This is a genomic window from Bartonella sp. W8122, assembly GCF_016102485.1.
GTDB lineage: Bacteria > Pseudomonadota > Alphaproteobacteria > Rhizobiales > Rhizobiaceae > Bartonella > Bartonella apihabitans.
This window is the reverse complement of the sequence record NZ_JACFOO010000001.1, coordinates 1,672,473-1,730,143: the sequence shown is the minus strand read 5'-3', so window position 1 is coordinate 1,730,143 and position 57,671 is coordinate 1,672,473. Positions and strand designations below refer to the sequence as shown.

General features: G+C 44.2%; 52 protein-coding genes and 4 tRNA genes (2 of these 56 cut by a window edge). 24 read left to right on the top strand and 32 right to left on the bottom strand.

Going from position 1 to position 57,671, the window contains the following annotated elements:
* The 5 genes from purL to purC all read right to left on the bottom strand — a co-directional run.
* Positions 1 to 548, bottom strand: partial view of a phosphoribosylformylglycinamidine synthase subunit PurL gene (gene purL, locus H3S83_RS07535; protein WP_198239324.1) — the 5' portion only. 1,660 nt of this gene lie to the left of the window's left edge; the window shows 548 of its 2,208 coding nt (coding positions 1-548); it begins with the start codon at positions 546 to 548; its stop codon lies off the left edge, out of view.
* A gap of 52 nt (positions 549 to 600) precedes the next feature.
* Entirely contained in the window at positions 601 to 1,002 is a 402-nt protein-coding gene (locus H3S83_RS07530) for a hypothetical protein (RefSeq protein ID WP_198239323.1), read from the bottom strand.
* Positions 999 to 1,667 (bottom strand): phosphoribosylformylglycinamidine synthase subunit PurQ, encoded by a 669-nt coding sequence (gene purQ / locus H3S83_RS07525; protein ID WP_198239322.1) that lies wholly within the window; start codon positions 1,665 to 1,667, stop codon positions 999 to 1,001. Before purQ ends, H3S83_RS07530 begins: the two co-directional genes overlap by 4 nt.
* An 18-nt stretch (positions 1,668 to 1,685) precedes the next feature.
* Positions 1,686 to 1,925: a phosphoribosylformylglycinamidine synthase subunit PurS gene (purS, locus tag H3S83_RS07520; protein ID WP_077971633.1), complete on the bottom strand. Its 240-nt coding sequence runs from the start codon at positions 1,923 to 1,925 to the stop codon at positions 1,686 to 1,688.
* Positions 1,926 to 1,986: 61 nt separating this feature from the next.
* Complete coding sequence (purC, locus tag H3S83_RS07515) at positions 1,987 to 2,751, bottom strand: phosphoribosylaminoimidazolesuccinocarboxamide synthase (protein ID WP_077971630.1); 765 nt, start codon at positions 2,749 to 2,751, stop codon at positions 1,987 to 1,989.
* A 206-nt stretch (positions 2,752 to 2,957) separates the two neighbouring features.
* Here purC and H3S83_RS07510 point away from each other — a divergent pair, with 206 nt between their 5' ends.
* Positions 2,958 to 3,278: a DUF1476 domain-containing protein gene (locus H3S83_RS07510; RefSeq protein ID WP_077971628.1), complete on the top strand. Its 321-nt coding sequence runs from the start codon at positions 2,958 to 2,960 to the stop codon at positions 3,276 to 3,278.
* A gap of 66 nt (positions 3,279 to 3,344) precedes the next feature.
* Here H3S83_RS07510 and H3S83_RS07505 read toward each other — a convergent pair whose 3' ends face one another.
* The 3 genes from H3S83_RS07505 to rpe all read right to left on the bottom strand — a co-directional run bounded on the left by H3S83_RS07505 (position 3,345) and on the right by rpe (position 6,024).
* A complete protein-coding gene (locus H3S83_RS07505; RefSeq protein WP_077971626.1) occupies positions 3,345 to 3,893 on the bottom strand; it encodes an alpha/beta hydrolase in 549 nt (182 codons plus the stop codon).
* A gap of 142 nt (positions 3,894 to 4,035) precedes the next feature.
* The gene (gene purB, locus H3S83_RS07500; protein ID WP_077971625.1) at positions 4,036 to 5,337 is read right to left on the bottom strand and encodes an adenylosuccinate lyase; all 1,302 of its coding nucleotides are present in this window, start codon (positions 5,335 to 5,337) and stop codon (positions 4,036 to 4,038) included.
* Positions 5,338 to 5,355: 18 nt separating this feature from the next.
* Positions 5,356 to 6,024: a ribulose-phosphate 3-epimerase gene (gene rpe, locus H3S83_RS07495; RefSeq protein WP_198239321.1), complete on the bottom strand. Its 669-nt coding sequence runs from the start codon at positions 6,022 to 6,024 to the stop codon at positions 5,356 to 5,358.
* Positions 6,025 to 6,226: 202 nt separating this feature from the next.
* On the opposite strand from rpe, the gene H3S83_RS07490 reads away from it, so the two are divergent.
* Complete coding sequence (locus H3S83_RS07490; protein WP_198239320.1) at positions 6,227 to 6,763, top strand: flavin reductase; 537 nt, start codon at positions 6,227 to 6,229, stop codon at positions 6,761 to 6,763.
* Positions 6,764 to 6,784: 21 nt separating this feature from the next.
* On the opposite strand, the gene H3S83_RS07485 is transcribed toward H3S83_RS07490, so the two are convergent.
* The 4 genes from H3S83_RS07485 to H3S83_RS07470 form a co-directional block, all read right to left on the bottom strand.
* Complete coding sequence (locus H3S83_RS07485) at positions 6,785 to 7,318, bottom strand: hypothetical protein (protein ID WP_077971622.1); 534 nt, start codon at positions 7,316 to 7,318, stop codon at positions 6,785 to 6,787.
* A gap of 110 nt (positions 7,319 to 7,428) precedes the next feature.
* Positions 7,429 to 8,454, bottom strand: a complete 1,026-nt coding sequence (locus H3S83_RS07480) for a YcjF family protein (protein ID WP_198239319.1) — start codon at positions 8,452 to 8,454, stop codon at positions 7,429 to 7,431.
* The gene (locus tag H3S83_RS07475) at positions 8,451 to 9,887 is read right to left on the bottom strand and encodes a YcjX family protein (protein WP_198232654.1); all 1,437 of its coding nucleotides are present in this window, start codon (positions 9,885 to 9,887) and stop codon (positions 8,451 to 8,453) included. The genes H3S83_RS07480 and H3S83_RS07475 overlap by 4 nt, the downstream gene beginning before the upstream one ends.
* A 108-nt stretch (positions 9,888 to 9,995) precedes the next feature.
* Positions 9,996 to 10,499, bottom strand: a complete 504-nt coding sequence (locus H3S83_RS07470) for a histidine phosphatase family protein (RefSeq protein ID WP_198239318.1) — start codon at positions 10,497 to 10,499, stop codon at positions 9,996 to 9,998.
* 191 nt (positions 10,500 to 10,690) lie between these two features.
* Between H3S83_RS07470 and dksA the strand changes: the two genes are divergently transcribed.
* Positions 10,691 to 11,107 carry an RNA polymerase-binding protein DksA gene (gene dksA / locus H3S83_RS07465; protein WP_077971618.1) on the top strand — a complete coding sequence of 139 codons (417 nt, stop codon included), beginning with the start codon at positions 10,691 to 10,693 and terminating at the stop codon, positions 11,105 to 11,107.
* A gap of 678 nt (positions 11,108 to 11,785) precedes the next feature.
* Here dksA and H3S83_RS07460 read toward each other — a convergent pair.
* The gene (locus H3S83_RS07460) at positions 11,786 to 12,826 is read right to left on the bottom strand and encodes a flagellar biosynthetic protein FliO (protein ID WP_198239317.1); all 1,041 of its coding nucleotides are present in this window, start codon (positions 12,824 to 12,826) and stop codon (positions 11,786 to 11,788) included.
* 255 nt (positions 12,827 to 13,081) lie between these two features.
* Between H3S83_RS07460 and H3S83_RS07455 the strand changes: the two genes are divergently transcribed.
* On the top strand, positions 13,082 to 15,637 hold the full coding sequence (locus H3S83_RS07455; RefSeq protein ID WP_198239316.1) for a PAS domain-containing sensor histidine kinase: 2,556 nt from the start codon (positions 13,082 to 13,084) through the stop codon (positions 15,635 to 15,637).
* A gap of 107 nt (positions 15,638 to 15,744) precedes the next feature.
* Positions 15,745 to 16,848: a branched-chain amino acid ABC transporter substrate-binding protein gene (locus H3S83_RS07450; RefSeq protein WP_370541366.1), complete on the top strand. Its 1,104-nt coding sequence runs from the start codon at positions 15,745 to 15,747 to the stop codon at positions 16,846 to 16,848.
* Positions 16,849 to 16,926: 78 nt separating this feature from the next.
* Here H3S83_RS07450 and H3S83_RS07445 read toward each other — a convergent pair whose 3' ends face one another.
* The 3 genes from H3S83_RS07445 to purM form a co-directional block, all read right to left on the bottom strand.
* Positions 16,927 to 18,132: a hypothetical protein gene (locus H3S83_RS07445; RefSeq protein WP_198239315.1), complete on the bottom strand. Its 1,206-nt coding sequence runs from the start codon at positions 18,130 to 18,132 to the stop codon at positions 16,927 to 16,929.
* Between the two features lie 337 nt (positions 18,133 to 18,469).
* A complete protein-coding gene (gene purN, locus H3S83_RS07440) occupies positions 18,470 to 19,081 on the bottom strand; it encodes a phosphoribosylglycinamide formyltransferase (RefSeq protein WP_198239314.1) in 612 nt (203 codons plus the stop codon).
* A complete protein-coding gene (gene purM / locus H3S83_RS07435; protein WP_198239313.1) occupies positions 19,078 to 20,151 on the bottom strand; it encodes a phosphoribosylformylglycinamidine cyclo-ligase in 1,074 nt (357 codons plus the stop codon). The genes purN and purM overlap by 4 nt, the downstream gene beginning before the upstream one ends.
* A gap of 165 nt (positions 20,152 to 20,316) precedes the next feature.
* Here purM and H3S83_RS07430 point away from each other — a divergent pair, with 165 nt between their 5' ends.
* Both H3S83_RS07430 and hdaA read left to right on the top strand, forming a co-directional pair.
* Positions 20,317 to 21,543, top strand: a complete 1,227-nt coding sequence (locus H3S83_RS07430) for an AI-2E family transporter (RefSeq protein WP_077971612.1) — start codon at positions 20,317 to 20,319, stop codon at positions 21,541 to 21,543.
* A complete protein-coding gene (gene hdaA, locus H3S83_RS07425; protein ID WP_198239312.1) occupies positions 21,540 to 22,235 on the top strand; it encodes a DnaA regulatory inactivator HdaA in 696 nt (231 codons plus the stop codon). Before H3S83_RS07430 ends, hdaA begins: the two co-directional genes overlap by 4 nt.
* Before the next feature lie 17 nt (positions 22,236 to 22,252).
* Here hdaA and H3S83_RS07420 read toward each other — a convergent pair whose 3' ends face one another.
* On the bottom strand, positions 22,253 to 22,906 hold the full coding sequence (locus H3S83_RS07420) for a hypothetical protein (RefSeq protein WP_198239311.1): 654 nt from the start codon (positions 22,904 to 22,906) through the stop codon (positions 22,253 to 22,255).
* A 158-nt stretch (positions 22,907 to 23,064) separates the two neighbouring features.
* On the opposite strand from H3S83_RS07420, the gene H3S83_RS07415 reads away from it, so the two are divergent.
* The 4 genes from H3S83_RS07415 to H3S83_RS07400 all read left to right on the top strand — a co-directional run bounded on the left by H3S83_RS07415 (position 23,065) and on the right by H3S83_RS07400 (position 24,646).
* A tRNA-Pro gene (locus tag H3S83_RS07415) sits at positions 23,065 to 23,141 on the top strand.
* 87 nt (positions 23,142 to 23,228) lie between these two features.
* Positions 23,229 to 23,534: an ETC complex I subunit gene (locus H3S83_RS07410; protein ID WP_077971608.1), complete on the top strand. Its 306-nt coding sequence runs from the start codon at positions 23,229 to 23,231 to the stop codon at positions 23,532 to 23,534.
* 27 nt (positions 23,535 to 23,561) lie between these two features.
* Positions 23,562 to 23,638, top strand: a tRNA-Arg gene (locus H3S83_RS07405).
* A 699-nt stretch (positions 23,639 to 24,337) separates the two neighbouring features.
* Positions 24,338 to 24,646, top strand: a complete 309-nt coding sequence (locus H3S83_RS07400) for an antibiotic biosynthesis monooxygenase (protein ID WP_198239310.1) — start codon at positions 24,338 to 24,340, stop codon at positions 24,644 to 24,646.
* 104 nt (positions 24,647 to 24,750) lie between these two features.
* On the opposite strand, the gene H3S83_RS07395 is transcribed toward H3S83_RS07400, so the two are convergent.
* From H3S83_RS07395 to H3S83_RS07375, 6 genes are all read right to left on the bottom strand, one after another.
* The gene (locus tag H3S83_RS07395; RefSeq protein ID WP_198239309.1) at positions 24,751 to 26,274 is read right to left on the bottom strand and encodes an aldehyde dehydrogenase (NADP(+)); all 1,524 of its coding nucleotides are present in this window, start codon (positions 26,272 to 26,274) and stop codon (positions 24,751 to 24,753) included.
* Between the two features lie 12 nt (positions 26,275 to 26,286).
* Positions 26,287 to 26,418, bottom strand: coding sequence for a hypothetical protein (locus H3S83_RS11580; RefSeq protein WP_255520570.1), 132 nt, complete (start codon positions 26,416 to 26,418; stop codon positions 26,287 to 26,289).
* Positions 26,419 to 26,517: 99 nt separating this feature from the next.
* Positions 26,518 to 27,450, bottom strand: coding sequence for a dihydrodipicolinate synthase family protein (locus tag H3S83_RS07390; RefSeq protein ID WP_198239308.1), 933 nt, complete (start codon positions 27,448 to 27,450; stop codon positions 26,518 to 26,520).
* Positions 27,451 to 27,465: 15 nt separating this feature from the next.
* Positions 27,466 to 28,239, bottom strand: coding sequence for an IclR family transcriptional regulator (locus tag H3S83_RS07385; RefSeq protein WP_198239307.1), 774 nt, complete (start codon positions 28,237 to 28,239; stop codon positions 27,466 to 27,468).
* A 118-nt stretch (positions 28,240 to 28,357) separates the two neighbouring features.
* A complete protein-coding gene (locus H3S83_RS07380; RefSeq protein WP_198224532.1) occupies positions 28,358 to 28,711 on the bottom strand; it encodes a hypothetical protein in 354 nt (117 codons plus the stop codon).
* A gap of 358 nt (positions 28,712 to 29,069) precedes the next feature.
* The gene (locus tag H3S83_RS07375; RefSeq protein WP_198224533.1) at positions 29,070 to 29,996 is read right to left on the bottom strand and encodes a LysR family transcriptional regulator; all 927 of its coding nucleotides are present in this window, start codon (positions 29,994 to 29,996) and stop codon (positions 29,070 to 29,072) included.
* Between the two features lie 124 nt (positions 29,997 to 30,120).
* Between H3S83_RS07375 and H3S83_RS07370 the strand changes: the two genes are divergently transcribed.
* Entirely contained in the window at positions 30,121 to 31,449 is a 1,329-nt protein-coding gene (locus H3S83_RS07370) for an MFS transporter (protein ID WP_198239306.1), read from the top strand.
* A 35-nt stretch (positions 31,450 to 31,484) separates the two neighbouring features.
* Positions 31,485 to 33,224, top strand: coding sequence for an L-arabinonate dehydratase (araD, locus tag H3S83_RS07365; protein ID WP_198239305.1), 1,740 nt, complete (start codon positions 31,485 to 31,487; stop codon positions 33,222 to 33,224).
* Positions 33,225 to 34,302: 1,078 nt separating this feature from the next.
* On the opposite strand, the gene H3S83_RS07360 is transcribed toward araD, so the two are convergent.
* Both H3S83_RS07360 and H3S83_RS07355 read right to left on the bottom strand, forming a co-directional pair.
* A tRNA-Glu gene (locus H3S83_RS07360) sits at positions 34,303 to 34,377 on the bottom strand.
* A 64-nt stretch (positions 34,378 to 34,441) separates the two neighbouring features.
* Positions 34,442 to 35,800, bottom strand: coding sequence for a D-Ala-D-Ala carboxypeptidase family metallohydrolase (locus H3S83_RS07355; RefSeq protein WP_246741724.1), 1,359 nt, complete (start codon positions 35,798 to 35,800; stop codon positions 34,442 to 34,444).
* Positions 35,801 to 36,130: 330 nt separating this feature from the next.
* Here H3S83_RS07355 and H3S83_RS07350 point away from each other — a divergent pair, with 330 nt between their 5' ends.
* The 4 genes from H3S83_RS07350 to glpX all read left to right on the top strand — a co-directional run bounded on the left by H3S83_RS07350 (position 36,131) and on the right by glpX (position 40,178).
* On the top strand, positions 36,131 to 36,436 hold the full coding sequence (locus H3S83_RS07350) for a hypothetical protein (protein WP_246741723.1): 306 nt from the start codon (positions 36,131 to 36,133) through the stop codon (positions 36,434 to 36,436).
* A gap of 66 nt (positions 36,437 to 36,502) precedes the next feature.
* On the top strand, positions 36,503 to 37,696 hold the full coding sequence (locus tag H3S83_RS07345; RefSeq protein WP_078039561.1) for an LL-diaminopimelate aminotransferase: 1,194 nt from the start codon (positions 36,503 to 36,505) through the stop codon (positions 37,694 to 37,696).
* 3 nt (positions 37,697 to 37,699) lie between these two features.
* Positions 37,700 to 39,016 (top strand): homoserine dehydrogenase, encoded by a 1,317-nt coding sequence (locus H3S83_RS07340; RefSeq protein WP_077971599.1) that lies wholly within the window; start codon positions 37,700 to 37,702, stop codon positions 39,014 to 39,016.
* Between the two features lie 172 nt (positions 39,017 to 39,188).
* Positions 39,189 to 40,178 carry a class II fructose-bisphosphatase gene (gene glpX, locus H3S83_RS07335; RefSeq protein WP_077971598.1) on the top strand — a complete coding sequence of 330 codons (990 nt, stop codon included), beginning with the start codon at positions 39,189 to 39,191 and terminating at the stop codon, positions 40,176 to 40,178.
* 711 nt (positions 40,179 to 40,889) lie between these two features.
* Here the strand turns inward: glpX and H3S83_RS07330 are convergent.
* From H3S83_RS07330 to H3S83_RS07315, 4 genes are all read right to left on the bottom strand, one after another.
* A complete protein-coding gene (locus H3S83_RS07330) occupies positions 40,890 to 41,999 on the bottom strand; it encodes a branched-chain amino acid aminotransferase (protein WP_198232009.1) in 1,110 nt (369 codons plus the stop codon).
* 824 nt (positions 42,000 to 42,823) lie between these two features.
* Positions 42,824 to 45,991: an SPOR domain-containing protein gene (locus H3S83_RS07325; RefSeq protein ID WP_198239304.1), complete on the bottom strand. Its 3,168-nt coding sequence runs from the start codon at positions 45,989 to 45,991 to the stop codon at positions 42,824 to 42,826.
* Between the two features lie 177 nt (positions 45,992 to 46,168).
* Positions 46,169 to 47,926, bottom strand: coding sequence for an arginine--tRNA ligase (gene argS / locus H3S83_RS07320; RefSeq protein ID WP_198232177.1), 1,758 nt, complete (start codon positions 47,924 to 47,926; stop codon positions 46,169 to 46,171).
* A 30-nt stretch (positions 47,927 to 47,956) separates the two neighbouring features.
* Positions 47,957 to 49,159 (bottom strand): deoxyguanosinetriphosphate triphosphohydrolase, encoded by a 1,203-nt coding sequence (locus tag H3S83_RS07315; protein ID WP_198239303.1) that lies wholly within the window; start codon positions 49,157 to 49,159, stop codon positions 47,957 to 47,959.
* 96 nt (positions 49,160 to 49,255) lie between these two features.
* Here H3S83_RS07315 and H3S83_RS07310 point away from each other — a divergent pair, with 96 nt between their 5' ends.
* Complete coding sequence (locus H3S83_RS07310; protein ID WP_210326698.1) at positions 49,256 to 49,582, top strand: iron-sulfur cluster assembly accessory protein; 327 nt, start codon at positions 49,256 to 49,258, stop codon at positions 49,580 to 49,582.
* 91 nt (positions 49,583 to 49,673) lie between these two features.
* Positions 49,674 to 50,732 carry a hypothetical protein gene (locus H3S83_RS07305; protein WP_198224545.1) on the top strand — a complete coding sequence of 353 codons (1,059 nt, stop codon included), beginning with the start codon at positions 49,674 to 49,676 and terminating at the stop codon, positions 50,730 to 50,732.
* 270 nt (positions 50,733 to 51,002) lie between these two features.
* Here H3S83_RS07305 and thrS read toward each other — a convergent pair whose 3' ends face one another.
* The 3 genes from thrS to H3S83_RS07290 form a co-directional block, all read right to left on the bottom strand.
* Positions 51,003 to 52,982 (bottom strand): threonine--tRNA ligase, encoded by a 1,980-nt coding sequence (thrS, locus tag H3S83_RS07300; RefSeq protein WP_198239302.1) that lies wholly within the window; start codon positions 52,980 to 52,982, stop codon positions 51,003 to 51,005.
* A 121-nt stretch (positions 52,983 to 53,103) separates the two neighbouring features.
* Positions 53,104 to 53,430, bottom strand: coding sequence for a membrane protein insertion efficiency factor YidD (gene yidD, locus H3S83_RS07295; RefSeq protein ID WP_246741722.1), 327 nt, complete (start codon positions 53,428 to 53,430; stop codon positions 53,104 to 53,106).
* Positions 53,414 to 53,878: an iron-sulfur cluster assembly scaffold protein gene (locus H3S83_RS07290; RefSeq protein ID WP_198239301.1), complete on the bottom strand. Its 465-nt coding sequence runs from the start codon at positions 53,876 to 53,878 to the stop codon at positions 53,414 to 53,416. Before H3S83_RS07290 ends, yidD begins: the two co-directional genes overlap by 17 nt.
* A gap of 124 nt (positions 53,879 to 54,002) precedes the next feature.
* Here H3S83_RS07290 and folE point away from each other — a divergent pair, with 124 nt between their 5' ends.
* The 5 genes from folE to rbbA all read left to right on the top strand — a co-directional run.
* Positions 54,003 to 54,623 (top strand): GTP cyclohydrolase I FolE, encoded by a 621-nt coding sequence (folE, locus tag H3S83_RS07285; protein ID WP_198224552.1) that lies wholly within the window; start codon positions 54,003 to 54,005, stop codon positions 54,621 to 54,623.
* Between the two features lie 12 nt (positions 54,624 to 54,635).
* Positions 54,636 to 55,070: a phosphoribosyl-AMP cyclohydrolase gene (gene hisI, locus H3S83_RS07280; protein WP_198239300.1), complete on the top strand. Its 435-nt coding sequence runs from the start codon at positions 54,636 to 54,638 to the stop codon at positions 55,068 to 55,070.
* Positions 55,071 to 55,230: 160 nt separating this feature from the next.
* A tRNA-Leu gene (locus H3S83_RS07275) sits at positions 55,231 to 55,315 on the top strand.
* 574 nt (positions 55,316 to 55,889) lie between these two features.
* Positions 55,890 to 56,963 carry an HlyD family secretion protein gene (locus H3S83_RS07270; protein WP_198224554.1) on the top strand — a complete coding sequence of 358 codons (1,074 nt, stop codon included), beginning with the start codon at positions 55,890 to 55,892 and terminating at the stop codon, positions 56,961 to 56,963.
* Positions 56,960 to 57,671 carry the 5' end (the start) of a ribosome-associated ATPase/putative transporter RbbA gene (rbbA, locus tag H3S83_RS07265; RefSeq protein ID WP_198239299.1) on the top strand. It continues 2,135 nt past the right edge of the window, so 712 of the gene's 2,847 nt are visible here — the first part of the coding sequence; the start codon lies at positions 56,960 to 56,962; the stop codon falls past the right edge of the window. Before H3S83_RS07270 ends, rbbA begins: the two co-directional genes overlap by 4 nt.

Below are 57,671 nucleotides of genomic sequence, written 5' to 3'. Positions count from 1 at the left end.
TTGACGAGGATATTTCCGTTATAGCTCTTGTCAAAATTCACTTCGCCGCCAACGGTTGGTACACCGAATGCATTTCCATATCCGCCGACACCGGAAACCACGCCGGAGACGAGATGTCTCGTGCGTGGATGATCCGGTGAACCAAAACGAAGCGCATTCATGGCCGCAACCGGTCTTGCTCCCATTGTGAACACATCACGCAAAATTCCGCCAACACCGGTGGCCGCGCCCTGATATGGCTCGATATAGGAAGGGTGGTTGTGGCTTTCCATTTTGAAGACAACGCATTCGCCATCACCGATGTCTACAACGCCGGCATTTTCACCAGGCCCCTGAATCACGCAATCGCCTTTTGTAGGAAGCGTTCTGAGCCATTTCTTCGATGATTTATATGAGCAATGTTCGTTCCACATTGCCGAAAAGATTCCGAGTTCTGTGAACGATGGTTCACGACCGACAAGCTCGAGAATACGCGCATATTCGTCGGGCTTTAACCCGTGTGCAGCAATGAGTTCGGGTGTAATGGCAATGTCGTTCTTCACGCTCATTGATTGGCTCCATCAAACAAGTTTATTTTCAGCATCGCTAAAAAATTTTCAATCAGCACTGGTTATCGCCTTTGACCCAGCGGTCGATGTCCTCGGCTATAGCATTGCCATGAGTGGTTGCCATAAGCGGACCATAAACGGAAACCCTTGCAGGATTACCCTCAGCTTCAACAACTAGAATCGGCTTGCCACCGGGTGTGTTTTTGGGAACGATCAGCATGCGCGGGCGACCTGAATATGACTGCAATTCCGGTTCAAAACCATAGCGCCTGAATTCGGATTTATTCGATTTGAACCAGCAACGATTGGCCGTTAGCGCCACGCGTTCCATGGTCTTTAATGCCGGTTCGCCGCTAGCAAGTTCGATATTTCCCGGACCAACTTTTTCAGTGCAGGCTACGAGCGCTAACATAACGGATAAAAGCGAACAACTCGCTAGATATTTGATTTTCATGCTGCAAGTCCTAATGCGCTAATAAACAGTCTTTTTCCGTCCATTCCGCCATGGGCGGGTTCGATCAAATCTTCCGGATGTGGCATCAAACCCAGGACGTTGCCCTTTTCATTGATGATACCGGCAATATCATTGATTGATCCATTCGGATTTGTCCCTTCGGCATAGCGAAATACAACCTGTCCGTTCCCCTCCAGTCGCTCGATAGTATCTTTATCGGCATAATAGTTACCGTCATGGTGGGCGACAGGACAACGTATGATTTCGCCTTTATGATAGGCGTTTGAAAATGCTGTTTTCTCGTTTACAATTTGGAGTTTGACTTCGCGGCAAGCAAATCGCAAAGAGGCATTACGCATCAACGCACCGGGAAGCAATCCGGCTTCAACCAGAATTTGGAAACCATTGCAGACACCGATAATCTTTGTCCCTTTTTCCGCATGTTCGAACACCGCTTTCATAACCGGCATGCGCGCGGCAATTGCTCCACAACGAAGATAATCTCCGTAAGAAAAGCCACCGGGGATAACGATAAGATCGACATCGGGAATTGTCGTCTCTGTCTGCCAGATCTTTAAAGGCTCTACGCCGGTAATCAAACGGAGAGCGTCAATCATATCGCGGTCGCGATTTAGTCCGGGTAACTGGATAACAGCCGTTTTCATTACAATATCCGTTTCCGATTAGAGAAGTTCTATCCGATAATTCTCGATGACTGTATTGGCGAGCAGTTGTTCACACATTGCTGTCAGCTGTTTTTTTGCCTCGTCTTCGGTGAGATCGTTAAGCACAATATCAAAAATTTTGCCCTGCCTGACGGACTCGATGCCTTTGAAATCAAGGCTATCCAAAGCGCCGACAATGGCTTTACCTTGTGGATCAAGAACGCCTGTCTTTAAGGTGACGGTTACGCGCGCTTTCATCATTTATTCCTGCATTTCTTTTGCCAAAAAGGTAAGGCGGCCCAGAAAGCCGCCCGATGAACTATTTTACAAGAACAGGACCATTTGGTCGGGGTTGTTCATTCTCATTCATGATTCCCAACCGTTTTGCAACTTCCTGATAGGCTTCGATCAGCCCGCCCATATCGCGACGGAAGCGGTCTTTGTCCATTTTTTCCTTGGTATTGATGTCCCAAAGGCGTGAAGAATCAGGTGAAATTTCGTCTGCCAACACAATATGCATAACGTCACCTTCCCACAACCGGCCAAACTCCATTTTGAAGTCCACAAGCTCAATACCGACACCGACGAATAAGCCGGTCAAAAAGTCGTTTATCCTTATGGAAAGTTGCATAATGTCCTCAAGTTCGGCAGGAGTAGCCCAGCCGAAGGCAGTAATATGTTCTTCGGACACCATCGGATCGTCAAGCTTGTCTTTTTTATAGTAAAATTCGATGATTGATTGGGGGAGGGGGGTGCCTTCTTCGATGTCGAGCCGTTTCGACAAAGAGCCGGCGGCAACATTTCTAACAACAACTTCGAGTGGCACCATATCAACAGCTTTGATGAGCTGTTCGCGCATGTTGAGGCGTTTGATAAAGTGTGTCGGAATACCGATACGTGCAAGCTGAGTGAAAATATATTCCGATATGCGGTTGTTCAAAACTCCTTTACCGTCAATAATTTCATGCTTTTTCGCATTGAACGCGGTAGCATCATCCTTAAAAAACTGGATGTAAGTGCCCGGCTCGGGCCCTTCATATAAAATTTTTGCTTTGCCTTCATAGACGCGATTACGACGGTTCATGGCTTTTTCCTTAAATTAACCGGATAAATTAGCTTGATGTTTCCCTAACTCAATTCCGCGTATTTCACAATCATCTCTTGTCGATAGACACCAAAATTTCCCGCTTTGATACAAGTTAATTTACAGTATACTATTGCTAACGGGATTTAAATGTTGCAAGAACATCCCGACAAGCCGGATCATGGCAAAAATTAGGAGAGATTCTCATGGACGGGATGAAAGAACGTGCGGATGCTTTCGAGCATAAATATATGATCGACGAGGAGCTTCGTTTCAAAGCGAATGCACAGCGCAACCGCATGATCGGCCTTTGGGCTGCTGACCGTCTTGGTAAAACCGGCGAAGCTGCCGATGAATACGCCAAAGAAGTCGTCAGAACCTCATTCCAGCGTGGGAACGAGGAAGCGGTTATCGAGAAAATTGTCCATGATTTTCAAGCTACCAATGTTGCAATTAGCGAAACCGACCTACGCAAGAAAATGGCGCAACTTCTAGAAGAATCTTTGGAGCGTGTTCGAAACGCTTGAGTGGAATTGTCAATCTCATCCATCTATTCAGCTGCCGGGCTTTTGACCCGGCAAATTTTTTTCATCTCAAAGCTTTCCCAGAAACTGGGAAAAGACCATAAGGCCTTCCGGCCACGGACCGTAACCCGAAGCAGAATTTATGTGACCGGCTTCACCGGCATCAATAAATAAAGAGCCCCAGTCTTTCGCAATATCTTCGGCAACGGCGAAATCGCAATATTCGTCATTGCGACTGGCTATAACGATTGATGGAAACGGCAAGCGGTCACGCGGGTAGGGTCCAAATGTCATAAGGTGCTTTGGACGAATATCGGGATTTGCCACGTCAGGTGGAGCAACGAGAAAAGCACCCCGCACTTTTTTACCAAGAAAAGGAACCGAAAGGATAGATGTGGGGACGCCGAGTGAATGGGCGACAATGACAACAGGTTTTTGAGCTGCTTCAACTTCCTTGATTAATTCCCGAGTCCAGTCTTCACGAACGGGTTTCGACCATTCGGCCTGCTCGACACGATGGGCGGTTGAAAGCTTTTGCTCCCACCGTGTTTGCCAATGATCAGGACCGGAGCCCTGATAACCGGGAACAATTAGGATATCAACCTCATTTACCCTCATCCAACGACCTCTTGATAAAATCGCGACTGATCAACCGTAACCATTAAATAGGCAATTGGACGATCAGACAGATCAGATCATACAACTTTGCCGATTTCTGATTGGCGACAGCCATGTATTATGTGAATTAATACCATAAAATCTATCCGAAAACCCGGTGGAAAATCGTATCAACATGTTTTGTATGGTATCCGAGATCGAATTTTTCGCGAATTTCTTCCTCGCTCAAAACGCGACGGACATCAGGATCAGCGAGAAGTTCCTGAAGAAAATCTTTCCCGTGTTCCCAGACCTGCATGGCATTACGCTGAACAATCCGGTACGCATCCTCGCGACTAACGCCTTTTTGTGTCAGAGCCAGAAGTACGCGTTGCGAATTCACCAAACCATGAAACTTGTTAAGGTTTTTCATCATATTTTCAGGATAGACGAGCAGCTTATCAATAACCGAAGTAAGCCGTGCCAATGCGAAATCAAGAGTTATAGTGGCATCCGGACCGATAAATCTCTCCACGGAGGAATGGGAAATGTCGCGTTCATGCCAAAGAGCAACATCTTCCATGGCAGGAAAAGCGAAAGAACGTATCATGCGGGAAAGCCCGGTGAGATTTTCTGAAAGAACCGGATTGCGTTTATGGGGCATTGCAGATGACCCTTTTTGGCCGGGGGAGAAATATTCCTCGGCTTCAAGAACTTCTGTTCTTTGCAAGTGCCGAATTTCAATTGCCAGACGTTCTATAGATGAAGCAATAACACCGAGTGTTGCAAAAAACATAGCATGTCTGTCACGCGGGATAATTTGCGTCGAGATCGGTTCGGGACGCATACCCAATTGATCGGCGACATAGGCTTCAACACGCGGGTCGATATTAGCAAATGTCCCGACAGCACCGGAAATGGCACAGGTAGAAATTTCTTCTTTTGCAGCGACAAGCCGCGCGCGGCAGCGTGAAAATTCAGCATAGGCAAATGCCAATTTAAGCCCGAAAGTTGTCGGTTCTGCATGAATGCCGTGGCTGCGACCGATCATGACCGTGTCTTTATATTCAAAGGCACGTTTTTTAAGAGCTTTAAGCAACTCGTCCATGTCTTTGATCAAAATATCGGAGGCGCGCATCAGTTGAACATTGAGCGTGGTGTCGAGCACATCGGAAGAAGTCATGCCCTGATGGACAAAACGCGAATCAGGTCCAATAAATTCGGCAAGATGCGTCAAAAAAGCGATAACATCATGTTTTGTTACAGCTTCAATCTCCTCAATACGGGAGACATCGAATTTTGCGTTGCTACCTTTTTCCCAGATATTTTTTGCAGCTTCTTCCGGAATAACACCGAGTTTGGCTAATGCCGTGCAAGCGTGTGCCTCAATCTCGAACCAGATGCGGTATTTTGTTTCTGGCGACCAGATGGAGACCATTTCAGGACGGGAATAACGCGGTATCATGATCGAGTTCCTTCTGTTTCAGCGTCTTGCTGCTTTGCGCAAGGCGTCAATGCGTGTTTTGTAAATTTCTTTATTACCATTTTTAAATATTGCAGATCCTGCAACAAAAGCGTTTGCGCCAGCCGAAGCTGCGCTCCCGATTGTTTCGGCTGTAACTCCGCCATCAACTTCGAGGGTAATTGGCCGATTTCCAATCATCGCATGTATTTTTTTGATTTTCTCGACCATCGCCGGAATAAAACTCTGGCCGCCAAATCCCGGATTGACTGTCATAACAAGAATGAGATCAATTTGATCAAGAAGATATTCAATGATGTGTTCCGGTGTACCCGGATTAAGCGAAATGCCGGCTTTCTTGCCCAATGCTCTTATGGCCTGCAAAGAACGGTGCGGATGAGGAGTCGATTCGGCGTGGACTGTTATAATGTCTGCTCCGGCTTTGGCGAAACTTTCCAGATAGGAATCAACGGGAGAGATCATCAGATGGACATCGAAGACGGCGCTCGTTACCGGTCTTATAGCTTTTACAACATCCGGACCGAAGGTGATATTGGGCACAAAATGACCATCCATCACGTCAACATGAATCCAGTCAGCACCAGCGGCGACGACATCTGTAATTTCCTGACCAAGACGGGAAAAGTCTGAAGCCAGAATTGAAGGGGCAATTATTTGTTGCAAAGACATTTCAATCTCCTCGGCTGCTGCTTCCTATCACGTAGTTTTCCCGTATAAAACCCGTTTTTCGGCCGATCCACATCTGAACGCATTCATTATCAAAGTTATTTTAACCGAGATTGCTAGCATTTTAGGAAAAATTTGCGTACTAATGCACTGTAAATTTTACTGAAAATGGAAAAAACAAACCGGCAGATTTGAAAATTGAATTATGACTGAACATTCGACACATTTAATTTCGTCAGACAAGCCGATTGTAACGGTTTCCTCGGTTGACTATCGTAATGCGATGAGCCATTTTGCCGGAGCAGTTCATATTGTCACAACCGATGGCTCCAAAAATAAACGGGGTGTTACAATTTCGGCCTGTTGTTCTCTTTCCGATAACCCTCCGACTGTTCTTGTTTGTCTGATGAGACAACATGAAGAAAACAGAATTTTTATTGAAAATGAAAAGTTCTGTGTGAACACTTTGACAGGGCATCACAAAAACCTGTCGGATATTTTTGCGGGTCGCGGCGGACTTTCTCAGGAACAACGGTTTTTGCAAGCAGAATGGGGCACATTGAGAACAGGAGCACCGGTTCTCTCCGATGCGCTTGTTGCACTCGATTGCCAGCTGGTTGGTTGGCACATTCATGCCACCCATTATGTTTTGATTGGCGAAGTGGTGGCGGTTAAAACCCATCCCGGAATTGATGCCCTGATGTATCTTGACCGCAATTACCGGACATTGCCACTCATCTAGGTTTACACTGCTGCTCTAGGTTTATTTTTTAGCAAAATCGCGCGGCACATCACCGGTCCGCTTGAGTTTCATTCCGACGACAGGAATAAGGTCATCCTGAATTTTTACTGAAACGGTGATATTCATCGAGTTTTTATCTTCAAGACGCGCCATCATAGCGCCATTGAGTTGCTTGCGGTTCAATCCGAAAACCATCCGGTCGGCGCCGACTTTACCGGAGACGACATCAAGTCCATCACCTTTTGCACCGTCATTGAATTCGCCGGAAAAGCCAGAGGGACCTCTCTGAACAGTTGCCTTCATCGGCTGTGAAAAAACGCCGACGCGACAATTGCCATCAAGTGTCATGCCAACTTGAGACACTTCGGTTGTGCCGGCAAAAGTACAAGTGAATTTTGTTCCTTTATATTTTCCGGCAACGACTTCTCCGGGACCCGCCCAGCTCCCTTCTATCGAGCGAAAGAAGTCAACATCGCTGTCAGCTGCGAAGCTTGTTGTCACCATTGATGATGATGCTATAGTCAACCCAATAAAAGCCGAAAAGATTTTTTTCATAATGGCGTTACTCTGCCTTTTACACAAATTACGCAAAACCGTACGAAACGATGTGACCTGTTAAGACAAATCCGCATCGCCAGCTATTATCAGAAAAAATGGTTAATTCTTTATTCGTTATTTTCCCGTTCGGGTGTTTTTTTTAGTTTTTCTTTGTCTTTATTCCGGTTGAAACCAATCAGGTCTCCGGTAAAATCACTTATGCCGGGTCTTTTTTCTCCGTCAAACGGGAAAGGACGGAGTGCATCCATTGTTGCTATGCCGATGCGCGTTGTCATCAAACCATTGACTACGCCTTCACCCAAACGTGCAGACAAGCGGGTTGCAAGTCCCTGTCCAATAAATTGTTCGACAAGACCATCGCCGACGGCAAGAGTACCGGTGACGGCAAGATGGGAAATGACACGCTTTACGAGGGAAATCAGACCGAAACGTTCAGGACGTGCTCCATAAAGCGTTGCCAGACGACGAATGAGCCCGACAACCTCATAAAGAACATAGCCAAGATCAATAATAGCACGGGGGCTCACGGCTGTCACAACCGAAACACGTTTTGCAGAATTGAGAATCATTTTTCGCGCTTCAAGATCGAGTGGGCGTAGAATTTCATATTCGGCGAGATGGATCAGTGCTTTACCATCTATAATATCTCCGTTGTGCGATAACATAGCCTGTCTCCCCTCGGATATATAAGGGCTTCGGGCAGTGTAGCGCATCAATTCTTCTACCGATTTCCTCGCAAGATTGATGTTATCCGTTAGCGCAGCTTCTTCCGCATTTTTCCTTATTTTATCAACTGACGCCAGACGCAATAATGCGCGCACTTCACCGATGATGAAGCAAAGGAGAGCGATACCACCTACAATAGTAATAATCAGGGCAATAAAGCCTAAAAATTGGTATTCGGCAAAGAGCGAGCGTATGAGGCCATCTGCCGATAAACCGAGTGCCAAAATCAATAATAGCAAGACGGATGATAAAAATATTCTACCGCTTGTAAAAGTGCGTTTGGTTTCGGATGTGTTATTATTCTCAAGCTCGTTCAGTTCGCTTAATGCCTCGTCCAGAAAAGGATCGCTCTGGTCCTCTTCGATTGACTTCAGGTCGTTTATTGCCTGTGGTTTGCGACTGGTCATATCAAATAATCTCCGAATAGAAATTCCAATGCACGGTCGAGACGGATTTGCGGAAAGGGCTGATTCATTTTTAATTGCGGCGGTAAAAAACGGACAAATTGTAACTTTTCAGGCAAATTTTCTTTTAACAGTTGAGATAATGATTGAGGCAAATCACCGGGGAAAATAGCTGTTTCGGTTTTTCCATCAAATACCATATCGCCAATTGTTTCACCTTTCATCGGTGTTCCTATGACAACGGCCAAGCTTTCGCCGTTTTTTTCGCTCGTTCCTTCTTTTGTAGAACGTAGTGAAGCCACTGCCAATGTATCGGTTAAAACGCCTTTCAACTCAGCTTTATCCATGGCAGTCCGGACAATTTCCGAGGTGATATTTTCGAGACGAGCATGGTTGATATGATGGAGATAGTCGGCTTTCGTGGAAGCTACCAAAATACGATCGATCTTGTGCTGAACGAGTGCACTGAGAAGATGGTTTTTGCCAGCCTTAAAGCAGTCGAGAATTTCGCATAACGCATTTTGCATTTCGAGAATTGAAGCGGTTCCCCCATTTATGGCGTCGAGAGAATCAACCAGAATGACCTGACGATCAAGACGAGCAATATATTCTCGAAAAAATGGTTTAATAACCAGATTTTTATAGGCCTCATATCGCTGTTCCATAATCTTTGCGATAGAGTTATCGGGAAATTCGGCAATTCCCAAATCGGGTAGGGGTGAAAAGCTAAGGACAGGTGCGCCTTCAAAACTGCCAGGTATGAGAAACCGTCCCGGAGGAAGCGCGGATATCATGGTACCGGAATTTTTTGCCGAGCGTAAATAGCTTTTGAAACTTTCAGCCAGAACTTCAATATCACGCTCGTTTGCCTCATTTAGGAAGTTAACACTCCGGATCGCACCAAGCCAGGCTTTCGCATGTGCTTTGTGTTCCGGTGAATTGGCTCTTGCAATTGATTGGGCACTGAATTCACGGTAATTTTTTTGAAGTAATGGCAAATCAAGGAGCCATTCGCCGGGATAATCAATAATATCAATCGAAAGCTTTTTCTGTTTGGAACCTGAAAACTTTTGCGAACGCGTTAGAAATTCGAGTTTCAGGCGAAGTTGGGAAAGTGAACGCGTGGATTGCGGCCAAAGTTTTTCATTAACCAAACGATCGATATGTTTTTCGAATTCAAATCGAGCTATTTTACTATCCGGTTGTTCGGCAAGTCGTGCGTTCAGCAGCCTTCCTTCGCGTGCGACTTCGAATATCGGCAAACGACCGGAATAAAGCAGATTTTGAATTAACGATGTGATGAAGACCGTCTTTCCGGCTCCCGAAAGTCCCGTCACCCCCAGTCGCAACGTGGGATTGAAGGTACTTTTCGTCCGGTCTCTCAAAGCATCGAATGCAATGACTGCTTCGTCTTTTAATGATGTTAAAGAAGGCAAATAAACTCAATCCTCAATTAATTTCTATAAAACCAGCTTGTCAATCAAGCATATGGTGCACACGAATAACGTGCGCAAGACGAGCAATGTGCGTTAGACGAGACCGGTTCATGGTTTGAGAAGCGCGATAAAGTTGCCCCTCCCAATCGATATCCGGTTTTTGGCTATAGGAAAATCGAATAAAGCAAGATTTGCCGGTTGTAAAAAACGGGGAAGAGAAGCAACTGGAAGGCAATTATTGTTCAACTGTGTGACGACCTGACTTATGGCCGGATTATGACCGATTACGAGCAAAGGCACACCGTCTTGCGAAATTGTTGTGATGAGCGAAATATAATCATCAAAATTTCCATAATATAATTTGTCGATAAATTTCAGGCTTATACTTGATTTCAGGCAAAGCGCATCAAGAGTTTGTCGTGTTCTCTGTGCCGGAGAACATATTATTGTTAACGGACCAGAGACATAATCGGGAAGTATTGTTCCTATTATTTTTGCGCCAAAACGGCCTTTTTCAGACAATGGACGATCAATATCTTTTTCTAATTTTTTGCCGATTTCCGCCTCTCCATGGCGCATAAGCCCTAAAGTTATTCGTTGGTGATCAGTCATCTCTCAATCACAAAATGAACTAAGCTGAAATCTAAATTGAAGAATGTCTATTCTATTGCGTTCTATACTGTTTGTGAGGTTGATATATTAGTAATGTGTTGAAAAATGGATCAAAAATATATTTTTTGTCTTGTGTTGGAATTTTTTGCACAATATATAGAGCCGCACATACAACATGTGGAGGCTTGACTATGAGCGAAACATTGGACGCCGAGTATCATCCCAGCGAAGATGAGCCTTTCATGAGCGAAAGGCAAAAAGTTTATTTTCGTGCTAAACTTATAGCTTGGAAAAACGATATTTTACGCGAAGCACGCGAAACGCTCGAAAACTTGCAAGAAGAAAATGCTAATCAACCTGATTTGGCAGATCGCGCTTCATCCGAAACGGATCGAGCAATCGAGCTGCGCGCCCGAGATCGGCAACGCAAGTTGATCGCTAAAATTGATGCAGCATTGGAACGGCTGAACGATGGTACCTACGGTTATTGCGAGGAGACCGGGGAACCGATCAGCATAAAACGCCTCGATGCCCGTCCAATTGCAACCCTTTCTATTGAAGCTCAGGAACGTCACGAAAAGCGTGAAAAGGTTTATAAGGACGAATAAACCGGATTTTAGCTTACTGAAAATGAAAATAGTCTGTGTCGAGTGTATATTTGACACAGACTTTTTTATTTCTGGCTTTTGTATTTTCTGGCGCTTCTATTTTTGGCGCTTGACAAAGGCTTTGCTCTTGTGATGGGGGCAGAAAATTTACCCCTTGAGCAACTCATAAAACGGTTTAAAAACTGCTTTTTTTAAACTGATTGGACAAGTACGAATAAGTTATAATCAGGCGAATGAGAAATACGCGATTTTTTGTTGTGAAGGATAGCTGTTTTCTGTCGTTGGGCGCATATGTGGTAAAATTTTAGTTATTTTTCAATCAAAAAAAGAGTAAATTATTAAAATCGGAAATCGGGAAACTCCCTCCTATAAAAGCTATGCAAGACAATTGCATCTTTAGCAAAATGTGAACTTTTGTTTCTTGGAACTTTTCTTTCAGTCGAAATATGTGTCCAAAGTGGATCCGCTTTAATCGAGACAAGTAGATTTTGTCGCCAATCCAAGCGTTTTGCCAGACCGGAACAACAATCGAATATGAAAACTCTTGAACTTTGCGCATAATTAAGAACTTTGCGCATAATTACGATCTGTGTTCTGTTACAGATCCCCTTCCAGACATATCCAAAAATGATCAAACTGAACGATTGATAACCAAATAACTGCAGTTTTTGACTGTTTTCAGCTCTTTTCGTTTTTGATTGCGTTTTTCAACTCGTTTTCGAACATATGATCGAAATCGTCATCAAGATTAACAGCCGGATCAATTGTTTTTGGCGGTACTCGTAAAGATGGTTCACGACGTCCTTCGATTTCCGCGCTAATTGTTTCATCTTTCACCGAGGGGGTGAAACGAGGTGTCGGTTCTTCTTTCAGAGTGGATTGTCGAGGGGACGGACGAGCTGCCGGAGCAACTGGAAAATCTGTCAAGGTTGGTTCCCTTGGAACAGCATTACGCGATGATCTGTTGGCAAATTCGTTGTTATCGGCAAGCACACCTACGTTCAGCTCGGCAGGATTGTTTAACGTTTTCTGCGGTATCGCTTTATTAAAGTCGTTGTGTGAAGGAGCCGAATTGACATCACGACGGTTCTCAAATGCTACAGAAGGTTCTCTTGGAGATTGGCCAACAGGATTGATGTTAGTATTTTCGATAGACGGATCTACATTTGGTTCAGGCACATGCCGACGGGGTAAAAAAGCCGCCTCTCTTGATGAAAATGTGGGTTTGAAATCCTCCTGCAAGGAAGACAAATCGGCTTCCAGCCGTTCGTCACTTGCCCGTATGGCAGGCGAAGCAGCAGCTTGTTGCGTATCGGATAAAGATGTACGCAACTCCGGTTCACGATAATTCGGAATCGATGAAGAGTCTTTTGCAACCTCATTCATCGGCTCAACATGAATTTCACCTTTGGTTGAATTTTCATCCAATTTTATGTTGGTTTCGATAACAAGATCCGTTGGTCCACCAATCATCAGCAGATGTTCGACATTGTCACGGCGCACAAGAACAAGGCGGCGAGTACGATCGACTGCAGCCGCGTCACGAACAGATAGCCGGGGTGTACGTGACTTTCCACCTACGACAAAGGTACCGTTATTGAATTTACGCAGTAACTTGATGGTAATCGCAATTGCAGCAATAACGATAATAAGCACAACAAGGCTGCTAATAATATTCGCTGCAGATTGTCCAATCTGATTTTCTAACCCAAAATGCATGCCTTATTTCTCTCCTGCTGGAAAAGCGTGATCATATCCGTCTGTCTATCTATATGCCAGAGCACCTCTTGATGGAAAGTAGCAATATAGGGGAATGGACAGATCTTTGCAGTTATATATACAGTGGTTTTTTATTTTAACAAAATTAACGCTGTCAATTTTCTGTTTTCCACCATTAACACTTCATGCCAAGCACAATTTGAGGCAAAATGTGATCGAGAATCAACTGTGATGGTAAGAGGCAGACCTAGTATCATGAAAAAGCCGGAAACACTGACGCATATTTGGGCTTTTTCGAATAAACATATACAATTATTGCGGTATGTCGTTGCTATAATTGTGAGCTTTAGTGTTCTGGTAGCAATTGCCGATTGCTTTATAAGAGAAGAACAGTTGAATGTTCTTTCCTTGTTGTTGTTTTTATTTTTTGCAATAACGGGATTTGCTTTTCTTATATTGTTTTTGACCGGTGCTTTTTCCAACGCAAAAGCTTTGGAAAACGATAGTAAACCATTGCTCATCGACACGCTTGACGACGCAATCATACTTTCGGATGCTTCCGGAAATATTATTTCTACCAATGCTTCATGCGCAAAACTTACAGGTTTTGATAAAGCAAAAACAGTGTTTTCTCTTTTTTCGTCGCTTGAGGATATCGAACCGGCGTTTTATCGACTGACCACGAAAGCACTTGCGGGTCAAACAGCGCGCGAAGAATTGCGCGGAAATTCGCTATATCAGGCAGATGCGAACGAAACACAAACCTGGTACAGTCTTTCGGTCAAACCGGTAAAGCTGAATGGGCGCGCCTTTTTGATATGGCGTCTTGAAGATACAGGCTTTGCTCGCAATATGTACGAGCCACTTTTCCGGAATCTTCAGGAAGCTATTAATCATCTTGATCGGGCACCGGCCGGTTTTCTTTCAACCGATGTCAATGGCAGATTTCTTTATATCAATGCGCCATTGGCAAATTTGCTTCATATTGATCTCCAAAATTTCAAAATGTCGGGGATTTCATTTGATAAAGTCTTCGAGACATTCGGGCAAACGTCAAACTGGAAAGAAATCAGGAACAATATAGATCGTGCAGATGGAAGCTATGAGTTTTTTGTCGATTGGCATGGCGAGACCCAAGATTATTTGAAGCTTATCGTTTGCGCAACCAAAGAGACTGCCGAACAAAAGGAAGATATTATTTATCGATTTGTTCTGTTACCCTTGTCGAGACAAGCCGATATTGCACCTACTCTGGACAGCCTGTCAGATAATTTCCATTATTATTTTGACAACGCGCCGATAGCACTCGCAATGGTTGACCAACGAGGCGAATTAGCGAATATGAATCGGCCGTTTCAACTCCTTTTCGATATAAAAACAGGCAAAGACGAAAAAATAGTTCTTGGTGATTTATTCACGCTCGAAGGGAAGCGTAGCTTAGCCGACTTTTTCAAAAAAATATCGGGAAACCCGCAAGCAAAATATTCGACGGAAGTTAGTCTTGCGGGCGATGAAAACAGACATTTCCGTTTATTTTTTCTGGGAATTTCGCGAGAAACGCATGAGCAGAGTGGAGAAGTGGCAATATTGTCCGTTGTAGAGACGACAGCTCAGAAAACTCTGGAAGACAAAATGGCGCAAGGACAAAAGCTGCAGGCAATCGGGCAGCTCGCCGGTGGCATTGCTCACGACTTCAATAATGTTTTGACAGCAATTATCATGTCATGTGATCTTCTTCTCGCTAGTCATCGCAGTTCTGATCCGGCTCATGCCGATCTTATCAATATCAAAAATAATGCCAATCGTGCCGCTTCGCTCGTTCAACAATTATTGGCTTTTTCTCGTCGCCAAACATTGCGACCGGAAGTGGTGGATCTGACTGAATTGCTTTCCGACGTGCGAAATCTTTTGACGCCGCTTTTAGGAAGCAACATCCATTTGAAGTTCAATCACGGCCGCGATTTGTGGAGTGTCAAAGTCGATCAGGCATCTTTTCAGCGCGTTTTGATGAATCTCGTCATCAATGCACGCGATGCGATGCCCAAGGGCGGGAATATTACGATTACGACTACCAATTTGGCAAAACAAAAGGCTGCAGATCTCGGCTTTGAAGGGTTGATAGCTGATGATTATGTGGAGCTTGATGTGGAGGACAATGGCACAGGTATACCAAAAGCGGTTCAGGAAAAAATGTTCGAGCCGTTTTTTACCACCAAAGAGGTAGGCAAGGGGACGGGGCTTGGTCTGTCGATGGTCTACGGGATTGTCAAACAGACCGGTGGTTTTATTTACTGTGAGAGCGAAGAGGGGAAAGGTACGAAATTCCGTATCTTCCTGCCAAGATTCATTGCCGATCCTGTCAAAAATGAACAAAAAGCAGTTGAGCCGGTAAAATCATTAAGTGAAAAAAATGCCGATCTGTCGGGGAATGCAACCGTCCTTCTTGTTGAAGATGAAGCTGCAGTGAGAATGGGTGGTGTGCGCGCTCTCCAATCACGCGGCTATAAAGTGCTGGAGGCCGAAAACGGTATCGAGGCACTTGATATCATAGCAGAACATAATGGTGCCGTCGATCTGGTGGTATCCGATGTTGTTATGCCGGAGATGGATGGACCTACATTGCTTGGCGAAATGCGAAAAAAATATCCGGATATAAAATTTGTCTTTGTTTCAGGATATGCGAAAGATGCTTTTGCGAAAAATTTGCCGCCTGACGCGGTTTTCGGATTTTTGTCAAAACCTTTCACGTTGAAGCAGTTAGCAATGAAAGTGAAAGAAATGCTTTCCGACGAAAGCACTACCAATTCATGATTTTTTACTTTTTCATCAAAACAATTCGTTAAAATGATTGAAATCCTCGCTATCTAATGCAAGATAAGCACCGTAAAATACGCTAAAGAGGGTGAACCATGCGCAAAATACTGATTTCCACAGTTTCAGCCTTGGCTTTGACTGGTAGTTTTTTCACGTCGTCAGCTTATGCCGATATTGTTATCGGTTTCATCGGGCCGATTACGGGACCTGTTGCAGCTTACGGCATACAGGCTAATAACGGTGTGAAAGTGGCCATTGAGGAATTGAATAAAAATGGCGGTATCAATGGCGAAAAAGTCGTTTTGAAAGTGTTTGACGACGGAGCAGAACCCAAGCAGGGGGTTTCGGCGGCTAATCAGTTGATTGGTGAAGGCATCCAATATGTCATCGGACCGGTTACCTCGAATATCGCGTTGCCTGTTTCCAATATTTTGGAAGAAAATGATGTTTTGATGATAACACCTTCGTCGACAACGCCTGAACTTTCAAGTCGTGGACTATGGAACGTCCTGCGTACTATAGGACGGGATGACCAGCAGGGCGATTACGCAGCAGACTATTACATCAAACATTTGAAAGATAAACGCATTGCTATCATTCATGACCGTGCAACTTACGGCAAAGGTCTAGCTGATGCATTCAAAACGGCGCTCAATAAAGGTGGCGTAACAGAAGTCTTTTACGGTAATATTACACCGGGAGAGAAGGATTATTCTGTTATGGTCAGTCGGCTGAAACAGGAAAAAGTCGACTATGTCTACTTTGGCGGGTATCATCCAGAGGCCGGGTTACTTTTGAAGCAAATGCGTGAACAAGGTCTTGAAGCTCCGCTTATTGGTGGCGATGGATACAATACATCGGAATTGTGGTCGATTGCGGGAAATGCAGCCGAGGGATCACTGTTCACCAATTCTGTGGATGTCAAGACAAACCCGGAAGCACAAGAGACGATCAAGGCATTGAAAGCACAGAATATTCCTCCAGAGACTTTTGCAATCAACGGTTATGCGGCTATACAGGTCTTGACTTTTGGCATCGAAAAAGCCGGTTCCGCTTCAGATCCCGAAGCAGTGGCAACTGCAATCAAATCGGGAGAGCCCATTAAAACGACTTTGGGCGAGATTACATATGGCGATCGCGGCGATATAACATCGAAAGTCTTTTCGATGTATAAATGGCATAATGGCGAGATTGTTTCTGCAGAGTAACCGATTTCATAACAAAAGGCGGTTTTATACCGCCTTTTGTTTTTTATGAATTGTTTTCAACTCGGGTAAAATTATTTTTTAATTGCGAGCAAGTGTTGTCGACTGATAAATACGGTTCAGCATTTGCGCACCATCTTTTTGCATGTTCGCTTCCATTTTACTTTCCGTCGCGTCAAGTAAGGCGGCAACCGTATTGTTGCGAATGGCTACGGGATTTCTTTCGTAACCTGGACGCAAAAAGAAATTGGCAGTGGGGACTTTGGCACGATATTGGGGTGGCATTGTCACCATGTCGTAGCCGTTGCCATCACCGGTGAGGTTGAGCATCTCGAGTTCAGCTCCCGATAGGGGGCGCGAGACACCTTTGCGTCGCAAAAATGTCAAGGAAGTTCTCAGCTTGTGGATTTGTAAAAGTGGCCCCACATCTTTATCCATGGTCATCGCATGCATTCCAAGTCCGGCATCGGTTTTCGCAAGCTCGCTTTGAGCTCCCCAATTATGCGGAACTGTTTTTGCTTTTGCGGTCATGCGTTCAACAACATTTGCTTTTTCGAGAAGTTTTGTTCTTTCTGTTCCTGACGCCTGCTGCGCTTTTTGTCGTAGTTCTTTTGCAATGTCGTTACCATATTCCCACATCAGGCTCACACTTGCTGTCGCAACAAGCTGATTATATCCTATAGCGGTAGAGATCGGTCGGGCATTTGCTTTGCCCTTTATCATGCCAGATTGCAGGTCGTGTGTGCCATCGCCGCCTGTTTCAAAAGCGTAGATAGACACAAGTTGTTCACGTGTAAGACCAATTTCTTGGGCGGCATTGACGTAACTGCGCATAAATTCGCTTTCGTTAGATGGTCTTTCCGGTCGAAAACCATAAACGCGTTTTGAAGCTGCAACAAAATCATCGACACCTGGAATTGAACGTGAAGGTCCCGTTGTTTTGCCGGTGGAAGGCTTGGCTGGTCCAGAATAGAGAGGTGGCTGTGACAAAACATAATCGGTGAGTTCAATTGTTTGTCCACGTGCCCGCTTTTCATTGCGCAGTTTTCTTTTCGCGCTGATTTGATCCCAATAGGCAGTAGCTTGTTTGTTATACGCATTATAGGCGTTCCGCCAAGCCTCGTAATCTTTGCTGTTGATAGTACCGAGGGGGCTTGCAGGTCGGATGCTCGATGTTGTCTCGTTTGAAGTTTTTGATGGCGATTGGAAATATTGCAGTGAATCCGACATACAACCGCTGATAACGACACTACAACTTATCAAAAAAATGGTTTTTGTACGCAACACGACAGCTCGATCCTGTAAGAGGTTTCAAAGCTATTATGTGGTGAATTGGTTGATAAGTCGTGAAGAGGAAAATGGTGTCGCACCAAGGTTTGTTCGGAGACGGTGTCACATTTGAAGCAACGTTTTTTGAATAGAACAATAATTTTGTTTTAATCAAATTGCCAATGCGGTTCATCAACCTATTCAATCAGAATAGAGATAATTTTAGTTATGGACTCAAGTTTATTTGTGTGAATCGAAACAAAATTTTTAATTAAACTATTTCGGGACAAACGGTTGCAGCTATATCGTTCAAAAAAAGCCTTCGAATGCTTGAGGATTTTAATATTCCGATTGATCAGAATGAAATAATTTGTTGATTGGCATTGGTGTTTTTATAATTGCTTTCAATAAATGCCCGTAAAGTTGCCGGATAAAGCTTGTGTTCAACTTTAAGAACTCGTGCAGCTAAAGTTTCCGCCGTATCGTTGTCCAAAACGGGTACGGCAGCCTGACCTAATATAGAACCTTCATCCATGCCTTCTGTTACAAGATGTACGGTGCAACCGCTTATTTTTACGCCGGCATCCAATGCTCGCTGATGCGTGTTCAGACCTCTGAAAAGCGGGAGAAGAGCAGGGTGGATATTTAAAATCCGACCTTCATAGGGTGTAATAATACGTCGCGAGATTAATCTCATAAAACCGGCGAGGCAAATAATATCGGGTTTGAACCTATCAATCCGGTCAAGAAGAGCAGTTTCGAATGAATCTTTGTCAGTAAAACTTTTGCGGCGTACGATATCGGCAGGAATTCGAAGAGCTCTTGCACGCTCGATACCCTTTGCGTCGTCGTTGTCACTTAAAACGGCGACAACCTCGGCCGGAAAATTATCTTTTCTTGTTGCTTCGACAAGAGATACCATATTGGTACCACTTCCGGAAATGAGGATAACAATTCTTTTTTTCATAGCGCGAGGTGACCTTTGTAAACAACGCCTTTGTCTTTTCTCACCGTAATACGTCCGAGACGAACCGGTTTTTCACCTTCTGCCTGAAATGCAGAAAAAACATCGTCAGCTTTTTTGTTGTCGACGACAACAATCATCCCGATACCACAATTATAAGTCCGCAGCATTTCCAGTTCTGTAATGTTTCCCTGTTTTGCAAGCCAGGAGAACACCGGCGGAACTTTTATTGCGTCGAGATTGATTTCAACAGCCAATGTTTTTGGCAATACGCGCGGGATATTTTCCGGAAAGCCACCACCGGTAATGTGTGCCAAGGCTTTAATGCCAAGATCTTTGCGCAATACCGAAAGAAGAGACCGGACATAAATACGTGTCGGTACCAATAAAGCGTCGGCAAGTGAAACGGTCTTATCGAATGGAGCAGGGGCGTTAAAATCAAGACCACTTTCCTCAACAATGCGGCGGACGAGAGAAAAACCGTTAGAATGGAGACCCGAAGACGATAGCCCTAAGACCACGTCTCCTTCATTTATATCTTTCGAGGGAAGAAGCTTTCCACGCTCTGCCGCGCCGACAGCAAAACCGGCCAAATCATAGTCACCTTTAATATACATGCCAGGCATTTCGGCAGTTTCGCCCCCTATAAGGGCAGCTCCAGCCTGCCTACAGCCCTCGGCAATGCCGGAAACGACTGCGGCCCCCTGATTGGGGTCAAGTTTGCCGGTTGCATAATAATCAAGGAAAAAAAGCGGTTCGGCTCCCTGAACGACGAGATCATTGACACACATGGCCACAAGATCAATCCCGACAGTGTCATGAATGCCGGTGTCGATAGCAATTTTTAATTTGGTTCCTACACCGTCATTTGCGGCTACAAGAACAGGGTCTTTAAAACCGGCGGCTTTCAGATCGAACAATCCGCCGAACCCACCCAATTCTGTATCGGAACCGGCGCGTTGTGTCGTTCGCACGATCGGTTTGATTTTTTCCACCATAAGGTTACCGGCGTCGATATCAACTCCGGCGTCCGCATAAGTCAGATTGTTTTTTAGGGGGTGTGTGTCGCCCATCGGATTTATCCTCGATCATGATCATGAACACATGAGACCAATGCCACGTTCAAAGTCCACTCGCAAGTTTTATCAAGCTTTTAAAAAAAGATATAAACGATTGTTTCTTGACGTTGTTACAGGAAGCTGCATATCCTTTCAAAACAACAAACTCAGTGGACGTCTATGAGCGATAGAGATTTTGATACCTCTTCCGAGGGGCCGTTGGTAGAAAAAGGCAAAAAAGGCTTGCGATTCAAACGGAATAAAAAAACTGTTTATATCCCGGCCTACGCCAATATTGCTTTCCGCGGGAATGTTAAGAAGCAAGCTATTTTTTGGCTTCTTACGCTTCTTTTCTTTGTCATTTTCATGTTTGTTTTCAGTTCGATTCTCTTGCCGTTTGTTGCAGGAATTGTGCTTGCCTATTTTCTCAACCCGATTGTTGAAATGCTTGAAAGAATCGGAATTTCAAGAATGTGGGGAACGGTTCTGATAACAATCGCTATTGTGCTTGTGCTTGTTATCGCATTAACAATCCTTATTCCGGTTATTACGTCACAGTTACAACAATTCATCAGGGACGGGCTGCCGGTTTATGTAAATCGTATTCAGGCTTTTTTTGCCAATCATAGTTTTGAATGGATCAAGCGTTATATTGGCAGTGATGCCAACGAGATTCAGTCGAATATACAAGCATTACTCGGCCAAAGTTCCGATCTCATCAAATCTGTGCTGAATTCGGTCCTCGATTCAGGAAAATCTCTTGTCAATCTTGTAAGCCTTTTTGTTGTTGCTCCGGTTGTTGCTTTTTACATGTTGCTTGATTGGGAACGTATGGTAACGACGATTGATTCGTGGATACCTCGTAATCATCTGGAAACGGTGCGTGGAATTTTTCATGAGATGGATCGCGCTGTCGCAGGGTTTATTCGTGGTCAAACGTCTGTTTGTCTTGCGCTTGGCGTTTATTATGCCGCCGGTCTCACAATTTCGGGGTTGAATTTCGGATTATTAATCGGTTTATTTGTAGGATTGATCAGCTTTATTCCCTATGTGGGCTCGATGACCGGATTTGTTCTTTCTGTGGGTGTTGCGTGGGTTCAATTCTATCCAGAACATTGGGAACGGATTATCGTTGTTATGGGGGTATTTTTTGTAGGCCAATTTCTTGAGGGGTATATTTTGCAACCAAAATTGGTCGGGCAGTCGGTTGGTCTCCATCCTGTGTGGCTCATGTTTGCTCTTTTTGCTTTTGGTTCGCTATTCGGCTTTACCGGCATGTTGATTGCAGTTCCTGCAGCAGCGGCAGTCGGGGTTCTTGTACGGTTTGCACTTCATACCTATCTTGAGTCCCCGCTCTATTCGCCAAGCGGGTCATCAACAAGCGGGGATGTCGGAGAACACGAATGAATAAAAGGTTGGAGCAATTACCGCTCTCACTTTCACATCCAACAGATTTCTACAAAGATGATCTTGTCGTAACAGAAAGCAACAAGGCCGCCTATGAGCTTATCGAGCACTGGCCGGACTGGCCAATGCCTATTGCTGTGCTTGTAGGCCCCGGTGGTTCGGGCAAAACCCATTTTTCGACCGTATGGCTAAATATAGCTGATGGAATTCGGATTCCTGCTGGCAAGTTGGACGAAGCAATAACTACAATAAGAAGCAGAAGACCGGTTCTCATAGAAGATATCAATAATGCGGCATTTGACGAAGTCGCATTTTTCCATCTTATAAATTCGGTCAAGCAAACCCGCTTGGCTGACGAGCGCGTTACGCTGTTAATAACAGCCGATACTGTTCCGTCAGGCTGGGATGTGAAGCTCGAGGATTTAAAAAGCAGACTTAAGTCGGTAACGTTAGCGGTTTTGGAACAGCCGGATGATCAATTATTGAATTCCGTTGCGTATAAACTTTTTGCAGATCGGCAAATAAGTGTCGATCCGGCGGTGATAGACTATCTGATCAGCCGTTGCGAACGATCGCTCTTTGCTTTAGGAAAAGCAATCGAGGCAATTGATCGTTTGGCGCTTCAAAGGAAGAGCAAAGTTACCAAGGCCATTGTAGCTGAAATTATTAACAGCGAATCCAAGGCGTCTTGATTTTTCTAAGGCGAGTATCAGTGTTTAACCGAGCTTGTGATAGCGTTATCAATCAAGCCTGATATTGTTGGACTTTTTTCACTCAAGCTTTTGTCATTTGCCCAACCGATAATGTCGGTTGATGGCACAACAACGCGATGCCATGATCCTTGACGATCATAAGAACGCATTTCTTGACCAATTTTGACGGTCGCAATTATTTTCGAATGCGAATCGGCGTTCATAAAAATAGGCGTGGGAGCTGTTGCAAAGATAGCATTGGCGGCGTTGTTAGCAGCAAATCTCGCTTTGGGAGGCAGGTTTTTATCAGCTTTATAAGGAACCAGAGGCGTTGCCTCTTTTGGCGTGACCACGGCAGTTGTCGGGTTTGCCAATTGGGAAGCTGATGGAACAGGAACATTCACTGGATGCGGATCGACTGGTTTGGGTGCGACTGCAACTGTCGTACCAGCTTTATTGAATGGTGTTACGTGAATTGATGGTGATACAAGAGATTTCGGTGCTTGAGCATCGATGTGCTCACCTGTTCCGACTTCATAATTTGTATGATACCAGCCGGCTCCCCCCATGAGAACGAGTCCACCCAGAATCAGATAACTTATAAAAGGCGACCTGGTTTTTTGTGCCGCGCGCCTGTGAGGCTTTCTCACTTTCGTTTGGTTCACTGCCATGATTGATCCTTTCAGTGGGATCAATTCTGTCATGGAATTATTTTGAAAAAGTTATTGAATATAAAAATATTGTCATAAACGACGAAAAAAATGCGATTTGCGCTTGCACTTCCACATAGAAAAATTTAGGGAGAGTGCGTTAAACGTTAATAATACGTCGGAGCGTAGCGCAGTCTGGTAGCGCACCTGATTTGGGATCAGGGGGTCGTAGGTTCGAATCCTATCGCTCCGACCATGGCTTGATTTGACAAAAAGATGATGCGACATAATAGTCATAAAAGGTTATAAATTCTTTGATCGCATGATCCGAAGGGAAAAAATCATGGTAGCGCGAATTTTCAGTCCGGCTAAAACAGCCATGCAATCCGGAAAGGCAAATACCGGTTTTTGGGTTCTTCAATATGAACCGAATGAAGCCAAGATGATTGACTCGTTAATGGGCTATACTTCTTCGGCTGATATGAAGAGTCAGGTCAAATTAACGTTTGAAACGCAGGAAGAAGCCATCGCTTTTGCTACAAAGAACGGCATTGCCTATCGTGTAGAAGAACCACATGCAATAACGCGCAAAAAAGTTTCTTACTCAGATAATTTCAGGAATGACCGTCAGGTTCCTTGGACTCATTGAGGCTGGTTGTTTTCTCCGATATTTTCTGGTCCCGTAGCTCAGCTGGATAGAGCAACGGCCTTCTAAGCCGTGGGTCACAGGTTCGAATCCTGTCGGGATCGCCATTTACCTATGAAACATCGGTATTATGACCGGTTTTGTGCAAATAATTGTATTCCCTCGGTGGAAACTGTTACGTTCATTTTTAGCAAAAATATCCGATTTCAGGGCGGCATATTTAGATAAATTCGGGCATTATGATCTTCGGCTATGTATAAAATTGCCAGACATTTTTCCGGAATTCGGCAGAAAATTACTATTTTGGGAAGAAAAATTCTTCATAGAATATTGGCTGCGGATTTATGATAAAATCGTATCGATAGCTTGCAAACCAAATTCCGGCTATAACCGATCGTCAAACAACAGTTCAAGTGTTGGATGAAGTGTTACGACTAATATTCTGAATTTTATTAAAAATTTTATATGAGAAATGATAAAATTAAATTTTATCTAAAAACGATTAAAATTTTAAATTGGTAAATGGAAAAAATGGCAACCTGATAAATCAGCCGGTGGTTGTCAGCGATTATTTTTTCAATACGTCTCTTTCCGTTTCATTATTGTGATGACAAGAATAATGAAAATTCATTTGCAGACCAATAGCTTTACATCACGAGGTTCCGGACAATTTTACCTATAGAAGGATATATGAGACCTGATTGCTTTTAGGGTTTAAAAATATGATAAAAAGGGTAAAGAATATTGCCAATATCTTTTATGCTGAATAAAGAAGCGGGCATATTTTGTTAAAAGGAGCAGTCAAGATGTACATTGCGATGAATCGTTTCACCGTTTTTAAGACAAAAGAGGAAGACTTCAGAAGAAGGTGGAAAGATCGTCAGTCCCGGTTGGCCGAGTTGCCCGGGTTTGTGGAATTCCAATTATTACGTTGTGATACGGATACATCTGGCGATTCTATATTATATGCATCTCATACCGTTTGGAAATCGAAAGAAGATTTTGTCCGTTGGACGAAATCCGAACAGTTCAGAGATGCACATAAAAATGCGGGCGAGTCTAGCGGATTTTATGCTCACGGGCCAAAGTTTGAAGGTTTTGAATCTGTAATCTGAAATATGTTTGTCAAAGTCGCATGAAAAAGAGCCTTTTGTAAATTTTTACAAAAGGCTCTTTTGTGTTTCTCGAAAGTTACAAGATCAGCTAGGAAAAGTGGCCGTTACTTCAAAAGAGAAGGCAGAATATTTTCGGAAAAATCCTGGTAGCAAACAGGACGCAGGAAACGATAAATTGCGGCTGTGCCGACGGATGTTGACCTTCCATCCGAAGTTGACGGGAACGGGCCGCCATGAACCATAGCTGGCGATACTTCGACACCGGTTCCAAATCCATTGATCAAAAGTCGTCCGGCCATAATTTCGAGCAGCGGCATCAACTCATTGGCGAGAGCATTATCGGAGTTGGTCAGATGAATGGCGATTGTCAATTGACCTTCAAGAGCTTCCAGAACCTTAATAAGATCATGTTTGTCATTACATTTGACAATGAGACTGGACGAACCGAAAACTTCCTCTTCCAAACGATGGTCTTTGATGAAGTCCGATGCAGACACTTCGAAAAGTGCGGCTTGGCACTCAAATTCACTGCCCGGTTTCCCGCGGGCAATTGTCGTTACTTTAGAATTGTTTTCCAGTCGTTCTACACCGTCGCGATAAGCTTTCGCTATGTTTGGTGTAAGCATTGTTTGCGGAACGGCTGCCTTTGTAGCCTCTCTGGCACTATTTAAAAATGCATCATATCCTTTGCCGTTAATAGCCAAAACCAAACCAGGATTTGTACAAAACTGGCCTGCTCCCATGCACAGCGAATTGATAAAAGAAGTACCGATTTCGCTTCCACGTTCTTCCAGCGCTCCTGGCAACAACAATACCGGATTGATGCTGCTCATTTCAGCGTAAACAGGAATTGGTTGTTTGCGTTTTGCAGCGATATCCATAAAAACAAGGCCGCCTTTACGTGAACCGGTGAAACCGACAGCACGGATATGAGGGTCTGCAACGAGTTTTTGCGCAATTTCCGGTTCTGTTGTTTGTAGTAATGCAAAAGTACCTGCTGGCATATGACAGGCCGCAACGGCTTGTTGCACGCAACGTCCGATAACTTCTGAAGTGCCCGGATGGGCAGGGTGGGCTTTGACAATAACCGGACAGCCGGCGGCTAGAGCAGCAGCAGTATCGCCGCCAGCGACAGAAAATGCGTAAGGAAAATTTGAGGCTCCAAAAACAGCAACCGGTCCAATTCCGATATTACGGAATATCAAACCTGGTTTTGGTTGGGGTTTTCGGTTCAAATCCGCCGGATCATCACGACGGTCAATAAAATGAGCTGAGCGTACTTCCCGTGCGAACATTTTCAATTGATTGACAGTACGCATACGTTCCCCTTCGAGACGGGCTTTTGGCAGGCCGGTTTCTGCCATTGTGCGCGCAATCAATTCGTCGCCGGTTGCTGCAATAAGCTCGGCAATTTTTTCCAAAAAAGCAGCACGTTTCTCAAGATTTGTTTCGCGATAGATGGGAAATGCTTTCCATGCGGCTTCTGTGGCTTGTGCGAGGTCTTCAACGGTTGCACCACCGAATGTTCCGGGCAAATGTTTTCCGGTTGCGGCTTCGATAGCCTGAAAATGGCCATCTTTGCCCATATGCGACGATCCATTGATGAGTAATTCACCGGTAATATTCATTGTGGCGACTCCTTATCTGTGTTTTGCCAGTTCCCAACCACGCCAAACGAGGTACTCGGGAATAATGATTGAAGGGTTATGGTGCCTTTCACCATCAGGATTTTTGTAACGGCAATCCGGATTGACACAGTCGCCAAAAATCACTTCTCCCTCCGGTAATATATTATAGATATTTTAAATTCGAAATATATGAGTTACCTTTCGCTTTTACAAACTAATGTGATGCGAGAAAACGATATGGGATTAACGCGCCCAACGGAGTGCTAAAATATCAAGCTGTTTTGCTATTTCCAATATTTCGGAACGAATTTCTGCAGAGACTGGAGGTAAGGGTGCCCGCAATCCATCATGATGGATTATTCCACCTTCTTTCATCAGTATTTTTGCAGTTGCGAAACTTCCTTGGCGGTTCTCGAGATTTATAAGCGGTAACCAACGCATATAAGCGTTTTTTGCTTCTTCAAGATTTCCTTCCATAAAGGGATCGAATACCTGTCTTATGCCATCAACATAGCCGCCACCCGTCATAGCCCCCTTTGCACCGGCTCTAAGATCGGAAAGAAGAGTAATTCCTTCTTCGCCATCAAAGGGGCCTTCAATGTACTTCCCTCCTTCTGCAATTAGCTGACGCAATTTATTGGCTGCTTGTGGCGTTTCAATTTTGAAATAGGATATATTTTCAAGTTCTTTTGCCATTCGCACCAGAAGCGGAACCGGAAGGAAAGTTCCGCTCATCGGCGCATCCTGTATCATAATCGGAATGGATATAGCATCCGAGACAGTTTTATAAAATTCGAAAATCTGTTCTGCAGAGACACGCAATGTTGCCCCGTGATAGGGGGGCATGATCATGACCATCGACGCACCGAATTGCTCTGCCTGTTGGCTGCGCTCTGCACATATTTTTGTACTGAAATGCGTGGTCGTAACAATGACCGGTACCCGTCCGGCAACATATTCAAGTATATCTTTAGTCAGTATTTCTCTTTCATTATCGGACAGAAGAAATTGCTCGGAAAAATTGGCTAGAATACAAAGTCCATGGCAACCGCAATCGATCATAAAATCGAGGCATCGATGTTGTCCGTCAAGATCGAGATTACCGGATTTATCAAAAATAGACGGAACTACAGGGAAAACTCCCTTATAACGTGCATTATCACGAGGTACTTTCATGCTTAAATCCTTATTTTAAGTGTGATCCTGACGAGCTACGGCCCATCCTAGCCGGCAGGAGAACTCCATACCGGCTTTCCGGATTGCGTTTTGTAATTGATGTAAATGACTTTCTACGGCTCGACTGAGGGGAAGAGAAATACTGATAGCTGCGATGACTTTACCTTCGGAATTGCGCACCGGGGTCGCCATGCAATAGACATCAATGTTTGATTCACCTGTTTCGAAAGCGATATCTTCGTTACGGACCGTATTCAATTGTTGGCGTAATATAGATAAATCGTTAATCGAACGTTTGGTAAGTTGTTCCAGAACTATATCCCGAAACAAAGTTTCAAAAATATTTTCCGGCAGATAGGCAAGAAGAATTTTTCCGAGTGCTGTACAATGAGCCGGTAAACGTGCTCCGATGGAGGAAATGAGACGTACGCGTTGAGAAGATTCCGCTTTTGCAACATAAAAGACAAAACGTCCATCAAGGCGTCCGACTTGCACCGTTTCATCTACTTCCTGTTCAAGTTTACGTGCTATTTCACCGGCTATTACATCAAAATCAATCCGGCTTTGATAAGCCCCACCCAACATCATATTAGTCGGACCGAGTGAGAACTCACCTGCGTTGCTTTGAATAACCATGCGGTGTTGGCTCAATGTATTCAACAATTCGTACATAGCACTTCGCGGAATGCCAAGTTCTTCAATCAACTTTGTAACCCGAACAGGTTTTGGTTGACTGGCCAGGAATTCCAGAATGCGCAATCCCCGATCAAGTGCCGGCACAGTTCTCATTATAAATTACTTTCAGATTGTGATTTTTATCAAAAAATCCGAAATATCGGAATAGTGTCAATATACCGGAATTTAACCTCAGCATTTTCTATTTGTCAATCAGGTATGACATGTCTGATCAACGAATAGTGCGTTGCAAACGTGTGTCGGCCTCCGATTTCAATTGACCCAAAGAAGTTTTTATTGACGGGGGGCGAAGGCGATCTTTGCGAAAGACAATGTCGAATGGAGATAGGCGGGGGCCAATCAGGAGCGGCAAAATATGGTAGAATTTTCGTCCCGCATATCGTTCGATGGCATTGATTGGTAAAATAGCAATTATGCCGGTATGTTTTGTGAAAGACGCTAAAATCATCATTGAAGTTGTTGCAATAATAGGAGTGGGAAAACTCAGTCTTTCATTGTGGAAAACTTCATTGATTGCATGACTATTATACCATGCATTGGATTTGGATGGGGCCGTATCTCCCATGTCTGGTCCATCAGATATTGTCTATGACAATTTCGATTTGCCATTAAAGTATGGTGTTTGTTACATATTATACGCAATGTTTCTTAGCCTGACGGCTCGAAAGTCAGTTCGGCAATTTATTCATTGTTTTGAACAGGCTTTAAAAAAACGTTTCATACAAGTACGTTATTAATTATATTCTATTCAAAATGGTAATAACAATAATTAACAAATTTATTTTTCTGTTTTAAATTATTTATATTAAAATATTATATGTATTTTTTTAATTAATTCTGAAATAAAATCGTCTTTTCTAATTTTTACAAATTTTAACTGCCTAAAATAAAAAGTTATTATAAGAGTAAAAAAGCGATATTGCTCAACATAAGTCACTCATTTTTTGATAAAGTTTTTCTGCCAAGGGAGATAAAATACGTTCTTTGTGGCGTATTAATTCAAACGGTGGAACGAGAAAATCTCGGTCCAGCCCCTTCAATTGAAGCCTTTGGAAGCCATTTTTTTCACCTACTACCGTTAATACCGCCCCGCTAACAACTGCGATAGCATCACTTTGTTTGATAGCCGCAAGATTAATCAACAAAGACGATGTGCTCAAAATTTTCGTTGGTAAGGGAAGGTTAGAATTACGAAACTCGGATTCGACGCGATTACGAAGTAGACTTCCCTCCGGTTCCATTATCCATGGATAATTGATCGCATCGGACAAGCATCTCTCGGTCCCTAGAAGGGGATGCTTATCTCTAACAAGAAATATTGCCTGTTCTGCACGGATATGGCGGGCGTTCAACTTGCCATTTTGTAAATCGTGTGGTGCCCGTGCAAAAATGAAATCAAATTGGCCGTCAAGCAGTGCTTTAATTAATGGTCCGCTTGTACCTATCTCTAAAACAATCCTCAATTTTTCATGTTCGTTTTGAAAATCACGAATTGCACGTATTGCTAAATCTATTGCCGGTGCGGTGACAGCTCCTACCTTGATTGTCGTACCATATCCTGCCAACAATTCCTCGACTTCGCTTTCAGCTTTTCCGAGCTCTAGCAATGCTTGTCGAGCCCTTCGTATCATAATTTCTCCAAGTTCCGTGGCAACCATTCCCTTGGGAATTCGCTCAAAGAGCGGTGCACCAACGATCAACTCGATCTCCCGGAGAAGCCGCGATACAGCAGGTTGGGACATGGCAATTTTTTCGGATGTCCGGGTCAGGTTGTTTGTTTGGCCTATTGAGTCGAGTAATCTCAGATGTGACATTTTAAGGCGTCGCATCAAATTAATTGTTCGATTCATTACAAACTCCTCCGCATTTTTTAGCATACCAATTTCGGTATACGACCTCCGCTTAACGGTATTAGACCATTTTTTAGACTTGTTCTAGTTAAGAACGCATTATTTGGAGGCAGGGGAGGAAAACATGCCTGAGGAGAAAATTGAACGCTCGCAAATTGCGTTTGATCATCTATATTTAAAAGTAATTTGGCATATTTTGCCGTTAATCGTTTTATGCTACGTCGTTTCGTATATAGATCGTGTTAACGTCAGTTTTGCAAAACTGGAAATGTCGGCAGATTTGAATATTTCCGCTGCTGCTTATGGTTTCGGAGCGGGAATTTTTTTTCTGGGGTATTTCCTGTTCGAGCTTCCTAGCAATTTGATAATGCATCGGGTTGGTGCACGTGTCTGGATTGCGCGGATTATGATAAGTTGGGGAGTGATTTCTGCCGCAATGGCATTCATTGCCCCAATAGCCGGGTTTTTTGGCATATCCACGAGTGTTTCTTTTTACATTTTACGGTTTCTACTCGGTGTAGCAGAGGCAGGATTTTTTCCTGGTCTCATCCTTTATTTTAATTATTGGTTCACTTCGGAGACGCACGGCCGTATCATGGCATTATTGCTCATCGCCCAGCCTGTATCATTCATTTTAGGCTCTCCGCTTTCTGGTGGGTTGATGCAATTGTTTGCACAGTCGCCACATATGCATAGTTGGCAATGGATGTTTCTGATAGAAGGCCTACCAGCTGTCCTTCTTGGCTTTCTGATTATATTATATTTAAACAACGGTATTGATGACGCAAAATGGTTAAGCAGTGAAGAAAAATCCGAGCTCAAGCGGCGTCTGGAAAATGATAATGCCTCAAAGCAGGATTATCCTTTTGGCGAATTATTCAAACAGCCAATTCTTTGGGCTTTGACCCTCATTTATTTTCTACTTGTTGTCGGGATTTATGGAATTAATTTTTGGCTACCGAGTTTGATAAAAGCTACGGGCGTTACCTCGCTTTTCTCAATTGGTTTGGTTACGGCAATTCCTTATCTGATCGGAGTTGTCGGTATGATATTGGCAACCAGAAAGGCAGAGCATTCCAACCGTCGCAAAGAATTTGCTACTTTTGCTGCCTTTGTCGGTGGCTTAGGCTTGATCATTAGTGCAGTTTTTCAGGACAATCTTGTTCTCACAACTTTAGGTATTGCATTGGCCGTTGGAGGCAGCATGACCGTCAATGCACTTTTTTGGAGCTTCCCGGGAGCGATCATGAAAGGCGCTGCTATTGCCGCCGGCATTGCAGCGATCAATTCGGTTGGCAATTTGGGTGGTTTTGCCGGCCCTTATATTCTGGGCTTTCTATCGGATACATTAGGAACGGCGCAGTATGGTCTCATTATACTTGGGCTTTGTATGGCGACCTCGGGCTTATTGATTGCATGGAAATGCGCCAATCTACGTCAAGCGGAACAATAATTCGATTATTTGCTGATTTTAGAAGGGACTGAAAGATGAAAAATAAAGCTGTTTGGCCGCGTAAGTTACGGTCGTCTGAATGGTTTGGTGGAACGGGTAAAAATGCAATTATGCATCGTTCCTGGATGAAAAATCAGGGGATACCAGCGGATAATTTTGATGGTCGTCCGATTATTGGAATTTGCAATACCTGGTCTGAATTGACGCCGTGTAATGCCCATTTAAGAGATTTGGCAGAACGGGTGAAACGTGGCGTCTATGAAGCGGGAGGTTTTCCCGTCGAGTTTCCGGTTTTTTCAACGGGTGAAAGCTCTCTGCGGCCGACGGCAATGATGTTTAGAAACCTCGCAGCAATGGATGTCGAAGAGGCAATACGTGGTAATCCTGTTGACGGCGTCGTTCTTCTTGGTGGATGTGATAAAACGACTCCGAGCCTCTTAATGGGGGCAGCATCGGTTGATATTCCCGTCATTCTTGTTTCCGGTGGGCCAATGTTGAACGGAAAATGGCGAGGCAAGGATGTCGGATCGGGCACAGCAATCTGGAAATTTTCCGAAATGGTTAAATCCGGTGAAATGTCATTGGATGAATTTATGGATGCCGAGCAGGGCATGGCTCGGTCTGCGGGAAGTTGTATGACCATGGGGACAGCATCGACAATGGCTTCAATGGCAGAAGCTTTAGGTATGACACTTCCCGGAAATGCTGCAATACCGGCAGTCGATGCGCGTCGTCGAATTATCTCGCAATTATCGGGACGCCGTATAGTCGAGATGGTCAAAGAAGATATAAAACCGTCCGATATTCTGACCAAGGATGCTTTTGAAAATGCTATCAGGGTTAACGGTGCTGTAGGCGGTTCTACAAATGCAGTTATTCATCTTTTAGCTTTGGCAGGACGTGTCGGAATTCCACTGACATTGGATGATTGGGATCGTTTGGGGCGTGATGTTCCCACCATTGTCAATTTGCAACCTTCCGGTAAATATTTGATGGAAGAATTTTATTATGCAGGCGGGTTACCTGTCGTTATAAAAGCCGTCGGAGACATGGGGTTACTTCATAAAGATGCCATGACTGTCAACGGAGACACAATCTGGAATAACGTCAAAGATGTACAGAATTATAATGAAGACGTTATCCTTTCTCCGGATAAGCCGCTTACCGAACACGGCGGTATTGCAGTATTACGCGGCAATTTGGCACCGAAAGGAGCCGTTTTGAAACCTTCTGCGGCCTCTCCTCATCTGATGCAGCATACAGGCAGAGCTGTCGTATTTGAAAATATCGAAGATTATCATTCGCGTATTAATGATGAAAATCTCGATATTGATGAAGACTGCATTATGGTTTTAAAAAATTGCGGTCCAAAGGGATATCCGGGCATGGCCGAAGTTGGTAATATGGGGCTCCCGCCAAAAATATTACGGAAAGGCATAACCGATATGGTACGTATATCGGATGCACGAATGTCCGGAACTGCTTATGGTACGGTGGTTCTTCATGTTGCACCGGAAGCGGCAGAAGGTGGTCCTCTGGCTTTGGTAGAAAACGGCGATATGATTTCATTGGATGTTCCTGCGCGCAGTCTGACACTGAATGTTAGTGATGAAGAATTGAAACGCCGCAAAGCCCGTTGGAAGTCACCAATCGAAAAAGGTAATGGCGGATATGCCGGATTATATATAGAAACCGTTATGCAAGCGGATACCGGTGCTGATCTTGATTTTCTTGTAGGAAAACGCGGTAGTATCGTTAAACGGGAAAGTCATTAAATATTGACCGTTCAATAACCAATACCCCCTCATTCAAATAGCTAGAAGGGGGTATTGTTCTTAATAAAAGAGAGTTTTCTTTAAAATCGTATAAATGGAAGATCTATATTATTATTAGTTAGCCCTGTGGTGGATAATTATTGTTAATTGAACAGAACAAGTGTTAGTATAATATTATTTTATTTTAAAATTTGTTTTTATAGGAAAATTTAACTCTGCGATTCTTAAAAAATGTATGATTATGGACAGCTCTATAAATTGCATTTCAGTTATTTTGAGCAACAGAAATATTTCTAAGGCTTTGGGTTAGCGTTTTTAAATAAACAACCGGCTTAATTCTATTATTTTCATCCTCTTAAGAGTTAACGTGCTCATGAGAGGCGAGAGAGCGCTATGTCTATGACAATTTTGCCCCGCTCCGGACATAGCGTTTGTTGTTTTGAGCACATTCTTTGATTGTGATGTTGAGATCGCCGCTTTGTTCCAATAGTTCGAAAGCACTGCATGATAATTCGCAAAAATTCGCTAATTAGTTAGAGATATTTAATTGCAAGCTCCAGCAAAAAAGAGGCTTGCTGTTTCAAAATTTCAAGGCGAGGTAAAACTGAAAATACGGCAAATGATAAGTTCAACGCTGTTAAAGATATAGGAGCTGAACGCGAGTGATCCGGATAAGGCTCTATTACAATTTGTTCTCAATTAGTTCGAGTCGTTTCCCGTTAGACCGCTTTTCAAAAAATTCATTCTAGAGGATGGCTGCGCTGTTGCATGCGACTGGAGATATCAGGCCCTCAGGGGGGTATAACACGGGTATAGCAGTGGAAAACAGCAACCAATGTTGGCATTGCTAAATCAAAGGCATGCAGTTCACTCTGTCAAAACAGTTCTTTTCAATATCCATGAGTAAAATGTTTATGCGCGACAAAACCTTTAGATAATTTCTGTTCTATTGCGCACTTTATCCGATAGATATCTAGTGGATACAAAAACAAACGCATGAATTGGCGAACGCAAGTGGATAGAGGCAGTCAACGTGAATAGGGCAAGCAAATAGATAGGCAAAATAAAAAGAGAAAGGTGGTACGCCCAAGGGGATTTGAACCCCTGTTTCCGCCGTGAAAGGGCGGCGTCCTAACCACTAGACGATGGGCGCGTATCAGTGAGACGGCTTATAGAGAGGATATTTTTTAATCGCAAGCCCCCTTAAGCATTTTTTTTTAATTTTTTGCTGAACATGTCCAATTCCAATCGCGTTTTGGCCCCACATCGACATGGATTGATTGGTGACAATAGGTGCCTACACCGCCTCGGTTGGGCAAAGCGCGTACAAATTTGGCAACTTCCCATTTGTTTGTGTCGGGAACCTGAATATCCGCTGCTGCACAGGACATATGCATGGAGCGTTTTGCGCCATTTACTTTTTGGTTATATGACGGACTACGATAGCCGGATGTTATAATAACCGGCTTGTTGAAGCGTCGTTCTATAGTTTTGAGGATAGCTACGAGTTGAGGTCTCAGGCATGAAACTTCAACATCTTTACGGGCTACTTTCAATCCATTTGGCAATGAACGGCCATAGATACTGACCGACGCGAGCGTGTAAAGCGAAGGCGAATCAATTTCGTTTGCATCAATGTCGGTATCATCATAGAGACTCGTACGATGTTTAATAACAATGCCACCATTGGGCCGAACCCCGGGTAAGTCATCATTATATTCATGCGGATCTTTCTTCGGCAGCGGTACAAGTGCTGTTTTGGTTTCGCTATCAACCGGCTTATTACTCTTTTGGTTATCCGAACGACCGAATAGACGCATTAAACTTCCTTGTTTTTGGCTTTTAGCGTCGCGTTCAGGTGGTTGTTGTCTGTTGGAAGCGTCTTGTGAATCCTCCTCTGTAGAAGAATCACGAGAAACTGTTGTTTGGCCGGAGGGAGAAGTGGCACCATTATTATGTTGGGCTTCCGGTGCTGCTGTTGGTGTGTTTTGAGCGGGAGAAGATGCATTGGGCTGTGACGACTGTTCACTCGTCTTAGAGTCGGTTGTCGGCGGGGTATCGTTAGACGCAGCCGGTTTGGTCTTTTTCCCAAGAAATGAAAAAAGTGCGGTCTTTTTAGGCTTCTGCTCGTCGCCCGAAGCTGTTTCAGTTGCCGGGCTCACAATTGGAACCCCCGTATTTCCCGTGGACAAGGGATGATTGTCCGCCGTTTTATTGTCTGCCAGAGGTGTTTGTTGCGAAGATTCTCCCTCCTTATCAATGTGCGACGGCGGTTGTGTCGGAAGCGGTACCTGTGCCGGTTGAGCACGACTTTGATCTGCGGCTATTTGATTGTTGTCAATTTCTTGAGCAGATTGAGGATTCACACCATTTGTAGCGGCAGGGTTACCCGAACCATTGTCTGTTTGCGAGTTTTGAGTGCCGACTGCCTTTTCTATTCCACCCATTCCCGCGTTATTGGCTGTACAGGCTGACAATGACAAAGCCGCCACCATGACCAGACCGGAACATAACGAGCTGCCGTGAAAAAGATATGAGTGCTTTTTCTTCGGAAAAATGTCGGTATTTGCTAACAATCAGCAACCTTTCATTGCGGCCGAAGGCCTAACGCTTTTTCACTATCCTAAATAAACACTTCCAGTCGAAGCATCCGATCTCGCAAAAAAATGCGTCGAATTTATATTGAAAATAAAAAATTTTTATCACGTTGCGAGTCAAAATTGTAATCTATGACACTTTAACCACACAATTGCAGGAAAACAACAAAACTGCTCGAATATCTCCTATCCTCTCTTGACCTTGGCGTTGTGATAATCTCATGATAAAGAAAACATTTATGCAAGTGATGGGAAAATAGAATTAAGATGCACAGGCCTTTTAAAAGAAAGCACAGTATTGTTCTTACTATGATAGCAGTTGCCGTAATGGGCTGTGCTCGTGGCGCAGAATTTACCGCTCCGGAACAAGCAGGTGCCTCCCATCAAGAATCATATCCGCGATTTTCGGATAAACCCCGCGCTGCAACCGAACAATTTTCTGAAGTCGAAAAACAATCTTTGACCGATCGGTTGGATTCGGAAGCGGCACGTCTGAAAAAAGTGCCGGGGCCATCCGCGAATAGTGCATCCAATTTGGCAAAAGCCAAGGACGATGCGCGTCGTGAGGCGGAAGAAACAGTCCGCCAGATCGAACAGAGTGGTAAACAGGATTAATCGTTCTCGGACCATTTATGTTTGATTATTAAACTTTTAACATCAACTTTTTGACCGGATTAAAAAATGTCGGAAGAATTCCATAAAATTCGTCGTTTGCCGCCTTACGTATTCGAACAGGTTAACCGCCTGAAGGCAGCCGCGCGAGCGAAGGGGGCCGATATTATTGACCTCGGAATGGGGAATCCGGATTTGCCGACGCCGCAAAATATCGTCGATAAACTTTGCGAGGTTGTACAGGATCCCAGAACACACCGTTATTCCGCATCACGCGGCATTCCCGGATTGAGACGGGCACAAGCAAAATATTATGAACGCCGTTTCGGCGTAAAATTGGATCCTGATACGCAAGTCATCGCCACACTGGGTTCAAAAGAAGGGTTTGCAAATATGGCACAGGCAATTACTGCCCCCGGCGACGTTGTCTTGTGTCCGAACCCGACATATCCCATCCATTCGTTCGGTTTTATTATGTCTGGTGGGGTTATCCGCTCTATGCCTGCTTATCCGGGTGAAGAATTGCTCCGTGCGCTTGATCGCGCGGTCAAGCATTCGATCCCAAAGCCGATTGCTGTCATTCTGAATTACCCATCCAATCCCACTGCCTATATTGCGGATCTCGATTTTTATAAGGAAGTCGTTGATTTTGCCAAAAAGAATGAAATCATTCTGCTTTCTGACCTCGCTTATGCCGAGATCTATTTTGGAGACAAAGAGCCACCTTCAGTTTTACAAGTACCAGGTGCGATTGATGTTGCTGTCGAATTTACGTCAATGTCGAAAACTTTTTCAATGCCGGGTTGGCGCATGGGCTTTGCAGTGGGTAATGAACGATTGATTGCCGCTTTGACGCGCGTTAAATCCTATCTCGATTACGGGGCATTTACGCCAATTCAGGTTGCTGCGGCTTATGCATTGAACGGTGACGGATCGGATATTGCTTATGTGCGGTCGGTCTATAAAAAACGTCGTGATGTGATGGTCGAAAGTTTTCACCGTGCCGGATGGGACGTTCCTTCGCCTGAGGCGACTATGTTTGCATGGGCTCCGATACCGGAGCAATACAAGCATCTGGGTTCACTTGAATTTTCAAAATTGCTCATCGAAAAAGCCGATGTTGCGGTTTCTCCCGGAATTGGATTTGGTGAGCAGGGAGATGATTATGTCCGCATTGCACTTGTCGAGAACGAGCACCGTTTAAGACAGGCTGCGCGCAATATAAAGCGCTTCTTTTCTGACGAAAAAAACAAGGCAGCCTAACCTATGGTAAATGCGTTGAGGATCGGCATAGTCGGGCTTGGAACGGTCGGAAGTTCTGTTGTTCGTATATTGAAAGAGAAACAGGACTTGCTGACAAAACAATGTGGCAGGCCCATTGAAGTCGTGGCTGTGAGTGCACGTGACAGAACAAGAGAGCGTGGCATTGATCTTCAACACATTGAATGGGTCGATGACCCGTTGGTTCTGGCTGCAAGCGACAATATTGACGTTTTTGTCGAACTCATTGGTGGCGAGGAGGGGATTGCACGTTTTTGTGTCGAAGAAGCATTGAAACACGGTCACCATGTTGTAACAGCCAACAAGGCCTTGCTCGCTCGCCACGGGGTGGCGTTAGCAAAAATTGCCGAGAAAAAAGGCGTTCTTTTAAACTTCGAGGCAGCGGTTGCAGGGGGTATTCCCGTTATCAAGGCAATGCGCGAGTCGCTCTCGGGAAACAATGTTTCCAGAGTTTACGGTATTTTGAATGGTACATGTAATTACATTTTGACCCGGATGCTCGCAGAAGGAATTTCTTTTGAAGAATGTTTGAAAGAAGCTCAAAAACTGGGCTATGCCGAAGCTGATCCTACTTTCGATATCGAAGGCTTTGATACGGCGCACAAACTTGCTCTGCTGACAAGTTTGGCATTTGGTTGCGTCATTTCCGTCGACGACATCTATGTTGAAGGAATAAGCAATATATCACTTGCCGATATTCATGCGGCGGATGAGCTCGGTTACCGGATCAAGCTTCTTGGCGTAGCTGTAAAAACCGACACCGGTATTGAACAACGTGTGCACCCTACAATGGTGCCCACTTCTTCCGTTATTGCGCAAGTGCAAGGTGTCACAAATGCGGTTTCTATACAAACCGATCTTCTTGGTGAATTGCTGCTGTCGGGGCCCGGAGCCGGAGGGAACGCAACAGCATCGGCTGTCATCGGAGATATTGCCGATATTGCGAAATCTCATCCGGGTTTTCAACACGGACCTGTTTTCGGCACACCGGCTCAAGCTCTTGCACCTTATAAACGTGCACGGATGCGTGCCCATGCTGGGGGATATTTCATCCGTTTGACAGTCAATGACAAGATCGGTGTTTTTGCGACTGTCGCAAAACGTATGGCTGAAAATTCCATTTCACTGGAATCTATTGTCCAACGGCCACTTGCAGAAAATATACAACCGAATACGAAGAATATTGTTCTTGTGACACACGAAACAACCGAGTCGTCAGTGCGTAAAGCTTTGTCGTCCATTATGGAAGACGGGCACCTTATTGATAAGCCGCAAATGATACGCATAGAACGTCCGAACTAAAATCGGGCGTTTTGACATTGGTTTGTGTAATGATCACTAATGTTATCAATTATAAGTCTTGAATTGATCATAATTCCTCTTGCGATAAACGTTAGTCTTTGCCAAAAGGCTATTATATAATGTTGCGCAACAACTTTAGCTTTTTTAACAATTACCCGATGGGATCAATCATATGTCGAACTCGGCTGACCGTACATTACATGGACTCAATCGTATTTTAACACTTGAGCTCGCTCGCGTTACCGAACGCGCGGCAGTAGCCGCCGCACGCATTCGTGGATGTGGAGATGAAAAGGCAGCCGATCAGGCAGCCGTTGATGCGATGCGCAAAGAATTGAACCGTCTACCGATAGATGGTACGGTTGTTATCGGTGAAGGAGAACGCGATGAAGCTCCTATGCTCTATATCGGTGAAAAGGTAGGTACTAAGGAAGGTCCGTCTGTCGATATAGCGCTCGATCCTCTGGAAGGAACAACCATATGCGCGAAGAACTTGCCTAATTCGTTAGCTGTTATTGCTATGGCGGAAAAAGGCAATTTGCTCTATGCACCGGATGTTTACATGGAGAAGATCGCTATAGGCCCAGGATATCCCAAAGGCCTTGTTGACATAGATGCAAGCCCTGTTGACAATATCAATGCACTAGCCAAGGCAAAAGGCGTCAAGCCGAATATGATTACAGCTTGTATCATGGATAGGCCTCGGCACGCCAAACTTATTGAAGCAGTACGCACAACCGGTGCATCAATCCGCTTGATTGGTGACGGCGATGTCGCAGGCATTATTCATACAACCGATCCCGATGAAACCGGTATTGATATTTATATGGGGATAGGTGGCGCACCGGAAGGTGTGCTGGCTGCAGCGGCTTTGCGATGCATTGGTGGGCAGATGCAAGGTCGTTTACAATTGAACACGCAAGAAAAAATCGACCGTGCTGCCAAAATGGGCGTAAAAGATCCGAACAAAGTTTACACCATGGAAGAAATGGCAAAGGGTGATGTACTGTTTGCAGCGACCGGCGTTACGGACGGAAACCTGCTTTCCGGCGTAAAATTTGCCAAAAATTATATTCAAACAGATACAATCGTAATGCGTTCACATACGGGCACAATTCGTAATATCATTGCCCGCCATCAGGACATGAAAAAGTTCGACTGATCCGGATGAATTGAACCGGCATTGCCGGTGAATGATGCACTTACATTATTCCGAAGGCGTATTTCGATTGTGAAATACGCCTTTTTTGCATATCGGTTCCATCAAGAAACGGGAACACGTTTTGCCACTATTTTACGAGGTAACAGCGGCGGTTTTTTAAATATCGACGATGTTCTCTGAATATACCGGACGCTTTGTTTGATTATTTGACAGATAACAAACTGCATTTTGGCAAAACAACAACTTGCGTAATCGCTTTATATTTTTCAGTAATTAGTGAGGCAAACGAATAAGGAGAAGCGTTCACACCTCATAAATTACCGGAAAGTTATTTTTCAAAATAAATAGTTTGGCGTTGTGTATATTAATATAGGTCTCAAAAGTAGATTTATTCTATAATGCTATTTTCGACAAATTCATGATAACGTTTTTAACAAATTAAATATAATTACTAACGTAATTTCCAAGTAAATAATTTTCTATATAAATATATTAATAAATGTTTGTCCGATAATAACTAATTAGTAAAAATATATTTATTTATGAAAATAATTGCCTAATTTTAAAGTTGATAAAAGGCTTTCCATCGTGGCAAGGATATTAAAGCGAATTCGTTTCAGCAATATCACATGAATGAAGACAGTTAAACGCAAAAAAGTGCAGCCTATTCAGGCTGCACTTTCAATATGCTACAAACAATGCGCAAGAAAATCAGTCGACTTTTACAGTCTTAACCCAACCATAGGGATCTTTTGCTTCACCTTTTTGAATATGAATGAGTTGCTCACGTAATTTCTGGGTTATTTCGCCCCCATTCCCGTTACCAATGACAGTTTCACCATCTTCATATTTGAATACACCGATTGGTGTTATCACAGCGGCGGTACCACATGCGAACACTTCTTTGAGGTGACCACTTTTTGCGTCTTTTTTGAGTTCGTCGAAGGAATAGCTGCGTTCTTCGACTTTCATGCCATTATCCTTGGCGAGCTGCAAAATCGACATCCTCGTAACGCCGTGCAGAATTGTTCCATCAAGTTTAGGCGTGATGAGGCGATTATCATCCATAACAAAACAGACATTCATACCACCCAGTTCTTCAATCCATTTGCGTTCAACAACATCAAGGAACAGAACCTGATCGCAACCATTTTTTTCGGCGTTGATTTGGGCAAGAAGACTGGAGGCATAATTGCCGCCGCATTTTGCTTCACCTGTGCCGCCGGGGCCAGCACGACTGAACTCGGTATCGAGCCAAACACTGACCGGTTTCGTCGAACCGCTTTTGAAATAAGACCCGACTGGTGACGCAATAACACTAAAAATATATTCATTGGCCGGATGAACACCTAAAAAGGCTTCATTGGCGAACATAAAAGGACGAAGATACAAACTGGAGTCAGGTGTTTCCGGAATCCAATTACGATCAATTTTTACAAGTTCACTGATTGCTGCAAGGAATACATCTTTGCCGATTGGTGGCATGGCCAGTCGTATTGCCGAATTATGAAAACGTTCTGCATTTGCTTCTGGACGAAAAAGGAGGATGCGACCATCATGAGCGCGATAGGCTTTTAGTCCCTCAAAAATTTCCTGCCCATAGTGAAGAATTGCACTTGCCGGGTCAATCTGAAAAGGTTTGCGTGCAGTTATAACTGCGTCGTGCCAACCTTTGTCAGTCGACCATTGCACCACTGCCATGTGGTCGCTGAACACGCGACCAAATCCAGGATTCTTCAATAGTTCCGCACGCTTTTCAGCGCTAACGGGATTGGGATTTTTTTTTATTTTAAATGGAAGAACAGTACTGGAACCTGTCATGACAATAACCTTTTGAAATCTATCTTTCCTTATTGCACACCTTTAACAATTAACAATTTTGGTCGTGCAATAAGGTTTGAACATTAAAATTTGTTTGGCATCTGTGTCAACGATTTTAGATCTTTTCGAGGCTGGAAGAACAACATTGTGAAATTTTTTTCGCATTTGAAGACCGAAGATTTTCAAGTTGTTATCTGCAAACAAAGAAAATTGTTTAGTCCTAATATATAACCGACGAATTATTGGCTTTAACGGATTTTTCAAAAATAACGAAAATGGTAAAATTACAGAAACGATAGCTTATTAATTAATTCGTGATTTCTTGATATTGAACTTGAATTATCAATTTACGAGTCGTGATTGAGACAACCACATCCTGATGTTTTATGATCGGATTTTTCAATTCCATTGACATGCTGAGTAGTCGTTATTGTCGACGATGTCGAAAATAACTTTTCCGGAGAAATAGTGGTAATAGTAAATAACCGGTTAAAAGACTTCTTTAGAGAAATAATAAAAAATATAGAAAATAATAAAATATTTTATATTTTGAATTATGAAGAAATCTTCAATAAGAATGGAATTCTTAAACAAACGATTTTTCAAAATTTCAGGTTTCTTAGTTGTTTATTTCCGCTTTTTTAACTTTGCGACTACAAAAAATTGGACAAAGATTAAATTCCGTTCAGGGCAGGATGCGTTTTGAATTATCAATGATAGTCGCTTTATTAGGAAAAAGGAAAATTTGCCTGACAAGAAGTAGAAATTTCCCAAACAAATGACCCATTAGTTCATCAACATTGGAAAATGGCTATTTCCTAAAGCTATTTTCCAACGAAGCAATTTCCTTTTTGGCTTTTGATGCGCTCGCAAATACTGATTGCGTTCTCGCGCGGTCCTACCTGTACTCTTACCCGATAATAGGTACCTTTACCCGGTATCGAAGCTGGCTCTATGCTCAATGGAAGCGAGCCGATTAAAGCGCCGAATGAATTTTTCGCGTTATTCAATGATGCGACAGCCGATTCCTTTGTTGGTTGGGAAGCTATCTGGACATAATATCCGCCTGATCCGACGCTCGCCATTGGTGTGACGTTCGCACTTTTCGCTGGTGCAACCGGCTTGGACGCAGCTGAAGATTCCTCTGACAAATCGGCTGTTTGTACTGGTTGTGCCTGCTTTTTCGTTTGCGGTGTCTTTACCGAATTAAAAATATCACTTTCGTTTTCTGAATTATTCACATTGGCAGACGCATTATTTTTTTCATTAGATTTTGCGTCATCATTGATGATTTTCGCAAGTTCCGAATCCGTTGTTGACATTTCGGTATTGGATTGCGAGTTGGTTTTTGATGAAGTCGGATTAACCGCATTCGGAGACTTCGTCGCGCCAATTGCTGCCTCGGCGTGTGAATTTTCAGTATCCGAATTATCAGCATTCTTTTCAGCATTGTCCGCCGAATTACTTGGAGAAATTGTTCCGTCCGGATTTACGACGACAGATTGCACTTCTCGAGTGGGAACAGTTTGATCCGAAGCGGCTGTGATTGCATCCTCGACATTGGAAGGGTCAGAAAAAGAGTCAACACTATCAGGCACATTATTCAAGGCCGTTATATCTTCCGGAGTTTCCGAATGGTCAACGAGTTTGTCCTGATTTTCTTTCGAAGCATCGTCTGCTCCGTTTGCATGGTTATAAACGTCCTGATTATTCGATGTATCGTGATTGTTGGAAGTCTGTTCTGCCTGTATCTTATATGGAGCCTCGTCGGCATGGATAACGGTTGACTGACCATCACTATTATAAGGGAGAAAATACTTCGATGCAGCATAACCGCCACCGACAGCAATAAACAAAACAACGCCGCCAATGGTCAATTTTCTTACAAAAGAGCTTGACCGTTTTTGATTTTGCAGACTCTCTAAAGGTAGATTTTCATCCGGCTGAGTAGGGGCTTCTGTCGGGTAATTCGTGTATGAACCGGCATTATCATAATTTGCTTGTTCTAAATCAGCTTCTTCAAAAGATTGCTGCTTTTTTAAATTATAACCTGATTGTGCATAGGCATCGGCAAAAAAATCGTCCTGCTCGGACGCTTTATTTGCGCTTTCCTGCTTATTTCCAACGCTGAATACATCAGCAAATTCGTTTTCAAGAGCATCGCCTTGTTGTGCTGTCTCTTCTTCAGCATAGGGAATGTCGGGGACATCAACCGGCTCGGTTGTTTCGACGACATTTTCAGCAAAATTGTATGTATCTACATCTGGCGGAAGGTCGCCATTTTTGTCATTTCCATATTGTAAATTTTCATCGTTTCCAGAGACCGATGTAGATTGATATGAATAGTTGTCTTGCCCATGCTCCTCTAAAACCGGTTGAGAAATTTGCGCCTGTTGATTTTGTACATATTGCGGCTGAAAATCATTATTTTGATTTTTGGACGGTTCCGGCTCCTGCTGGTTTAAAGATTGCGCATATTGATCTTGTTCAGGTGCAAAATTTCCATCTTGTTGCTGCTCGTCGGTGGACATTTGAGGTGCGGGAGGATTGACAATAACATTTTCGCCCGTTGACAAATCTTCAAGATCAAATGCAGCAATGTTATGTTGTTCACCTACGGATGCCGAAGGTGACTTGTTGCGGTCTGATAATTGCGTATCCGAATTCTGATTATATGAATTCGCATAATCTGTGTCGCGGCCATAAACATTATCTTCCAACGGATCATGATTATCAAAAAAACTTTCGTCCGCTGCTGTTACATCGGCGGCTGGCGGCGTATAAGGCAAGGGCGATTGGGTATTTCCGACATTTTGCGGAGCAGTATTGTTCGCTCCCATTGTCTCTTCCGAGTGCAAAGGCGGCTGCATTTGCTGCGGATTATAGTTTTGCGTAGCGTTGCTTCCAAACGGTTCCGGATCGTTTGCAGCTGGATTGTTTACTTCCGCATTGTTAACTGCCGCATATTGATTGGAATATCCGTATTGATCGTTATCTGATTGAACCGGATTAGTCTCTTGTTGAGATGGATAAGCCGAAAAACTATTGCCTGTATCAGCCGGATTAGCGTTATTGTCAAAGCTTTCAAGGGGCGCATTCACAAGGAGATTTTCCAGCTCCTTGTCAAATTTCATTTCATCGAAAGCGGGATATTGTTGCGTCGTTTGTTGTTCTTGAACGGGTGCCGCCGTTGGTTGTGGGGAATACCGAGGTGAGCTATCCGGTGAAGTAAATTGCCCCGCAGCGTTCGGTGCGTATTGATGTGGATATTCACCCGCAACTTGTCTCACAGCCGAAGCTGTCTCGGGTCCTAGCGCCGATGGTTGATTATAGTTGTTTTGAGGAGGTGTCGGCAAAACAGGATCAGGTTCGCTTCTATTCTGGAATGTGGGCGAGTCTGCATTCCGCTCAGGCACAAAATCGAAGTCTTCCGGTAGAGTGCTATTTAGCAGGGCACCAGGGGATTGATTAAAACCTTGCCTGGGTAAAATAGGTTCGTCACCAATCGGAAGATCAGGTGGCATGTCGAGCTGATCATCGTTGTACGTGTTCGGCGCACCCGCAACATTCTCTGGTGTGCGTGCTTGTGGAGTGAACGAGGGAGCATCATAAAGTTCGTTAAACGGCAAACCTGCTCCGCTTGCCGTTGAAGGTGACTGTTGTTGGTCGGCTCCGGGCAGAAAATCCAGATCGTCATTCACATTTTGCTGCGTCGAACCGATATCGTCCTGAGGATAGGGAGAGTTTTGCGCCTGCGGGGCTTCTGGCGCCGCACCAGTGTCCAAAAATGATAAATCGGCGTCATCGGGATTATTTGTCTCAGGTGCAGGTGTTACATTTGCACTGGTTTCCGGGTTAGACGGCCGATTAGATTCATTGTTCCCATTGGGATTGAAATCCAGATTGAATAAACGTGTCAGCTCAAGCAGCGGATCGTTGCTTTGTTGAGCCTGCCCTTCGGGACGAAAGGCATTACGATTATTATCTGTCATAGCTTTTCCTACGTGGTCGGTTACGCAATCAATTGTTTATTGCATTCTGCCGTATATTAAGCGGATTCTTTTTAAAAACCAATATTCTGCTTTAATATCATATATATGAAATGAATATATTACACGCAAGACGGGTGTTACCAGATGGCATTCCAGATGGCATTAAAGTGTTGTTCGTCACCGCATCTCAACTGGCGCGTCAACACCGATTATTCCCAAGCCCGATGATAGTACACTGGAGACCGCACGAATCAGTCCCAATCTTGCCAATGATAAATTCATATCGTTTAGCGCGACAAATCGCAACTGTTCATTCTCTGCCCCTTTATTCCAATGCCCATGGAAGCTTGATGCCAAATCGTATAGATAAAATGCCAAACGGTGCGGTTCATAATTCTTTGTCGCCTGTTCGACAATACGGGGATATTCAGCCAGCTTCTTTATAAGTGCGATTTCGCCGGAATCACTAAGCATATCGAGGTGACCCGTCAGATCGTCTACCGACGGATTCTTGATATTCAGTTGTTCTTCGGCTTTGTGAAAAGCCGAGTGGCAGCGGGCACTTGCATATTGGACATAAAATACCGGGTTGTCTTTTGATTGTTCGGTTACTTTGGCAAAATCAAAGTCCAATGGCGCATCGCTTTTACGGAAAATCATCATAAAACGTACTGGATCGCGTCCCACTTCGTCGACCACATCTCTCAAGGTCACAAAAGAACCCGCACGCTTGGACATAACAACAGGTTGTCCGTCGCGAAACAACTTTACGAGTTGGCAGAGCAAAGCTGTCAACTTGGCCTTGCCGCCGGAAATAGCTTTTGCAACAGCTTGCAAGCGCTTGACATATCCTCCGTGATCGGCACCGAGAACATAAATCATTTCATTGAACTGGCGTTCGAATTTGTTGCGGAAATAGGCAACATCCGCCGCAAAATAGGTATATGACCCATCCGATTTGATTAATGGTCTGTCCTGATCATCACCGACTTCGGTGGAACGGAACAGAGTCTGTTCACGGTCTTCCCAATCTTCCGAAGCTTGTCCTTTCGGAGGAGGGAGGGTTCCCTTATAAACATAGCCTTTCAACGTAAGATCGTTGATGGTACTGCGTATCGCTTTTGCATTGTCTGCATGCAACGTCTTTTCGGAAAAAAAGACGTCATGGTGAATGTTGAGAGCAGCAAGATCGTCGCGGATCATCCGCATCATGGCATCAACCGATCTCTCTTTTATAAGAGGCCACCTTTCATCTTCCGGCATTTCAAGAAGCTTGTTACCAAATTCTTTGGCTAAAGCCTGTCCCAAAGGCACCAGATAATCGCCAGGATATAATCCCTCGGGTATTTTTGCGATATTTTCACCCAGCGCTTCGCGATAACGCAAGAAAACGGATTTTGCCAATACATCAATTTGGCCACCGGCATCATTAATGTAATATTCTTTTACGACATCATGACCGGTAAACGAAAGAAGATTGGCAAGCACATCACCTACCACGGCTCCTCTGCAATGACCGACATGCATCGGACCCGTCGGATTGGCTGAAACATATTCAACATTGACTTTTTTACCGACACCGATATCCGAGCGACCAAATGTAGGACCCGATTTTATTATGGTTTTCAGCATGTTGCGCCAAAAATCATCCGTAAGACGCAGATTGATGAAACCGGGGCCCGCAACGTTGACAGATTCAATATCGTTGTCGGATTCGAGAAGATTTACGAGCTTTTCGGCCAAAACACGAGGATTACAGCCGACAGCTTTCGAAAGAACCATAGCGGCATTTGTCGCAAGATCACCATGTGACGGGTCACGTGGTGCTTCAACGCTTATTCGATTTAAATCAAGTGGTTGGCCATCTTTTGATTTAATATCAGACTGTTGCAGCAGTTCCTTAATCTTCTGTTCGAATGTGTTGAAAATATTCATCATGAAAATCCGTATTGTTGTCACCTTCGTTTAAGACAAATAGGTCTCGCGGTCAAACAATCGTCGATATTCTCTTTGTGCATAATTGTCTGTCATACCGGAAAGAAAGTCGGAAATTACGCGCGCGCGCCTAGTAACGTCTCCATCACCGGTTGCCTGATACCAATCATCGGGCATTGCTTGCGGCGTTTTGAAATAAAAATCGAAAAGGTTGGCAACAATTTTTTCTGCTTCGCGCCTTCGTTCCCATACATATTCATGATGATAGAGGTTTTTGTATAAAAACTTTTTCAAGTGTTTTTCCTTCGCAGCCATAGAGGAGGAAAAATTTACCAGTTGTCGTCCTGCAGCGTGAACATCATCGACGCTCGTTGGCGCGGCTTCGGCAATAAGTTCAAACGAGTGTTGAATGACATCTTCGACCATTAACGTGATCTGGCGTCTAACGACTTCATAACCGGTTCTTGTCTTATCAAGATCGGGATATTCACTTTTTATCGACCCGAGGATACCGGCTGTTAGTTCGACGTCTTCCAGTTGCTTCAAACTTAAAAGGCGGGCACGTAGCCCGTCATCAATGTCATGAGCGTTATAGGCAATATCGTCGGCAATGGCGGCACACTGGGCCTCAAGACTGGCAAAACGGTCAAGTTCCAGATCCTGATGTTCATTATATTCTGCGACTGCAAGCGGTATTGACGAATTGGTGGCCGCCGGCCCCGCAAGCGGGCCATTATGTTTGGCCAATCCCTCAAGAGTTTCCCAAGTGAGATTTAGACCATTGAATTTCGGATAGCGGTGTTCGAGAGATGTAACAATCCGTAAGCCTTGGGCATTATGGTCAAAACCACCGTAAAGTTTCATCCTTTCATTCAAAGCATCTTCGCCTGCATGACCGAATGGCGTATGGCCAAAATCATGAACCAGCGCGATAGCTTCTGCCAAATCTTCATCAAGACGTAATGCCCGTGCCAATGCACGGGCTATTTGCGAAACTTCGATTGTATGCGTCAAACGTGTCCGATAAAGGTCACCTTCATCAGCTATAAAGACCTGTGTTTTGTGGTTCAGACGCCGAAAAGCATTTGAATGGATTATTCTGTCGCGATCCCGCTGAAAAGGTGTGCGCGTAGGGCTTTCAGGTTCATAAAACAAACGTCCGCGGCTTTTTGCCGGATCGCTGGCATAGGGCGCTCGCGGCCGATAACCAAAGCCTATATTTTTAATATCCATTGCAACTTGTCCGATCGAGACCTAGATTCATCAGAAAATATCTCTTATCTGATATTCAAGTTTACGAAAACAGTTTAACGCAAGGAAATTTTGATTATGGGCGTTGAAGTTACAAATTCGGCGATCAAGCGCATAGCGCGGATTTTGGCAGGAGAACCTGACAAGACAGCTTTGCGCATTTCCGTTGAAGGTGGCGGGTGTTCCGGTTTTTCTTATAAATATGATCTGGTAAACGAAGCCCCAGCCGACGACGATCTGGTCATAGAAAAAGATGGCGCAAAGATATTTATTGATTCGGTGTCATTGCCTTTAATGGATGGTTCTGAAATAGATTTCGTCGATGACCTGATGGGGCAGGCATTTAAAATAAACAACCCCAATGCCGTATCTTCGTGTGGCTGTGGAGCCAGTTTTTCGATATAGTCCGGTTAACAATGAAAAGCGCCTGATATGCTTTTCAGTTTATTTTGCTAAAACTCTTGAATCCCATCATAATGCTGACAGTTAAAATGAGATGACAGTAACTTCCAATTCGAAAAACATAGAAAAGATAATCTTTCCAGCGATTATCCTCATTTATTCGTGGATGTTCTGCGCCTTTAATAGCTATGCAGAGGAAAAAAAGCCGGAATTAAATCTGGTTGCTCCGGGACAACATCATCAAGATAATCAATTCAAGCAAAACACGGCGCCCAAAACCTCAAATCCACCTCCGGCAAGCCCGAATTCTCCTCAGGCTCACCCCTCCACAGTTCCATCAGATCATGCGACGTCGTCACAAAAAGCCGATCTCGCACTGAGCGCCAGATTGACAGACAAAGGTACAGATATCACACGCGGTCTCATTTGGCGTATTTACGAACCGATTTATGGTGTCGATAACAAATTACCACTGGTCGCTTCTTCAGAGGGGGGAGACGCACATTTTACGCTCGATCCGGGTAGTTACATTGTGCATGTGTCTTTCGGACATGCCAGCGCTATGAGACGGGTAACTGTAACTACAGACCAAAAAATGTCTGAAATTCTGGTATTGAATGCTGGTGGACTAAAACTCAATGCGACGATGCCGGAAGGTAAGATCAACCCGCAATATTTACGTTTTTCGATTTATTCGGATGACAGCGAGAACGACGATACTGCATTGATTTTGGCTGATGTAAAACCCGGCAAAGTCATACGTCTGAAAGCCGGAGATTATCATATTGTTTCCAATTACGGATCGGCAAATGCGATTTCGCGCTCCGATATCAAAGTTGATGCCGGTAAAATTACCGAAGCAACGATGCAACATCATGCAGCCTTGATCACCTTGAAGCTTGTACGCCAGCAAGGGGGAGAAGCTTTGGCAGACACCAGTTGGTCAATCACCAACGATTCGGGTGATATTATCCGTGAGACGGTTGGCGCTTATGCTACACTGGTTCTGGCTGAAGGCGATTATATTGCTATCGCGAAAAATAAAGATCAAATCTATCAGAAAGAATTTTCCGTCACGTCCGGCCACGATCAGGATGTCGATGTGTTGACAACTGCACAACCTGTTGCACCTGTTGATGATTCAATGGATTGACAATTTTTAAATAACAGCAGTTTTCACGAAGCGGTTTGAATAACTAAAACCATCCGGGAATGGCTTTTCTTACTTATTTTCAGATGAAAAATATTATTGGATAGCATGTACTTGTTAAGTGCGTGGTCCATTTTTGTTTTTAAATTCAATATTGAAATTAATCGGTTCTCAGCAAAGCCAAGGCTTTCATTAATATTCTTGATCACCCGCGATCAATGTCTGAACATCTGGCAGATAAGAAGATTTATCTGCCAGACAATGGTTTAATTTCTATTCTTCTACGTTAGCCCGGCGAAGATCGGGAGGCGTTGCTTCCTCTTTTAGATCGGCGATAACTTTTGACAGGGGCAGGGATATTTGTTCCTGACTTCCCAATCGACGCATGTTGACTGAACCGTCTTCAGCCTCTCTTTTACCGCAAACCAGAATAACCGGTACTTTTTGTAATGAATGTTCACGAACTTTATAGTTGATTTTCTCGTTCCTGAGATCGGTTGTTGCTAACAATCCGGCAGCTTTGAGCTTTTTGACGACCTGTTTTGCATAATCATCGGCTTCCGAGGTGATCGTAGCAACCACGACCTGAAGAGGTGCGAACCATAAAGGCAAGTGGCCGGCATAGTTTTCAAGAAGAATACCGAGAAAGCGTTCCATAGATCCGCAAATAGCACGGTGTATCATGACCGGCTGGCGTTTCTCTGAATCTTTATCAATATAGAATGCGCCGAAACGTTCCGGAAGATTGAAGTCGACCTGCGTTGTTCCGCATTGCCATTCTCTGCCGATTGCATCCTTCAGTGTATATTCGAATTTAGGACCATAAAACGCACCTTCACCGGGAAGAATGCCGGTTTTGATGCGGCCATTCGATTTTTCTTCGATTGTGCGCAAAACCTCTGACATGACGCTTTCGGCGTGATCCCATAATTCGTCGGAACCAACGCGTTTTTCAGGACGTGTGGACAACTTGACAGTGATCTCGTTAAAACCGAAATCGGCATAAGTGCTTAAAATCAGATCGTTGATTTTCAAGCATTCGTCGGCAAGTTGTTCATCTGTACAAAAAATATGCGCGTCATCCTGAGTAAAACCGCGAACGCGCATCAAACCATGTAATGAACCTGATGGTTCATAACGGTGAACAACGCCGAATTCGGCAAGTCTGATTGGCAATTCGCGATAAGATTTCAGCCCATGCTTGAAAATTTGCACGTGTCCTGGGCAATTCATGGGTTTCAAGGCATAAACGCGGTCGTCATCGGCATCATCGCCTGCTGGTGTAACCTTGAACATGTTTTCTTTGTACCAGCCCCAATGCCCCGATATTTCCCACAAGGATTTATCAAGTACCTGCGGAGCATTGACTTCCGAATATCCCTGATCATCAAGACGCCGACGCATATAGCTTACGAGATTCTGGAACATTTTCCAGCCCTTGGCGTGCCAGAAGACAACGCCTGGACCCTCTTCCTGAAAATGGAAAAGATCCATCTCCCGTCCCAGCCGACGGTGGTCGCGTTTTTCGGCTTCCTCAAGCATGTGAAGATAGGCAGCGAGATCTTTTTCGTTTGCAAAGGCTGTTCCATAAATACGCGTCAACATCGGGTTATTGGAATCGCCTCTCCAATAAGCACCGGCGACTTTCATCAGTTTGAACGCGTTTCCGATCTGCCCTGTTGACTGCATATGTGGTCCGCGACAGAGATCAAACCATTCCCCCTGATGATAAATTTTTACGTCTTCATTTTCCGGAATTGCATCAACCAATTCAACTTTGTAAAGCTCGCCTTTATCGGCAAAAATCTTCTTTGCCTTTTCACGCGGCAACACTTCTTTCGTGAATTTTGCGTTACGCTTGATTATTTCATGCATCTTCTTTTCGATGACCGGCAAATCTTCAGGCGTAAAAGGTTGATTGCGGGCAAAGTCGTAGTAAAAACCATTTTCGATAACCGGTCCGATGGTTACCTGAGTTCCGGGAAATAATTCCTGTACGGCTTCTGCCAGAACATGAGCACAATCATGGCGGATCAGCGCAAGCGCACGTGGATCGTCACGTGTGATAATTTCAATCGAGCCGGACTGGCCAAGCGGATCGGACATGTCGCGTAGAACACCGTCAAAGCTATAAGCAACAGCATTCTTTGCCAATGACTTTGAAATGGATTGAGCAAGCTCCAATCCGGTCATCTCTTCAGGATAATCGCGCTTCGAGCCATCGGGAAATGAGATAGAAACAGTGGAAGACATAAAATTACTCCTAGTCCAGTCCCGCCAACGAATGCGGGTGGGGGTGTCAATTGCTTTTGTCGGTTATAACAAAGCGGTTCAATGCCTGTCCTTTTAAGTTTTCTTTTTCTAAAAAGAAAGTCTATTCATGTCTCTTAGCAGCAATTTTCCAATAACGCCAAGGCATATACCAATGGTAAGTCGGGTCGAGACAAGTTGGAACCGGATCAAATCCATGTGTGCCGAACGGGCCACAACGCATAATGCGGAATAGTCCCATCCACGATCCTGTCCATAATCCATAACGTGCGATCGCCTCATATGTATATTCCGAACATGTCGGTAGATGTCGACATTGGTTGCCAATAAAGCCCGAAAGAGTGAGTTGATAAAAGCGCACGAGACCGGTGCCGAGAAGCCTTCCCGGGGTTTTGCGCCAAGGCCCATCGTAATTACGGCTTCGAGACATTATCATTATGCCCATCTTTTTGGCGGGATTCGATCTGGTCTATACAGTCTACCACCGCATCAAATGTGAGCATAGTGGACGGTTGGCGGGCTTTATAATTCTTGATCGGTTCGAGGCAGGCGAAATCTGCAAATTTGCCTGTTGGAGCAGGCCCGTTTTTAGTCAACATCTGCCAGACAGTTTCTCTGAGCGAACGCAGTTCATCAGCTTTAAGACCGATAATGTGGCTTGCCATCAATGAGGAGGAGGCCTGCCCCAAAGCACATGCCCGCACAATATGCGCGAATCCCGTTACAACCCCGTTTTCCATGTTGAGATCAACAGTGACAGTTGATCCACAGATTCGGGAGTGTTTTTGTGCTGTGGCATCAGGGTGTGGCAGACGCCCGATTTTGTCGATATGTGCCGCATAGCCGAGGATTTTGTCGTTATAAATTTCGTCAATCATATTTTGTTGCTCGAAAAAACAACCTGTTTTTTATGAACTTACTTTGATTCTCGATATATGTGTCTATATAGGAGTAGTCATGAAAACTACCAAGTTTTCTCTGCTGGTAAATTGGAGTTGAATAATGCAATCCGCTCAAAAAAACGCTACTGGTGCGGCTCATCAAACAAAAAACAAACGGCCTAGCCGTGAAGAGGCGGAAGCAGCTGTACGCACGTTGCTTCTTTGGGCGGGTGAAAATCCGGATAGGGAAGGTCTCGTCAATACTCCCAAGCGTGTTGTTAAAGCTTATGAAGAAATGTTTGCCGGTTATAACCAGTCGGCAGAAGAAATTCTTGGCACGGTGTTTGACGAAGTATCAGGCTATAATGATCCCGTTCTTATAAAGGATATTCCTTTCTATTCGCATTGTGAACATCACATGGTTCCGATCATCGGTAAAGCCCATATTGCTTATATGCCGGACGGCAGAGTGGTCGGATTATCAAAGATTCCCAGAGTCGTTGATGTCTATGCCAAACGTTTGCAAACTCAGGAAAGCATAACGGCAGAGGTAGCTGATGCGCTTTATCGTTACCTCAAACCGCGTGGAGTTGCTGTCCTTATCGAAGCTGAACATATGTGCATGGCAATGCGCGGAGTGAAAAAACAGGGATCAACAACTGTCACAGCGACTTATCGCGGTTTTTATAAAGATAATGTCGAAGCGCAGGTTAATTTTTTAAAAATGATACGCGGATTGTGATGACGGCGAGGGATGGAATTGTCTGAAGCGAAAAATAATCTGGAAGAGGGGACAGAATTTTTACCCAAATTCGATTCAAAAGGTCTCGTTACCGCAGTCGTAACCGATGCGGAGAGTGACGGTTTGTTGATGGTCGCTTTTATGAATCAAGAAGCGCTGAAGCTCACACTTGAAACGGGAATTGCGCATTATTGGTCAAGGTCCCGTCAAAAAATATGGAAAAAAGGCGAGAGCTCGGGAAACATACAGAAAATTGAAGAGATTCGTGTCGACTGTGATCAGGATGCATTGTGGTTGAAAGTTCGTGTTCTGGGCGCGGGTGCAACTTGTCATACAGGCCGTAAGAGCTGCTTTTATCGGCGTCTAAAGGTGAAAAATGGCGTTGCCCACCTTGAAGTGGATTCGGAAAAGCCGCTTTTTAATCCGGCAGATGTATATCGGAGCTGAACTTATTTAAAGACCGAATGCGATAGAGACAAAGCGTTAAAACCGCTTTTCTTAACCGTGTTGAAACATAAATATTCACGTTTTTTGAAAAAAGGTCTTGTTTTGCTGCCGTCGATTTGTTAAATGCCGCCAGCCGGTTAATTACAGGCTTCTACCACGTGCGGTCGTGGCGGAATTGGTAGACGCGCAGCGTTGAGGTCGCTGTGGGGAAACCCGTGGAAGTTCGAGTCTTCTCGACCGCACCATTCCTGTTCCGATTGCGCTATTCATCTCCCGATTGAAACCTGTATTCGTCGGTGGACGGGGTATGAATTAATTTTTGTTAGAAACTCATTGTAAATACTTTTAAAAGGGGCGAAATCCACCCCTTAGAAAGCCGTTGTTTTATTGTGCGCCACTCCTACCCGAAATAGCGCTCAGGCATGATAAATACGGCTGATAACCAAGTGGGGATGGAATGAGTGGATTGGATACTTTCTTAATAATAATATTTGCCAATAAAAATTTCTGTCATAGATAAAGTTGAATAATCAGCAATATGAAATAGTCAGTAACGACATTTTAGAAGCCATTGTGATCATTAGAAAAATTTTATTCGTTTTCCGGTTTAATAGAACAGATTGGTAGTGAACGGACTATCTACGGAACGACAGGACAATCCGATTTTTATTTTTTGTTCGCCCGTTAATCAATTAAGTTTTGTCGGCTTTTCTTTTATAAAAGGTAACTTTTCAAATGCAACTATGGATGATAATGTGACGCGCCAAACTTGGTTAGAAACGCATTCCTTTTTATCGGAATTAGAATGGAGACTGTTTGATGGCTGCAAAAGGTAAGGCAAAATGGGGTTGGATAGCGATCGCTGTGATTGCCATAGTTGCTGTCTATAGTGGCTTGAAAACCTACCTTCATCCGGGGTTGCCCGAAGGTATAGCTATGGGAAATGGTCGCATAGAGGCTACCGAAATTGATATTGCCTCAAAGCTTGCCGGGCGTATTCAGGATATTACCGTGAGAGAAGGCGATTTTGTCAATATTGGTGATGTTGTTGCCCATATGGATACCGAAAACTTGCGTGCGCAGTTACGCGAGGCGCAGGCACAGTTGAAACGGGCTGTTATCAATGTTGATACGGCTAAAATGGAAGTCGAGCAGCGCCAAGCCGAACAAGAGGCTGCCGAGGCGACAGTTGCACAAAATGAAGTACAACGCGATAACTCCAATAGACGGTACCAACGTTCGGCTACATTGCAGCAAAAAGGTACTGTCTCTACCCAGGTTAGAGATGATGATCAGGCAACTTATGATGGCGCTCTTGCAGCCGTTGCGGCATCAAAAGCACAATTTGCTGCTGCAAAAGTAGCGGTTTCTACAGCCAAAGCAAATGTTGTGAATGCCGAAGCGGCTGTTGAAGCTGCCAAAGCAACGATTGAACGTATCCAATCCGACATTAACGATAGCGAATTGAAAGCAACAAGATCGGGGCGAATCCAATACCGTATTGCTCAGCCCGGCGAAGTTGTTGCAGCCGGAGGTCGGGTGCTTAATCTGGTAGATCTTGGCGATGTATATATGACGTTCTTTTTGCCTACAAAGACGGTAGGTAAGATTGCAATCGGTACGGAAGTGAGAATAGTGCTGGATGCCGCTCCGCAATACGTTATTCCTGCAAATATTTCGTTTGTTTCGGATGTTGCACAATTTACGCCGAAAACAGTCGAAACTGCCGAAGAGCGCGCAAAACTTATGTTCCGTGTTCGTGCACAAATTCCACAAAATTTGTTGGAAAAATATATTAAACAGGTCAAAACTGGTTTGCCCGGCGTGGCTTATGTTAAAACTGACCCTAATGCAAAATGGCCGTCGATTGTTAGCACTCCTGTAGTTCAATGACAGAATCTTCCAAACTCTCAAAACCGGAAACAGATCGACCAGTGGTAAAATTATCTGGTGTCCGTCTGGTTTACGGTGAAAAGATAGCGCTAGACGGTATCGATCTTGAAGTGCCGACAGGAAAAATGATCGGCATGATAGGTCCGGACGGTGTCGGCAAGTCAAGTCTGTTGTCGCTGATTACCGGAGCACGCGAGATTCAGGACGGCACCGTTAACGTATTGGGCGGTGATATGCGTGATAAGCAGCACCGTCTCGATGTGTGTCCCGACATCGCCTACATGCCTCAAGGTTTGGGAAAAAATTTGTATCCGACTTTGTCGGTTCAGGAAAATGCCGATTTTTTTGCTCGACTTTTTGGACAAGAAAAAGAAGAACGGCAAGCACGTATTTCGGAATTGTGCCAAAGAACCGGACTTAACGGTTTCGAAGATCGCCCCGCCGGTAAGCTTTCGGGGGGCATGAAGCAAAAGCTTGGTCTTATTTGTTCACTTATTCACGATCCGAAACTCCTTGTCCTTGATGAACCGACAACGGGTGTTGACCCTCTTTCAAGGCGTCAATTCTGGGACCTGATCGACGATATCCGCAAAGAACGTTCCGATATGAGCGTTATGGTCGCGACAGCTTATATGGAAGAAGCCGCGCGGTTTGATTGGCTGATTGCTATGTATGACGGCAAGATACTTGCCACAGGTACGCCGGATC

Bases quoted from the DNA above. Each gene is read 5' to 3' on its own strand.
- H3S83_RS07505 (WP_077971626.1), bottom strand. From the start codon at position 3,893: ATGAGGGTAAATGAGGTTGATATCCTAATTGTTCCCGGTTATCAGGGC.
- purQ (WP_198239322.1), bottom strand. From the start codon at position 1,667: ATGAAAACGGCTGTTATCCAGTTACCCGGACTAAATCGCGACCGCGAT.
- purB (WP_077971625.1), bottom strand. From the start codon at position 5,337: ATGATACCGCGTTATTCCCGTCCTGAAATGGTCTCCATCTGGTCGCCA.
- H3S83_RS07370 (WP_198239306.1), top strand. From the start codon at position 30,121: ATGCCTGAGGAGAAAATTGAACGCTCGCAAATTGCGTTTGATCATCTA.
- H3S83_RS07395 (WP_198239309.1), bottom strand. From the start codon at position 26,274: ATGAATATTACCGGTGAATTACTCATCAATGGATCGTCGCATATGGGC.
- H3S83_RS07305 (WP_198224545.1), top strand. From the start codon at position 49,674: ATGACAGTAACTTCCAATTCGAAAAACATAGAAAAGATAATCTTTCCA.
- H3S83_RS07310 (WP_210326698.1), top strand. From the start codon at position 49,256: ATGGGCGTTGAAGTTACAAATTCGGCGATCAAGCGCATAGCGCGGATT.
- H3S83_RS07530 (WP_198239323.1), bottom strand. From the start codon at position 1,002: ATGAAAATCAAATATCTAGCGAGTTGTTCGCTTTTATCCGTTATGTTA.
- H3S83_RS07345 (WP_078039561.1), top strand. From the start codon at position 36,503: ATGTCGGAAGAATTCCATAAAATTCGTCGTTTGCCGCCTTACGTATTC.
- rpe (WP_198239321.1), bottom strand. From the start codon at position 6,024: ATGTCTTTGCAACAAATAATTGCCCCTTCAATTCTGGCTTCAGACTTT.
- glpX (WP_077971598.1), top strand. From the start codon at position 39,189: ATGTCGAACTCGGCTGACCGTACATTACATGGACTCAATCGTATTTTA.
- H3S83_RS07325 (WP_198239304.1), bottom strand. From the start codon at position 45,991: ATGACAGATAATAATCGTAATGCCTTTCGTCCCGAAGGGCAGGCTCAA.
- H3S83_RS07510 (WP_077971628.1), top strand. From the start codon at position 2,958: ATGGACGGGATGAAAGAACGTGCGGATGCTTTCGAGCATAAATATATG.
- H3S83_RS07340 (WP_077971599.1), top strand. From the start codon at position 37,700: ATGGTAAATGCGTTGAGGATCGGCATAGTCGGGCTTGGAACGGTCGGA.
- H3S83_RS07315 (WP_198239303.1), bottom strand. From the start codon at position 49,159: ATGGATATTAAAAATATAGGCTTTGGTTATCGGCCGCGAGCGCCCTAT.
- H3S83_RS07385 (WP_198239307.1), bottom strand. From the start codon at position 28,239: ATGAGAACTGTGCCGGCACTTGATCGGGGATTGCGCATTCTGGAATTC.
- H3S83_RS07455 (WP_198239316.1), top strand. From the start codon at position 13,082: ATGAAAAAGCCGGAAACACTGACGCATATTTGGGCTTTTTCGAATAAA.
- H3S83_RS07460 (WP_198239317.1), bottom strand. From the start codon at position 12,826: ATGCATTTTGGGTTAGAAAATCAGATTGGACAATCTGCAGCGAATATT.
- araD (WP_198239305.1), top strand. From the start codon at position 31,485: ATGAAAAATAAAGCTGTTTGGCCGCGTAAGTTACGGTCGTCTGAATGG.
- H3S83_RS07380 (WP_198224532.1), bottom strand. From the start codon at position 28,711: ATGGGAGATACGGCCCCATCCAAATCCAATGCATGGTATAATAGTCAT.
- H3S83_RS07470 (WP_198239318.1), bottom strand. From the start codon at position 10,499: ATGACTGATCACCAACGAATAACTTTAGGGCTTATGCGCCATGGAGAG.
- H3S83_RS07350 (WP_246741723.1), top strand. From the start codon at position 36,131: ATGATAGCAGTTGCCGTAATGGGCTGTGCTCGTGGCGCAGAATTTACC.
- hdaA (WP_198239312.1), top strand. From the start codon at position 21,540: ATGAATAAAAGGTTGGAGCAATTACCGCTCTCACTTTCACATCCAACA.
- yidD (WP_246741722.1), bottom strand. From the start codon at position 53,430: ATGTCTCGAAGCCGTAATTACGATGGGCCTTGGCGCAAAACCCCGGGA.
- H3S83_RS07270 (WP_198224554.1), top strand. From the start codon at position 55,890: ATGGCTGCAAAAGGTAAGGCAAAATGGGGTTGGATAGCGATCGCTGTG.
- H3S83_RS07330 (WP_198232009.1), bottom strand. From the start codon at position 41,999: ATGACAGGTTCCAGTACTGTTCTTCCATTTAAAATAAAAAAAAATCCC.
- purS (WP_077971633.1), bottom strand. From the start codon at position 1,925: ATGAAAGCGCGCGTAACCGTCACCTTAAAGACAGGCGTTCTTGATCCA.
- H3S83_RS07410 (WP_077971608.1), top strand. From the start codon at position 23,229: ATGGTAGCGCGAATTTTCAGTCCGGCTAAAACAGCCATGCAATCCGGA.
- H3S83_RS07290 (WP_198239301.1), bottom strand. From the start codon at position 53,878: ATGATTGACGAAATTTATAACGACAAAATCCTCGGCTATGCGGCACAT.
- H3S83_RS07390 (WP_198239308.1), bottom strand. From the start codon at position 27,450: ATGAAAGTACCTCGTGATAATGCACGTTATAAGGGAGTTTTCCCTGTA.
- thrS (WP_198239302.1), bottom strand. From the start codon at position 52,982: ATGTCTTCCACTGTTTCTATCTCATTTCCCGATGGCTCGAAGCGCGAT.
- argS (WP_198232177.1), bottom strand. From the start codon at position 47,926: ATGAATATTTTCAACACATTCGAACAGAAGATTAAGGAACTGCTGCAA.
- purC (WP_077971630.1), bottom strand. From the start codon at position 2,751: ATGAACCGTCGTAATCGCGTCTATGAAGGCAAAGCAAAAATTTTATAT.
- H3S83_RS07480 (WP_198239319.1), bottom strand. From the start codon at position 8,454: ATGACCAGTCGCAAACCACAGGCAATAAACGACCTGAAGTCAATCGAA.
- purM (WP_198239313.1), bottom strand. From the start codon at position 20,151: ATGGGCGACACACACCCCCTAAAAAACAATCTGACTTATGCGGACGCC.
- H3S83_RS07375 (WP_198224533.1), bottom strand. From the start codon at position 29,996: ATGAATCGAACAATTAATTTGATGCGACGCCTTAAAATGTCACATCTG.
- H3S83_RS07430 (WP_077971612.1), top strand. From the start codon at position 20,317: ATGAGCGATAGAGATTTTGATACCTCTTCCGAGGGGCCGTTGGTAGAA.
- folE (WP_198224552.1), top strand. From the start codon at position 54,003: ATGCAATCCGCTCAAAAAAACGCTACTGGTGCGGCTCATCAAACAAAA.
- H3S83_RS07400 (WP_198239310.1), top strand. From the start codon at position 24,338: ATGTACATTGCGATGAATCGTTTCACCGTTTTTAAGACAAAAGAGGAA.
- purN (WP_198239314.1), bottom strand. From the start codon at position 19,081: ATGAAAAAAAGAATTGTTATCCTCATTTCCGGAAGTGGTACCAATATG.
- hisI (WP_198239300.1), top strand. From the start codon at position 54,636: ATGGAATTGTCTGAAGCGAAAAATAATCTGGAAGAGGGGACAGAATTT.
- H3S83_RS07485 (WP_077971622.1), bottom strand. From the start codon at position 7,318: ATGAAAAAAATCTTTTCGGCTTTTATTGGGTTGACTATAGCATCATCA.
- H3S83_RS07420 (WP_198239311.1), bottom strand. From the start codon at position 22,906: ATGGCAGTGAACCAAACGAAAGTGAGAAAGCCTCACAGGCGCGCGGCA.
- dksA (WP_077971618.1), top strand. From the start codon at position 10,691: ATGAGCGAAACATTGGACGCCGAGTATCATCCCAGCGAAGATGAGCCT.
- H3S83_RS07490 (WP_198239320.1), top strand. From the start codon at position 6,227: ATGACTGAACATTCGACACATTTAATTTCGTCAGACAAGCCGATTGTA.